The sequence below is a fragment of the Limnohabitans sp. 2KL-51 genome, assembly GCF_003063645.1.
In the GTDB taxonomy this organism is placed as follows: domain Bacteria; phylum Pseudomonadota; class Gammaproteobacteria; order Burkholderiales; family Burkholderiaceae_C; genus Limnohabitans_A.
In genome coordinates this window covers 57672-114774 of the sequence record NZ_NESJ01000012.1, presented here as the reverse complement: position 1 = coordinate 114774, position 57103 = coordinate 57672, and the positions used below count along the sequence as shown (strand labels likewise).

Below are 57103 nucleotides of genomic sequence, written 5' to 3'. Positions count from 1 at the left end.
CCGATGGTGTCCAGGCGCATGTCCTGACCCGCCAACGCGGGTGTGTCGGCCAATTCGGCGGGCAGCACTTGCACCATGGCCTGGACCACATCGCGGTGCGGTGCCACCGCAGTGGCCACGCCGCGTGTTTGCGGCTGGATGGGGCAGCGGATTTCAACAAAGCGCGGCTTCACAGGACCAGAGCAGCCGTCGTGGTGGTAGTACTCGCCTTGGCTGAGGCGCCCCTTGCTGGAGCGCCCGCGCACTTCGCGGTAGGTCGGGTGTTCGGTGTGCACATTCAGGCAGACCACCAAGCCCGTTGTGTCGACCAGTTGGTAAAAGGCTTCACGCCATTCGGGCAAGAGCAGCTGCTCGTGCAGGTAGTCTTTGGGTTCGGTGCCTTCGTGTCCGACTTCACCCTCAATGACCAACACGAACGGCCTTGGCCTGCGCACGCGCCATTGGCGCTGGGCAAAGTTCAGCACATCGGGGGTGGGGGCCTGTTGGGCGCTGCGCGCCGTGGATGCTGACATGGGAGGAAATTCGGTTGAGGTCAGACCCGAACAAGGAGTTGGGGACAAGTGTTTATTTTAGGGGGGGTGCCTTGCTGGATTTCAGGCACCCACTGGGCTGCTGGGCAATACAGGTGACTGCCCCTGCGTGGCAGACGCTGTAAATTGCACCAAGTTCCGAGCTCATACCTGAAAGGTGGCGCGGTTTTGTCATACTTTGACAGCCTTACATTCGATTGCGCCCATGAATCCCTCATCTGCTGCTCCCGTGCGGGCCGACCACCCGCTGAAAGGCATTGCCTGGATGGTGGCGGGGGTGTTCTTGTTGTCGGTGATGGATGCCTTGTCCAAGCATGCGGTGTCGCAATTGTCGATTCCGGTATTGATTGCGGCGCGTTCGGCGATGGTGCTGGTTTTACTGGCGCCGTGGGTGCTGAGCAACGGGGGCTGGTCGGCCTTGCGCACGCGCCGTCCGTGGGCTCATGGGGTGCGCGGATTGTTCGCCGTGTGTTCAATGTTGTCGTTTTTTGAGAGCCTGCGCTTGTTGCCGCTGGCCACGGTGATCGCCATCAGTTTTGCCGCGCCGCTGTTCATGACGCTGCTGTCAGTGCCCTTGCTCAAAGAGCGTGTAGGGGTACACCGTTGGGGCGCGTTGTTGGCAGGTTTTGTGGGTGTGAGCCTGATCGTTGGTCCGCAGGCGATTGACGGCGAGCTGGGTCTGGGGGCTGGACTGGCTTTGATGGCGGCATTTTTTTATGCCGCTTCGATGACCTGTGTGCGCTGGCTTTCACCCACCGAGAGCGACCTGTCGATGTTGGTCTGGCAGAACCTGACCATGGGCCTGGCCGGTGCGGTGGGCTTGTTCTTTGTGCCTTTGGAGGTGGCCCCGGGCATGTGGCCGATCATCTCTTTGATGGCTGTCTTGGCGTTGCTGGGTCAGCGTTGCACCTTTCGGGCCTTGCGTCTGGCGCCAGTGGGCGTGGTGGCGCCTTTTCATTACGGCGAGCTGCTGTTTGCGGCCTTGTTTGGCTGGGTGTTTTGGCGCGAGTGGCCAGGGGCGCATGTTTGGTGGGGCGCGTTGTTTGTGGTCGGCGCGGGTTTGTACACCTTGTGGCGTGAGCGCGCCCGCACACTGGTGAGCGGTTGATGGGCCCGCTTGGGCGTTCCAAGCCGCCTACAGATTCAATCGGCATAGCCCGGATTCACCCGGTCAATCACCCGCATCATGGCTTCAAAAAACAGACGCTCACGTTCGCTGCGGGGGTGACGGTCTTGGGTGCTGGGGGTTTTGATGCGCCGGATCACGGATTCGGTGAGCACGTTCAGGGGCTGGCCGGTGCCCATGGCCAGCACTTGGGTGCGGCAGGCTTTTTCGAGCTTGTACAAGCGCCGGTAGGCTTGCGCCACGGTGTCGCCAATGGTCATCACACCATGGTTTTTCATGAAGAGCACGGTTTTGCCACCGCTCATGAGCTGCGATAAGCGCTCCCCTTCAGACAGGTCTGCCGCCAGCCCGGTGTAATGGTCGTCGTAGGCGATGGTGCCGTCAAAGAAGGCAGCGGTTTGGGTGGCGGGCAGCAAGCGGTTGGCTTTGAGCATGTTCAAAGCCAACGCCCAGGGCTGGTGGGTGTGCAGCACCACTTTGGCCCCCGTGAGGCGGTGCACCGGGGCGTGGATCGATTGCGCCGACAGCTCCACCAGGCCTGTGCCCTCCAGGGTTTCGCCCGCTTCGTTGAAGACCATCATGGTGCTGGCACGGGCCTCAGACCAGTGCACACCAAAGGGCGAGATCAGGTATTGGTCTTCACGGCCCGGTACGACCACAGTGAAGTGGTTGTCGATGCCTTCGTCAAAGTCGTGCAGCACGGCCAAACGCAAGGCGGCGGCCAGGTGCACCTTGGCTTGCCACACCGGGTCGTCTTGGGCAGGCGTTGAGGCTGTTGCTTTTGCGGTAGCGGTGGCGGCTGACATGGGCGGTCTTTCGAAGGTTGAACTGTTCTGCACTCTAGGCACCTGCCGCCTGTGGGCCTGTCACTTGGGCGGCTCACTTCGTACCCCCTCGCTACAATCGACGACTTCACCGGGGGTGCCTGGCCGCATGAGCAGCCTGGGCTGAGACATACCCCTCTCACCTGATCTGGGTTGTGCCAGCGTAGGGAGCGTGATGCCAATGCCACCCCAGCGACCTTGTGCGTTGACCGGCTTTGCTGTCATGCCCCTCGCGGCTTTTTGAGCGAAAGGCGGTTGGCGATGCAAAGGCGGTTGTTGGTGACCGGTACCGGGCTGGCATGGGTGCTGAGCAGCGCCATGGGCTGGGCTGCGGCAGGGCAGGCGCTGGCACAAAACCCACCCCCAAACCAGTCTCCAAGCCCAACGCCAACCTTGTTGCGTGTCATGACGCACAGCTCGTTTGACCTGCCCAAACCCTTGCTGGCGCAGTTTGAAAAAGATGCGGGCGTGAAGTTGCAGCTCATCAAAGGGGGCGATGCGGGCGAGATGCTCAACAAGTTGATCTTGAGCCGCGCCGCGCCCGTGGCCGATGTGGTGTTTGGCATCGACAACACCTTGCTGCCCCGCGCTCTGGCCAGTGGCATCCTCGACACCTACCCCGGCGTGGCCGCGCAAAGCAAAGCTCTGGCGGGCATGGCCGAGGGACCTGCCCCTCAAAAAGACCTGCCAGCGCCCACCGCCGACAGCGGCGTGGTGGGTGGCGTGGTGCCGGTGACCCAAGGCTTTGTGAGCTTGAACATCGACAAAGCCTGGTTCCAGAAAAAAGGTCTGGCCCTGCCCCAAAACCTGCAGGCGCTGGCCCTGCCGGCTTACCGCGATTTGTTGGTGGTGCCCAACCCGGCGACCTCTAGCCCCGGCCAGGCGTTTTTGCTGGCCACGGTGGCAGGCTTGGGCGAAGCAGCGGCTTGGGACTGGTGGGCCCAGATGCGCGCCAACGGCGTCAAGGTGGTCAAGGGCTGGAGCGAGGCGTATTACACCGAGTTCAGCCACAACGGCGGCAGCCGGCCCATGGTGGTCAGTTATGCCACCAGCCCTGCCGCCGAGGTGTTCTATGGCAAGGACAAACTGGGCGCATCGCCCACGGCCAATTTGTTTTTGCCGGGCGGTGTGTTCCGTCAGGTAGAAGGGGCGGCCTTGCTCAAGGGCGCTGCGCCAGCCGCACGCACGGCAGGCGTGAAGTTCATCGAGTTTTTGCGTTCTGTGCCGGTGCAGCAGGCGCTGCCAACCAGCATGTGGATGTACCCGGTGCAGCCCGGTGTGCCGCTTGACGCGGTGATGCAACACGCCCAGGCGCCCACCCAATTTGAGCGATTGCCGCTGCAAACCCTGAGCACACAGGCCGCCCGCTGGCAGCAGCGCTGGACGCAGGTGGTGCTCAAGTGACGGGGCCAAGTTCATGGTGCTGAATCCTCCAAAGCGCCAAGCTCTGCGTCCAAGGTACAAAGCCCTGTGGCTGGCGGCTCTGCCGATGCTGTTTGCCTTGGTGTTCTTGGCGATGCCGGTCGCGCGCTTGCTCTTGGAAGGCTTCTGGGGTGAACCGGTGCCAGGCTTGGCGCTGGCCGACACCGGCCCCTGGTGGCGCGATGCGCACCTGCAGTGGCGCGTGGGCTGGACGCTGGTGCAGGCTTTGGCCACCTGCGTGGCTTGTTTGCTGTTGGGTTTGCCCATGGCCTGGGTGCTGGCGCGCCTGGATTTTGTCGGACGGCTGTGGTGGCAGCGCGCTTTGCTGCTGCCTTTTGTGGTGCCCACCTTGGTCGCGGCGCTGGGCGTGTTGTCGCTTTGGGGGCCTCGCGGTTGGCTGGGTGAGCCTTTGGCGCGAGTGGGGGTGTCTTTGCAAGACGGCCCCTGGTTGCTGCTGCTGGGCAATTTGTTTTTTAACCTGGGTCTGGTGGTGCGCGCAGGCAGCGACGGCTTGGCGCAGGTCAGCGCACAGCAGGTGGCGCTGGCACGCACTTTGGGGGCCACGCCATGGCGGGCGTTTTGGCGGGTTGAATGGCCGGTGGTGGCCCCTTGGTTGGCCTCGGCGGTGTGCCTGGTGTTCTTGTATTGCTTCACCGGCTTTGGCCTGGCTCTGGTGTTGGGCGGGCAGCACTTCGCCACGGTGGAGGTGGAGATTTACACCCTGATCGCGCACGAGTTGGCGCTGGGGCCAGCGGCGGCCTTGGCCGTGGCCATGCTGGCGCTGACTGGGGGCGTGGCCTGGGCTTACGCCTGGGTGGAGCGCCGCTTGGCCCATCCGGCGCGCATCACCCCGGTGGCGCGCCGTCCTTTGCGGGGGGCGGACAAGTGGATTTGGACGCTTTGGGGGCTGGCATTGGGTACTTGGGTCCTGCTGTGCGGCGCGCCCTTGTTGGCGCTGTTGGGGCAGGGCTTGCACGCGGCGGTGTGGGGGCAGGGTGCGGCGGTGTGGGCCGACCCTGAGACTGGGCTGGCTTTGCGCAACACGCTGCAGTTCACCGGCATGGCGCTGGTGCTGGCCACGGCTTTGGGTTTGCTGCATGCACTGGCAGGGCATGCCTTGAGGCCTTGGCCGCGCTGGGGCCTGGCCTGGCGGGCCAGTGCATATGCGCCCTTGGTGGTTTCGCCCGTGGCGCTGGCCTTTGGTTTGTTGCTGATGTACCCGCAATGGTTGGCCAGTTTGCCGCTTTTGGTGGCGGCCTATGCTTTGCTGGCTTATCCGTTTGTGGCCAAAGCGCTGACGGCGGCCCTTGATGCCATGCCCGAGCACTATGCCCAAGCCGCTGCCACTTTGGGGGCAAGGCCGCTGCGGGTGTTTTGGCGCGTCACGTTGCCCATGGTGGCTTTGGCCTTGCGCCGGGGCATGGCCTTTGCCGCGGCCACCATGCTGGGGGAGTTTGCGGTCTCGTTGCTGTTGTCGCGTCCCGAGTGGCTGACCTTGAGCACCTTGATCTACCAGCGCCTGGGTCGCCCCGGCGCGGGCAATCTCGATGCGGCGCTGGTGCTGTCCGCCAGCTTGATGGTTTTGGCGCTGCTGGTTTTTGTGTTGATCGAAGGCCGAGCCGCTGCGTCCTCTTCTCCCACCCCTGCGGCCTGAAGGCCTGCACACCTGATTTGAACCATGCTTGAACTGCGACACATCCACCACGATTGGACCGGCCTGAACGGTCAGCCCCAGCCTTTGCTGCAGGATGTGAACCTGCAAGTGGCACGCGGACAAACCGTGGCTTTGTTGGGGCCTTCTGGCAGCGGCAAAAGCACGCTGCTCAAAATCATCGCGGGTCTGGTGATACCGGAGTCGGGCAGCGTCTGGCTAGATGGCCAAGACATCAGCGAATGGCCACCTGAAAAACGCCGCCTGGCCCTGATGTTTCAGGATTTTGCGCTGTTCCCGCACCTTAACCTGCAGGACAACGTGGCCTTTGGCCTGGTGGAGCAAGGCATGGGCCGCGCCGCTGCGCGAGAGAAGGCTCAGGCGCTGCTGCAGCGCTTTGGGCTGGGAGGGCGGGGGGCCGAACGGGTGGACACGCTGTCGGGCGGCGAGCAGCAGCGCGTGGCCCTGGGCCGGGCGCTGATCACACAGCCTCGGGCTCTGCTGCTGGACGAGCCCTTTTCTGCGCTGGACGCCGAGCTGCGCGTGAGTCTGCGCGAAGAATTTGCCCGCCACATTGCCGAGCACGGCATGCGCGCCTTGCTGGTCACCCACGACGAAGCCGAAGCCCGCGCCATGGCCAGCGCTGCCTGGCGTTTGCAAGGCGGCGGTTTGGTCAGTTTGTGGTGATGGCCAATTGATACCTGTTGATTCGCGAGAAGATGGTTGTCGGTCTTTGTAGGTCGGCACCTTCAGGTCCGACATGGCGGTGAAGCACCGCTGCCGATGGCACATGTCGCTTCGCTAAAAGAATGCATGTCGGACCCTAAAGGCCCGACCTACGGAGAATGCGGGTTTTCTTCTGGTTCGGCATCCCCGTCAGGGGATCTATAGCTTGCGCCTCAAAGCTCCAGCGCTTGCCAGACCCGGATGGCGGCGTAGGCATCGTTGGCCGCGTACAACAGTTGCGCTTCACTGAGATGGGGGTTGGCCCAATTGCTGGTGGCGGCTTTCTTGGACTTGATGAAGCGCTGGTTGAACAGCACCGCCACCGCGCCCTTGACGCCCATGTCCTTGCGGTAACCGCGTTCTCGAAAGATGCTGTTGAGCTCCAGGATGCCTTGGGGCTCGATGCCCAATTTGTGCACGATGCGCTTGCGGTCATCGCCCAGACCAAAACCGGCTTTGACAATGCCGCTGCAGGCCAACAGTTGCGCCGCAACCGTGCTGCATTCCGGGTCATGCAACTGAAACACCCAAGCCCGCTCGGAGGTGGACAACTGCAGGATGTGCGGCCCGTTTGACTGCTCGCCCACCTTGAAAGTGGGTTTGGACTCGGTGTCAAACCCCCAGGCAGACGATTGCATGAGGGCATCCCATGCACTTCTCGCCTGCTGGCCGGTGGTGACGAGTGTGATGCGGTCAAGACCCAGTCGCTCAAAAGGCGGGAGCAGGGCAATGGCGTCTTTGTCTGGGGTGGGGTGCTGGGTGGACATGGTGCTTTTGAGGGGAAGCCCATCATAGTGGTTGTGCTGTGTTGGTCATGGCAAAACCAAGGTGACACGCGCTGGATGGGCCTTGTCAAATAATTCACGTGGGTGCAAATGCTGAAATTTTTTAGGATTTGTTTTTATAAGGACACAAGCCATGTTGATGAATTTTTTCAAAAGACTTTCTGTGTTGTTGGCCCTCGGGTGGTCAGCGGCAACTTGGGCGCAGGGGACTTATCCCCAAAAGCCGGTCACTTTGATCGTGCCATTCCCGGCAGGCGGCATCGCTGATTTGTCGGCCCGTGCGCTCAAGCCTTCGCTGGACAAAGCTTTGGGCCAGCCGGTGACGATCGTGAACCGTCCAGGGGCTTCGGGCGCCATTGGTGCGGCTGCGGTCGCCAATGCCACTGCAGACGGTTACACCCTGATGTACACCTTGTCGAGTGTGGCCAGCGTTCCAGAGCAAGCGGTGCTCAATGGCCAAAAGGCACCCTTCACGCTGGACCAATTCGTGCCCGTGGCCCGGGTCACTGTGGATGTGGTCAGCTTGGTGGTGCGTGCGGACAGCCCTTACAAAACCTACCAAGACTTTGCGGCGGCCTTAAAAGCCAATCCCAAAGGCATGACGTATTCGTCCAGCGGCAACTACGGCATCAGCCATTTCCCCGCCGAGATGCTGCTGGCGGCCACGCAAACCGAGGCGCGTCACATTCCTTACGCGGGCGGGGCACCCATGTTGACGGCTTTGATGGGGGGGCAGGTCGATTTCAACATCCCCGTTCGCACGCTTGCCTTGCCGCACGTTCAAAGCGGTCGACTGCGTTATTTGGCCATGTACGGCGCCAAGCGCTGGGCGCAAGCACCGGATGTGCCGACCCTTTCGGAATTGGGCGTGCCGATTGATTTTGTCCCATGGACAGGTCTGTTTGCGCCCGTGGGCACACCCGCCGATGTTCTGGCCACTTTGCGCCGGGCCTTGCGTGCGGCATCTCAGGACAACCAATTCGTGGAGACGGTCGGTAAAAGCTCCGCCGGGGAAATTGCCTACCTGGACGGCAGCGAGCTGGAGACTTTCTGGAAGGCCGATCTGGCCCGCACATCCGTCACCATTCAGCGCATCGGACGCATTCAATGACGGCAGCAGCGCCGCGAGGGTTTACGTTCGACCGCAATGACGGTCGAGCGGTCTTGCCCGGCAATTTGCACACCAACCGCCAATTGGCGCAATGGCTGGATTTCTCTCAGCCCGGTCGGGTGCGTGTGTTCACGGGCAAGGTGGAGTTGGGGCAGGGCATTTTGACGGCCTTGTCCATCATTGCGGCCGATGAACTGGATGTGGATTTGGACCAAGTGCACATCGTCAGTGCCAGCACCCTGGAAGGGCCTGACGAGGGCATGACCAGCAGCAGCATTTCAGTTCAGGACTCCGGATCGGCCATTCGCCACGCTTGTGCCGAAGTGCGTTTTCTGGCCCTTCAGCAAGCGGCCCGTCACCATGGGTTGCCCGCCGATGCCTTGCGCGTCGAGCAAGGGCGCTTCACCGACTCCCAAGGGCGCGAGCTGGGCGATTATTGGGATTGGCTCAAGGACATCAATCTGCATCGGGAATACGAGGGTTTGGCCCAGCCCAAGCCTGTGGATGCGCTCAAGCTGCACGGCCACGGCAAAGTCCGTCGCATTGACCTGTCCGAAAAGATCATGGGGCAGCCCCGGTTCATCCACGATGTGCGCATGCCAGGCATGCGCCATGGGCGGGTCCTGCGCGCGCCATCGCTGACGGCCCAATTGGCTGATCCCGATCAACCCGTGCCGGCCGATGTGCTGGATGCCATGTCCCTGTCTGCCATTGACTTGGTGGTGGATGGGCGCTTTATTGGCATCGTGGCCGCCTCTGAGCGCGAGGCGGACGCCGCACTGGCTCAGCTGCAAGCGCAAGTGGCTTGGCGCGAGTCGGCCAATTTGCCCGACATGCATGCCTTGGCCGACTTTTTGCGCAATGCCCCGCATGAAACCACTTACCCCCTTCAAAAAGGGGAAGTCCTTGACGCTGACGAAGACGGGGTGAGCTTGTCGCGCGAATACCTCAAGCCTTTTATTGCCCACGCCTCCATTGGTCTTTGCTGCGCACTGGCCCAATGGGACGGCCAGACCTTGCAGGTCTGGACCCACAGCCAAGGCATCCAGAATCTGCGCGATGACCTGACCAAGGCCTTGGGGCTGGACAAACAGGCGATCGTGATGCGGCATGTGGAGGGTGCCGGTTGCTATGGCCACAACGGTGCCGACGATGTGGCATTTGATGCGGCCCTGTTGGCCATGGCCCAGCCCGGTGATCCTGTTCGAGTCGTGTGGTCTCGTGCTGACGAACTGTCGCAAGCGCCACTGGGCAGCGCCCACCTGGTCTCGCTCAGGGCCCGTCTGAACGCGCAGGGGCGCATCAGCCACTGGCACCACGAACTGTGGGCCAATGGCTACAGCTCCCGGCCCGGTCGCGCGTTGATCCCCACCTTGCTGGGGGCTTCGCAGCGCGCACAGGGGCAGCCCGCGCCTATTGCCATCAATCCGCCGCTGGCCGCAGGGGGAGGTTCGGACCGCAATGCGATTCCAGGTTATTCGTTTGACAACACCCATGTGGTGAACCACCGGCTGACGGTCATGCCGATTCGAACCTCGGCCATGCGGGCCCTGGGGGCATTTGCCAATGTGTTTGCCATCGAGTCTTTCATGGACGAGCTGGCCCATGCCAGCGGACAAGACCCTTTGCAGTTTCGCAAACTGCACATGGAGGACCCCAGAAGTCTGGCCGTTTTGAATGCCGTGGTCGATCGCAGCACTTGGTGGCGTCAGCCCAAAGCCGAGGGTGAGGGCCATGGCGTGGCCTGGGCCCGCTACAAAAACACCTCGGCTTGGTGCGCGGTTTTGGCACGCGTGCAGGCCGGCGAAACGCTGCGTGTGTTGCAGCTCGATGTGGCCGTCGATGTGGGCCGTGTGGTGGACCTGGACGGTGTGATCAACCAAACCGAAGGCGGTGCCTTGCAAGGCATGAGCTGGGCCCTGAAAGAGGCGGTTCAGTTTGACCGCACGCGCATCACGACCCAAAGCTGGGCCGATTACCCGATCTTGCGTTTCAGTGAGGTGCCCGAATTGACCATCCATGTGCTGGACCAGCCGGAGCAACCGTCGCTGGGGGCGGGCGAGTCGGTGCAAGCCCCCGTGGCGGCCGCCCTCGGCAATGCCTTGTTCGATGCCCTGGGTGTGCGTGTTCGGCACTTGCCCTTGTCGCAAGACCACATCCTTCAGGCGCTGAACGCGCCCCATTGACATGACCGCACTGACCTCGACCCTGGTGGACATTTGCAGTGCTGGCGCTGGACGCGTCTGGCTGGAGCAATGCCTGGCCATGCCGCAGTGGGCGCAAATGGCGCAGTACCGCACACGCTATGCGGCTTTGCAAAGCACGCTGGACGAGGTGAACCGCCGACTGGAGGAGGGGCAAGACTCCCACCTGTGCGTGCTCACCCCCGATGCCATTCGCACGTTGCAAACCCGCTGGCTCGATCGTATCGACGCGTTGGGGTCTTTGGGCCAAGCCGAGACCGGCTGGGTGAGCTTGGCAGGCGATGGCCAGTTCTACGATGTTGCCTCCGTCCAAGCCTTGCGCCAGACCCTGATGTCTCTGGACGTGTTGCTGGTGCCGGATCTGCAGCAGTCCTCGGGTGGGCGGCATTTGCAGCGTGTGCTCGACCAACTGGCTATTCCTGCATCGGACATGCCCGCCGTGCAGTCCTATGCTGGCGGCGCGCAAGCAGTGGCGGCCTTGTCTGCCCATGCCAGTCAGCGTGTGATGGCCTGCGCCCAGTCCACCGAGGTTCAAGCGGCGTCTCACGCCCACTATCTGGGGCCTTTTCCGGCCCCGCATGGTTTGTTCACCGAATACGCCGTGGCTGCTGTGCGACCCCATTCAGACAACCATGACCCTGAGGCCCAAACGGCCTGGACGGTGGCCTGCGATCTGGCACGTTACCTCTGCTCACCCAGTCAGCAAGCCCGGCGCCAAGCGCTGGGTTTTGCTGAAGTGCCTTGATAAAACCCGAGACAGACCATGATCACCATCAACGCCAAGAGCATCGCCCTGACAGCGCCCGACAAAACCCCTTTGCTCAGCTTCTTGCGCAACGAGTTGGGCTTGTCGGGCCCCAAATTGGGTTGCGGTGAAGGCGAGTGCGGCGCTTGCATGGTGCTGGTGGACGGACGGCCCCAAACGTCCTGCAATTTGCCACTGTGGGCGGTGAAAGGCCATGCCGTGACCACGCTCGAGGGCTTGGGCACGGCACAACCCCATGCTTTGCAACAAGCCTTCATAGAAGAAAACGCGGGCCAGTGCGGCTATTGCCTGAGCGGCATTTTGGTCAGTGCCAGCGCCTTGTTGCAGCAGACCCCCGAGCCGACCCGGGCGCAGATTTGTCAGGCTTTGGACAAAAACCTGTGCCGCTGCGGGGCGCACGAACGCATCATCCGCGCTGTCCAACGTGCAGCACAAATGAGCAAGATGGCCGCGGCCTGAGCGTCTGGTCAGAGGTTTAAAAAAACGTCTCGCCAGACTCATCGGCGTTTTGGGTCTTTGGGGGGCCGTGCAGGTTTTTTGCGCTGCGCCCGCTCGGCATCGGCCTTTTTGCCTTCGGCCAGCCAGATGGCAAATTCTTCCGGCGTTTCCAGTGTCAGGCGGCCCAAAGCCGCTGACCGAAAATCATGGATCACGATTTCGGCGGCCTTGGTGGTGTTGACGCGACCGCCACTCTGGATCGCGCCGCGCTGGCGTGCGATCGCTTCGAGCAAGGTTTCGTCGGTGTGGCTGGCCACGTCTTGCACCTTGTAGCGCTCGGTGATGGCCTGCGGGTAGCGCGGGATCAAATAATGGAGCAACTCCAGCGCCACCACCTCTTCGTCAAACGCATTCACGCCAATCGCGCCGCTGGCCGCCAGGTTGTAGCCGCTTTGCTCGACGATGATGCGTGGCCACAGCACGCCGGGCGTGTCATACAGATAAAAGTCGTCGGCCAGGGTGATGCGCTGCTCCAGTTTGGTCACGCCCGCTTCGTCGCCGGTTTTGGCGGCGCGCTTGCCTTTGAGGGTGTTGATCAGCGTCGATTTGCCCACGTTGGGAATGCCGCAAATCAGCACCCGCATGGGTTTGACCATGCCGCCCCGGTTGGGGGCCAACTGGCGGCTGGCATCGATCAAGGCCTTGGCGGGGGACACCACGCTGGTGTCCATGCCCAAAGCGCTCACGCCGGGCAGGGCGTTGTAGTGCGCCAGCCATGCAGCGGTTTGTACCGGGTCGGCCAGGTCTTGCTTGCTCAAGATTTTGAGTGCGGGTTTGCCTTCGATAAGATCGGCCAGCATCGGGTTGGCACTCGACCCCGGCAGGCGGGCGTCCAGCATCTCAATGACGACGTCAATGTCTTTGATGCGCTCCCCAATCGCCTTGCGCGTGAGGTGCATGTGTCCGGGAAACCATTGAATCGCCATAAAAGAAGCCGCTGCTGACTGAAAGTTCCAAAAGGGTGATTGTCGGGCAGTTGTTAGGCCACGTTGGATGGGACGGCTTCGAATTGCAATGCCTGCCCCACCTCGCCAGCCAAAAAGTCATACACCGCCCGGATTCGGGCGCTGGTGCGCAGTTCGCGGTGCACCGTGAGCCAAACTGGCAGCACTGGCAAGGCAATCATGGGCAACACAGCGGCGATGGTGGGGTCACTTTCTAACGGGTATTCGCCCGTGAAGCAGATGCCCAGTCCGGCCCGCACGGCGGCCCATTGCACGTTCATGTCGTCTGTGCGCAGCCCGAAGCGCAGTGCGTTGGCCGGGTAGCCCATGGCTTCAAAGCCTTGCTGGATTTCGGTGTTGGTATCGCCTGCGATCAGGTCGTGCTGTACCAAATCTTCGGGCAATTCCGGTGTGCCCCGGCGTTGCAAGTAGTCCCTGCTGGCGAAGGCACGTACCCTCACTTGGCCAATTTGCTGGGCCACCAGACTGCTTTGCTCGGGCCGCACCATGCGCAGGGCGATGTCGGCCTCGCGCAGCAGCAAGTTGCTGACCGAGTTGCTCACCACCAATTCGACCGACACCTGCGGCAGCGCCTGGCGCATGCGCGCTAGGATAGGCGGCAGCAGATGAAAAGCCATAGTCTGGCTGGCCGACAAGCGCACACTGCCTTGCACCGATTGCCCGGCTCCCAAGGCCAGCCTGGAAAAATCGGCAGCGCCCGCGTACATGGCCCGCGCTGATTCGGCCAGCGCCACCGCATGGCTTGTGGCTTGCAGGCCGCGCCCGGTGCGCTCAAACAGCAGCAGATTCAGCTGACTTTCCAGTTCTGCAATATGACGCCCCAGCGTGGGTTGGCTAACGCCTGTGGCTCGGGCTGCGCCCATCAGGCTGCCGTGTTCCATGGCCGCCAAAAAGGACTGGATCAAGGCCCAGTTGAAGTTTGACTTATTCATAAGTGAATGGCTGGTGATCGAATTTATGCAATTGTGCAATAGCAACTGTCTCCAGACAATCGTCTTCACCTCATTCATCCCTAAGGAGAATCACCATGAACAGAAGACAAATCTTGCGCATTGCTGGCGGCGGATTTATTGCCGCCGCCACCGCATCCACCTTGACTGGCTGCGACAGCAGCATGCCGCCCGAAGCGATTGCGGCGTGGAACCCTCCAGCCGACAGCCTGGACATCCGCCGTTGGGTTTTGTCGCACGCTTTGCTGGCACCCCATGCCCACAACCTTCAGTCGTGGTTGGTGGACTTGGACACGCCCGACACCATTGTTTTGCGCATGGACATGACGCGTTTGCTGCCCGAGACCGATCCGCTCTCGCGTCAGTTGGTGATCAGTCAAGGCACTTTCATCGAGGTGCTGGACCTAGCCGCTCGCCAGCGGGGCTACCGCACCGAGGTCACGCCATTCCCCGAAGGCGAGTTCAGAGCCACCGCCCCAGACACACGGCCCACCGCCCGCATTCGCCTGGTGCGCGATGCGCAGGTGCAGCCCGACCCGCTTTTTGCGCAGGTGTTCAAGCGCCACACCCACAAGGGCGTTTACGAGACCCGCACGCCCGATGCCGCTGCCTTGCAGGCGATACGCGAGAGTGTCAAAGGTTTGCCGGTGACTTTGGGCTTGGTCACCCGGGGCGAGGAGTCGGCCATGGCCCGCCACGCGCAAATCGCCATGGACGCCTGGCGCACCGAGTTGGTCACATCGCGCACGCTGCTGGAGTCCTACCATGTGCTGCGCATTGGCCCGAAAGAAATTGCACAGCACCGCGACGGCATTTCGCTCAACTCACCCATGGTGCGTGCCCTGAACGCTCTGGGTTTGTTTGACCGCACCAAGGCTTCAGCACCCGACAGCTCAGAGATCAAAGGCCAGCTGGAGCGCTTCAATGCCGCCATTGCCAGCACACCGGCGTATTTTTGGTTGAGCACCGAGCACAACGACCGCACCACCCAGCTGCAAACCGGACGTGCCTATGTGCGGGCCCAACTGGCCGCCACGGCGCAGGGCTTGTCCATGCACCCCTTGTCGCAGGCCCTGCAGGAATACCCCGAACAAGCTCCGCATTACAAGGCCGTGCACGATTTGCTGGGCGCAGCGGACCGTAGGCACACGGTGCAGATGTGGACGCGTCTGGGCTATGGGCCTTCGATTGGCCCGGCACCGCGTCGGGGACTGGAAGCACATTTGTCTGTGTAGGTCGGACCGTCCGGTTCAACATTTGGGTGTCACACCGGTCAAGACTTCTGGGCAGCTGGACTGCCGTTCATTTGCGCTATCGACTTGGCAAGACATTACCTTCAAGCGGTTTGTCTGGATGGTTTGGGCTTGAGCTGAAGGTTGAAAGGTCCGGAAAGGTTCGGAAAGGTTCACAAAAAAGATAAAGTCCAACTCATTGTTTGCGCACTGCGGTGCGGGCAACCGGAGGTCTTCACTTTGAATATACGGCGCTTGTGCTTGATGGCTATTTTTTGCATCTTGCAAGGACAAGCTATGGCCGACTTGATCGTGGAGCGGGCTTTTTACGAAGACCGGACGGCTTCCTTGAATTTTGAGCAGGTTCGGGAGCAAGATTTTGTGCCCCTGCACAATTTATTGAATCAGGGGTACTCAGACTCCGCATTCTGGGTTCGCATCAAGGTGGACGACACCTTCCAAGGCGGCAAGATAGCCATCAAGATCATTCCGACTTACCTGGATGAAATTGGCCTGTATTCCGAGGGCCGTCCAGAGCCCTGGCGCCTTGTGGGAGACAGGTATCCGTTGGCCAACAACGGCATCAAGGCGCTGGGTCACAACTTCATCGTGGACCACCGCATCGAAAGTCCCTATTACTGGTTGCGACTGAAAACAGTCAGTACCAACCTCATGGACATCGAGGCGATCCCCCATGAGCTGTTGTACGAATCGAGCGTGGTGGAATACATCTTCAGTGCCATGCTGTTGGGTGTTTTGGGTATTTTTTTACTGATGAGTCTTGGGTATTTCGTGGCCAGCCGGGAAGTCATCAATGGGGTGTTCTTTTTGAAGCAGTTGCTGGCCCTGCTGCATGCGTCGTTGTTTCTAGGTTATGTCCGCTTGCTGACACCCGGGATGTTGTCACCCGAGGTCGTTGACGCCCTGTTCAGCTACTGCGTTTTTGCCACCACATTTTCGGTGGGATTGTTTTATGCGCTCTTTTTTAAGGAGTACAAAATCCGTGCTTGGGCGAACCTGCTGCTGTGGCTTTGCCTGCTGTTCATTGTGCTGGCTGGTTTAATGTTTGCGGTGGGGCACAGAGCGCTTGCGCTGAATATCAACATGATGGCCATTGCCGTGTTGTCACCACTGCTGGTCTTGATCGCGATTTGGGGCATCCCTTGGCGTGCGATTGACAAGCCGGTCATCAGCCGCCGTGCTCTGATCGGTATTCAGTCGGCCAATTTTGTCACGGGTTTTTTGCATTCAATGCCTTCCTTGGGTGCGGTAACCGGAACCAAATTCAGCATCTACGTGGTCATGCTCCACGCCATCATTTCGAGCATCTTCATGCTGATGATTGTGAGGTTTCGGGCTAGAAACCAGGAGCAACAACGATTGGCCGAGCTGGCCATGCACGCTGGGCGTGCCGAGCAGGAAAAGCAGCAACGTGAAAAACAAGCGCAGTTCATGGCCATGCTCACCCACGAACTGAAAACGTCTCTGGCGCTCATCCGGTTTGCGGCGCGCAATGCGCTGGGCAGGAGCCAACCAGCGGTGCGCATAGAGCAGGCGGTGGACGACATGAACTCGGTCATCGAGCGATGTCAGCAAGCCGACAAGCTGGAGCGTGGGTGGTCATTCGAGAAAAAAAAGCACAGCTTGGTTGCCTTGGTCCAGGAGTGCGTGGATCGTCTGGACAACAAAGAGCGTGTGCAGGTATCGGGCATACCGGACATGACGATTTTCACCGACGGTGCCTTGTTCAGAATTATTCTCAATAACCTGCTTGAAAATGCGCTCAAATATTCACCACCCGGTGACCCGGTGGTTTTACAGGTCATGGCACCTGCTTCTTCGCCGCAGATGTTGCTGAAGCTGATGAACAGGGTTGGCCATGCAGGCGCACCTGACAAAGCAAGGGTTTTCGAAAAGTACTACAGAAGCGATTTGGCCCAGACCACTACGGGCTCTGGCCTGGGTTTGTACATCGTGCGGGCGCTGACGCAGTTGTTGGGAGGGCAAGTGGACTTTGCCCATGAAGACGAAACGGTGATCTTCAGCATCACCTTGCCGCTATGAAAATCCTCATTGTTGAAGATCACCAGGCGCTGCGCGAAGTCATGGTGGAGCATTTGGAAAGCCAAGGCTATCGTGTTGCGGGGGCAGCCCACGCTGATGAAATGGACACATTGCTGCTGCAGGATAAATTTGACCTGCTGGTCCTGGACCTGCAACTGCCGGGCGAAAACGGCATCAGCATTGCTCAGCGCCTCAAGCGCTCACAACCTGGTCTTTACATCATCATGATGACCGCCAGGACGAGCGAGGCAGATCAGGTCAAGGGCTACATGTCCGGGGCGGATGTGTACTTGTCCAAACCGACCACGCCCGAGCTTCTGGCGGCTGCCATTCAAAGTTTCTCGCGGCGTTGGATGCAGCCGTCTGCTGGATCCATTCATTTTGACCCTGTGCGCTTGGTGTTGTTGCGAGGCGATGTGCAGGTCGAACTCACCAAGCAAGAAGCGCTGATCCTCAAGGCCCTGCTGGAGGCCCCAGGCCAGATGCTGGCGCACACCCGGCTGCTGGACGTGGTCAACAAGAATTTTTCGGCCCAGGGCAAATCCAATCTCGAAGTGCATATGACAAGACTTCGCAAAAAGTTGTCTGAAGCAGGGGTGGCTGCTCCGGCCATCAAGGTCGTACGCAACAAGGGGTATCAGCTGGTGTGTGAGGCCATCGTCATGGCCTGAGACCTGCGAAAGATTCAGAAAGGTTCGGGGCTTGAACCTGATGGAATGAATCGACAAATCTGACAACTCAATTTTGCAGGTCGATCATGAACTTCAAGAAAATTTTCGCAATATTGGCATTGATGCTGGCATCACTGGCTTTGCCCAAAATGGCCCAGGCGGCCTTTGTGATGTATGTGTACCAGAGCGGTTCCGATGTGGTCGCCAGCGGCAGCGGGTCGTTCAATCTTGCTGGGGCAGCGCCTACTAATGCACTCTTTTTAATGACTAGTGAAGTTACAGGGAACAGGGCTTTGCTATCTACCGGTACGGCGAGTAGCGGTTTCATTCAACAGTTTCAGGTTAGCGCGACTGCGCTTTCTTTTGGAGCCGGGGCCAGTACTGTTGTATCCACCTCTTCGGGCTCTGCAGTTGGTGTCATAGGCACCAACTTAAATAGCTGGAGCAGGCCAACCGTGCTTTTACCTAGTGATTATGTATCGAACGCCCCGATTTCCTCTGGTGCAACCTGGACAGGACGGACGCTGTCAGGCTTGGGCCTCACCAACGGAACCTACACCTGGACCTGGGGAACCGGTGCGACTGCAGACTCCTACACGCTGATCATTGGCACAGCACCGACCACGGCCCCGGGTGCACCGACGATTGGCAGCGCCACATCGGGCAACGGGCAAGCCACGGTGAGCTTCACGGCGCCAACATCCAATGGCGGCGCAGCGATCACGGGCTACACGGTTACCTCCAACCCCGGCGGGTTAACCGGCACGGGCACATCCAGCCCCATCACGGTGACAGGATTGACCAACGGCACGGCGTATACCTTCACGGTTACTGCCACAAACAGCGCAGGTACCGGTGCGGCATCAGCAGCGTCGAACTCGGTGACGCCGGCATCTGCTCCGGGTGCACCGACGATTGGCAGCGCCACATCGGGCAATGGGCAGGCCACTGTGAGCTTCACGGCGCCAACCTCCAACGGCGGCGCAGCGATCACGGGTTACACCGTCACCTGCTCGCCCGGCGGCGTTACTGCAACGGGCACTTCGAGCCCGATCACGGTGACCGGGCTGACCAACGGCACCGCTTACAGTTGTTCGGTGACAGCGACCAACAGTGCAGGCACCAGCTCGGCATCCGCAGCTTCCAACACCATCACCCCGGCATCTGCTCCGGCTGCGCCGACGATTGGCAGCGCCATAGCAGGCAATGGGCAGGCCACTGTGAGCTTCACGGCGCCAACCTCCAACGGCGGCGCAGCGATCACGGGTTACACCGTCACCTGCTCGCCCGGCGGGTTAACCGGCACGGGCACATCCAGCCCCATCACGGTGACAGGATTGACCAACGGCACGGCGTATACCTTCACGGTTACTGCCACAAACAGCGCAGGTACCGGTGCGGCATCAGCAGCGTCGAACTCGGTGACGCCGGCATCTGCTCCGGGTGCACCGACGATTGGCAGCGCCACAGCGGGCAATGGGCAGGCCACGGTGAGCTTCACAGCGCCAACCTCCACCGGCGGCTCAGCGATCACGGGTTACACCGCCACCTGTACTTCCAGCGATGGGGGTGCAACAAGTACCGCCACGGGCGCGTCGTCTCCGCTCACAGTTTCAGGTTTGACCAACGCCAAGAGCTACACCTGCGCTGTGGTCGCGACGAACAGTGCCGGAAACAGCGCTCTGTCATCAGCTTCCGGTACCGTCATCCCGCAGGCTGCTGCAGAAGCCATCCCCACCCTCAGCGAATGGGCGATGATCTACATGGCGTCGCTTATGGCCCTGTTTGGCTTCTCCCGACTGCGCAGTCGACGCCCTTGATTCTCACGTGCTGAACTCTACAAAGCCCGCTCCGAATAAAAGAAGCGGGCTTTTTTTCAACTGTGATTTCTGTGAAAGGTTCAGAAAGGTACAGGGCTTGAACTTGAAATAATGAATTGACAAATTTGACAACTCCCCTAAAGGTCGATCATGAACTTGAAGAAAATTTTCGCAGCGTTGGTATTGACAGCGGCATCGCATGGCATTGCGCTGGCACAGAGCACCACCTACTTGGTAAACTCCTCTGGAAGCTACAGCAGTTTCCTCAACTTCAGCAGCTGTCCGGCAGGCCAACCCTGTGCTAACTTCACGACATCTATGACCCAGGGAGGATCATTTACCGTATCTTCTCCTCTTGGTACCAGCCTCAACAACGCCATCATTACGCCAACCGCCTATTCCTTTTCGGATGGCATCAACACTTACAGCAATACCGACGCCGGCAGTCGAATACATCACTTCAAAGTCACCACCAATGGCCTTGGAAACATCACATCCACAGACATTTTTCTTTCTAGATGGCTTTCTGGTGCTAATGGCACGATCAATGACCGGGTTTCATTTTTTGTCTCTTCCGATGGTTCGTCATACAACAACGACAAATGCCTTATCGTTTCAACTTCTGGTGGGTTAAACACGTGCACCGGTTCTGTGGGAAACAACACCCAGACTGGCTTCTCGCGGGCGAGTGGTGCAACAGTCACTTGGAGTCCTCCTTCTTACACCGTGGGTGGCGCTGTCTCTGGATTGGGTACTGGCCAGAGTGTCGTGCTGAAGAACAATGCGGGTGACGACCTCACCGTCAACGCCAACGGCGCCTTCACCTTCTCCACCGCCATCATTTCCGCTAGCGCTTACACGGTGACGGTTGGAACGCAGCCTACGAATCAGACCTGCACAGTGACCAACGGTGCGGGTACCGCTTCTGGGAATGTGACAAACGTGATGGTCGCTTGTGTCTCAGCTCCCGCTGCAGAAGCCATCCCTACCCTCAGCGAATGGGCGATGATCTTCATGGCGTCGCTTATGGCCATGTTTGGCTTCTCCCGACTGCGCAGTCGACGCCCTTGATCCTTAAGCGCTGAAAGCCACAAAGCCCGCTCCGAATAAAAGAAGCGGGCTTTTTTTCACCTGTAATTTCTGCGAAAGGTTCAGAAAGGTTCGGGGCTTGAACCTGATGGAATGACTTGAAACATCTGTCAGGTCATTCACTTCTTGCATGCCGATCATGAACTTCAAAAATCAGAGGGTGGTGGGTTTTTTTCATGGCAAAAGGCCATGAAAAAGCTATTGTTTCTGGGTGACTGGCCGAAGGCCTGTCGCAGGATGTTCATGGTCCTGCTGACCATGGTTGTGTGTACGACGGCTGCTCACGCGCTCACTTGGACCCCACGCACCTCTGCAGCAGACAACACATGGAAAAGCGTGACTTACGGAAACGGCCTGTTTGTCGCTGTTTCAAATTCAGGAACCGGCAACCGCGTGATGACCAGCCCGGACGGCATCACTTGGACCCCTCGCACCTCTGCAGCAGACAACACTTGGAGTAGTGTGACCTACGGCAACGGCCTGTTTGTCGCTGTTGCAGAGACAGGATCGGGCAACTTCGTGATGACCAGCCCTGACGGCATCACCTGGACCGGTAGAGCCGCGGCATCCAACATTAATTGGGGGGGCGTTACTTACGGTAATGGTTTGTTTGTCGCGGTTGCTTACAGCGGAGCGGGCCGCCGTGTGATGACCAGCCCGGACGGGGTCAACTGGACTCTTCAAGCCCCGACGCAGGCTTTTGGTGGCGTCATCTACGGCAACGGCCTTTTTGTTGCGGTTATTTTTGTCGGGTCCATTGGCCAGCGCGTGATGACCAGCCCTGATGGGATTACCTGGACTCCTCGCACCTCTGCAGCTGACAATCTATGGCGAAGCGTGACTTACGGCAACGGCCTATTTGTAGCAGTTTCTGATTCAGGAGCAGGCAACCGCGTGATGACCAGCCCTGATGGGATCACTTGGATCCCTCGTTCCTCAGCAGCCGACAACAGTTGGAAAAGCGTGATTTACGGCAACGGCTTGTTTGTCGCTGTTTCAAATTCAGGAACAGGCATGACCAGTCCGGACGGGATTACCTGGACTATTGACACCACTCCTACCAATGCTTGGCGTAGCGTGACCTATGGCAACGGCCTGTTTGTCGCTGTCGCGGACACTGGAACAGGCAACCGCGTGATGACGGGTGTCAACACGCAATCGCAGACCATCACGTTCTCAAACCCTGGTGCACAAAACTTTGGCACTACGCCCACCTTGAGCGCGACTTCCACCTCGTCCTTGGCTGTGACGTTCACATCTTCAACGATGGGTGTTTGTACGATCACCAGCGCTGGTGCGCTCACATTGATAAGTGCAGGCACTTGCACCATCAATGCCAATCAGGCTGGAGACCTGTCTTACCAGGCCGCGCCTACCGTGACCCAGACGTTCACAGTCAACGCCATTCTTCCAGGGACGCCCACCGTCACGACCACCACGGCCGGCAATGGGCAGGTGACCGTCAGTTTCTTACCTCCAACCTCCAACGGGGGTTCTCCAATTACTAGCTATACAGTGACATCCAGCCCGGGGGGCGTCACCGCGACTGGCACCTCCAGCCCGATCATTGTGACGGGGCTGACCAACGGGACGGCTTACACCTTCACGGTCACGGCCAGCAACAGTGCAGGCGCAAGCTCGGCATCCGGAGCGACAAACTCGGTAGCGCCCAAGCCGTCGCAAACCATTACGTTTGCAAATCCTGGCGCACAAAACTTTGGGACCACACCCACTTTGACCGCGACTTCCACCTCGTCCTTGGCGGTGTCGTTCACATCTTCAACGACCGGCGTGTGTACGATTACCAGCGGTGGATCGCTCACATTTGTGACCACAGGCACCTGCACCATCAACGTCGATCAGGCTGGTGATGCGAGTTATTTGGTGGCTTCGACCGTTACCCGTTCCTTCAGCGTCAATACGGTGGTACCCGGTACGCCGACCATCGGTGCAGCAACCGCAGGCAATGCTCAGGCTTCGGTTGCTTTCTCGGCGCCGGCTTTCAACGGAGGTGCAGTCATAACAGGCTATACGGTCACATCGAGCCCCGGGGGGCTGACCGGTACCGGAACCGCCAGCCCGATCACTGTGACGGGCCTGACCAATGGCACGGCTTACACCTTCACGGTGACTGCGACCAACAGCGCAGGCACCAGCGCGGGATCGACAGCGTCAAACACAGTGACGCCTAAGGCATCGCAAACAATGACCTTTGCAAATCCCGGCGCACAAAACTTTGGCACCACACCTACCTTGACCGCGACTTCCACCTCGTCGTTGGCGGTGTCGTTCACATCTTCAACGACCGGCGTTTGTACGATCACCAGCGGTGGTGCGCTCACATTGATAAGTGCAGGCACTTGCACCATCAATGCCAATCAGGCTGGAGACCTGTCTTACCAGGCCGCGCCTACCGTGACCCAGACGTTCACAGTCAACGCCATTCTTCCAGGGACGCCCACCGTCACGACCACCACGGCCGGCAATGGGCAGGTGACCGTCAGTTTCTTACCTCCAACCTCCAACGGGGGCTCTCCAATTACCAGCTATACAGTGACATCCAGCCCGGGGGGCGTCACCGCGACTGGCACCTCCAGCCCGATCATTGTGACGGGGCTGACCAACGGGACGGCTTACACCTTCACGGTCACGGCCAGCAACAGTGCAGGCGCAAGCTCGGCATCCGGAGCGACAAACTCGGTAGCGCCCGTTTTGCCGTCGGCCGCGGGCACATGCGGCAGCGCCAGTGGACAAATTTTTGCGTTCGTACCTTCTGCAAACCTGTGTACCGCAGGTACGGCCTCGGTTGTTGCCTCGGCCAACGGCCAGTACACTTGGAGTTGCAACGGCTCGGGTGGTAGTTCGAATGCTTCTTGCGCAGCCAACTGGACGTCGACAGGTGGCAACAACACGGGCATGGTGTCTGTGCCCTCCAACAGCAATAACAACTGGGCTCTGAACACGAGCAGTGTCAACTTTACGCCTGCGCGAGGTGCCAACAACTCGCCCGCAACGCCGCCGCCTGCCAATTACACGTTCCCCCAAGGCTTGGCATCTTTTACCCTGACCTCTGGCGCTTTAGGCAGCGATGCCACTGTGACCATCCATTACACGGAGGCGATCCCTGCAGGGGCGGTGTACATGAAGTACGGCCGCACTCAGAGCAGCCCCACCACCGATGGGTGGTACCCGCTGGCAGCCAACAGGGTCAGCTTCTCCAACGACCGCAAGAGTGTGACGCTGACGCTGACCGATGGCGGGGAGGGCGACCACGACCGGACGGCCAACAGCACGATTGTTGATCCGGGTGGGCCGGCAGTGGTGGCAAGTACCGCTGAGGCCATCCCAACTCTATCTGAGTGGGCGATGATCTTATTGGCCGCAGTGATGGCGATATTGGGTGTTTTAAGAAGGCATCGCCATCTCGGTATTTCTTTGACCCAGATCATCCGCTGAGCAGAGAAAGCGGTCGCATTACACAGCTGTAAACCGGACGTGCCTATGTGCGGGCCCAACTGGCCGCCACGGCGCAGGGCTTGTCCATGCACCCCTTGTCGCAGGCCCTGCAGGAATACCCCGAACAAGCTCCGCATTACAAGGCCGTGCACGATTTGCTGGGCGCAACGGACCGTAGGCACACGGTGCAGATGTGGACGCGTCTGGGCTATGGGCCTTCGATTGGCCCGGCACCGCGTCGGGGACTGGATGCACATCTGCGCAAGGCGTGATGGGGTAGCCGCAACCGGGGTTTTGGCCCCAAAATAGCCCTCCAATACAAACGCCGCTAAAGGCGTCAGGGGAGCTTTCAAATGACCACCACCGACAGGGTTCAGAGCGAATTTGCAGAACGTCACATGCACACCATCCTGGCCCGCTTGGCCGGGCCGAGCGCTGTGCCCCGTGTCGACCAGGTGGACGCGGTGCATGCCGTGCTGCAACCGGCCTCGCGCGTGTTGGTGGTGCAGGCCACGGGATGGGGCAAGTCGGCGGTGTACTGGGCGGCCACCCACGCCATCCGCAGCACGGGTGCTGGCCCGACGCTGGTGGTCTCGCCCTTACTGGCGCTGATGCGCGACCAGGTGAGCGCGGCTGAGCGTGCAGGCCTCAAAGCAGCCACGGTCAACTCCACCAACATCGATGACTGGGACGAGGTGTTCCAGCAGCTGGACGCGGACGCCATCGACGTGCTGCTGGTCTCGCCCGAACGCTTGGGCAACCCGCGCTTTGCGGCGCGGCTGGGCGCTTTGCTGGCCCGGGTCGGCCTGATCGTGATCGACGAGGCGCATTGCATCAGCGATTGGGGTTTTGATTTCAGGCCTGATTACCAGCGGCTGGCGCGTGCGCTGCTGTCCACGCCCACCGCCAGCGTGCTGGCCACCACGGCCACGGCCAACGAGCGAGTGACGCTCGACATTGGCAAACAGTTGGGTGCGAACACGGTGACTTTTCGCGGCACGCTGGCCCGCACCTCGCTCACGCTGTCGGTGGTGCCCGGTTTGTCGCCCTTGCAGCGCTACGCCTGGATTGCCGATGCGCTGGAGCAATTGCCCGGCTCGGGCATTGTTTATGTGCTGACGGTGTCCGAAGCCGAGCGGCTGACTGCTTTTTTGCGCAGCTGCGGCCATGGGGTCGATGCTTATTCGGGCCAGACCGACGCCGACATGCGCCTGAAAGTGGAAGACCGTTTACGCCACAACCAGGTCAAGGCGGTGGTGGCTACCTCGGCGCTGGGTATGGGGTACGACAAGCCGGACCTGGGGTTTTGTGTTCATGTGGGCTCACCGTCCACCCCGGTGGCCTATTACCAGCAAGTGGGGCGGGCGGGCCGTGCGGTGGCGCATGCCGAAGGGGTGTTGCTGCCGTCGGACGCCGATGAGCGCATTTGGGAATACTTCGCCACCGCGTCGATTCCTGACCCGCAAACAGCGGCCAAGGTGTTGCAAAGTCTGGGGGGTGACGAGCGTAGCCTGATCGAGATCGAAGCCGACACGGGCGTGCGCCGGGGGCGTTTGGAGGCGTTGCTCAAAATTTTGGCGGTGGAGGGCGTGGTGGACAAGGATGGCTCGGCCTGGCGCGCCACGGGCGTGCCCTATGAGCACGACACCGCCAAGTGGACCGCGCTGGCCCAGGTGCGCCAGCAAGAGGCGGGCATCATGCGCCAGTACGCGCAGGGTGCGGGCTGCCTGATGGCCTATTTGCAGACTGCGCTGGACGACCCGTCGCCTGCGCCATGCGGGCGTTGCTCGGTGTGCACGGGGCATTTGCCTTTTCCGGGCCTCGCGCCTTCACAAGAGAAGCTGATCGCGGCCCGCAACTTCTTGCGCGGCATGGACGTGGACATCGAGCCGCGCAAGCGCTGGCCAAGTGGGGTGGGGCGTAAGGGGGCGATTCGCGGTTTTGATTTGGGCCGCGCTGTGGCCTTTGCCGACGATCCGGGCTGGGTGGCCGAGCTTCAGGCTTTGCGCTTGGCCCCCGGTGATATGCCGCCCGATTTACTGGCCGGGGCCTTGGCCACGCTGGGACGCTGGGCCAAGACCTGGCCTGCGCGCCCGGTGTGCGTGGTGCCGCTGCCCGCGCCCGACATGACGGCCAACCGCGTGCTGGCCGAGCACATTGCGCGCAAGGGGCGCTTGCCGCTGCACGATGTGTTCAGCTGGCGCGGCGAGTCTGCGCCTGACAACACCGCCTCAACCCCTGTTGTGTCGCATCTGGAGTCGGCCATTTCTTTGGCTTCTGGTGCAGATTTGCCCGCAGGGCCTGTGCTGCTGGTCGCCAGCACAGTGCGCACCCGCTGGGCCGCCACCGTGGCAGCGGCACTGTTGCGCGAGCAAGGCGCAAGCCAGGTGCTGGTCTTGGCTTTGCATTTGCAGCCTTGAATTTTCCTTGTTGGAGTCCACCCCGTGGGCGATGGTTTTCAGGGCGTGTGCCACGCCCATCGCCCACGGGGTGGGCTCCTACAAAAATTCATCCCATGCCGGATGAGCATGACTTCATGAGGCATGATCGCCTTCCCCCATTTCGCCAACAAACCATGACCGACGACACACCCGACACGCCGCTGCTGCAAGAACCCCGTCTTTGGCAAGACGAGCAATGGACCGCCCAAGTCATCAAAAATGAAGACGACGACGGCTGGGCCGTGGCGATGTTCAAAGCCGGTGCGTCCGAGCCGGCGCTGGTCGGCCCCTGGACCATGGGCCGAGACAAAAAGAACCCCAAGCCTCTGGATGGCAACGCCTTCATCACCTTGGTCAAAACCGCCAGCGAGTTTGTACGCCGCAGCGAGCAGCAGTTGCATGCGCAACTGAATCAGAGCGTGACCGTCAATGGTCAGGACAGCCGCGTCACGGTGCTGCTGCGCATCGTGCCCGACGAGGACAACCCCTATGCCTTACTGAGCGCGCAGGACGAAGGCGGCGATGAATTGGCTGAAATCAAAGTCGATGCCGGGTTCAAGCTCAACCGCCAAACGGCCCAGGCCTGGGTCTATGCCGACTTTGCCAAACCGGGCAGCGGCAGGCGCTGAAATCACAACCGGCTGTCACCTGGGGGCCAGGCCAGCACCTGGGTGCTTGACTTGCAGGCGCTGTGCTGGCACCTTGGTGGTTTGACTTCACCTGCCACGACTTTTCGTGGCTTTGGAAAGACCCCATGAGCCGACAAGCCGCCATTGACCGAGCCCAGCGCCATTTTGACGAGGGCCATTTCCAGCAAACCCTGGCGCGGCGCGTGGCCGCCCCCACTGAAAGCCAGAACCCCGAACGGGCCGAGCAGCTAAAGGCTTATCTGACGCAAGAGATGCAACCGGCCTTTGAAGCCATGGGCTTTGCCTGCCGTTTGTTGCATCACCCCAAGGCCAAAGCGCCGTTTTTGTGGGCCGAACGCATCGAAGACCCCGCTTTGCCCACCGCACTGGGTTACGGCCACGGCGATGTGATTCGGGGCTTGGACAAAGAATGGAAAAGTGGCTTATCGCCCTGGACACTGACCGAGCAGGCCGGGCGCTGGTATGGGCGGGGCATTGCCGACAATAAAGGCCAGCACAGTGTGAACCTGCAGGCCATGGCCTGCGTCCTGGCCGAGCGGGGGCGCTTGGGCTTCAACGCCAAATACCTGATCGAGATGGGTGAGGAAACCGGCTCGCCGGGCTTGCGCGATGTGTGTGCCGAGAACCGCAACTTGATGCAAGCCGATCTGCTGATCGCGTCTGACGGACCGCGGCTGCGTGCAGAGCGGCCCACGATTTTCTTGGGCTCACGCGGCTGCATCAATTTTGAGTTGACGATCGAAGCGCGCGCGGGCGCTCACCATTCGGGCAACTGGGGCGGCCTGATCTCCAACCCCGGCATTCAGATGGCGCATGCGCTGGCCAGCCTGGTGTCGGCCACAGGTGAAATTTTGGTGCCCGAGTGGAAACCGGCTTCTTTGCCCGAATCGGTGCGCCGCGTGCTGGCCGATTGCGAAGTGAATGGCGGTGCCGATGGACCTGAGATCGAGCCGGGCTGGGGTCAGCCGGGCTTGAGCCCCGCTGAGCGTGTGTTTGGCTGGTCTTCGTTTGAGGTGCTGGCCTTCAAAACCGGTAACCCCGACACGCCGGTCAATGCCATTCCGGCTCGGGCCTGGGCCTGCGGGCAGTTGCGCTTTGTGGTGGGCATTGACCCGAACGACATCTTGTCCGCTTTGCGCAGGCACTTGGACCGGCACGGTTTTGGGTTTGTGCAGATCAAGCCGGCACGCGACGAGTTGTTCAAGGCCACGCGCATCGACCCGGACGACGATTGGGTGCGCTGGGCGGTGGATTCGCTGGCCCGCAGCACGGGCAAAAAACCGGCGGTGCTGCCCAACCTGGGCGGCTCTTTGCCCAATGACATCTTCACCGACGTGCTGGGCCTGAAAACCATTTGGGTGCCACACTCTTACCCCGGCTGTTCGCAGCATGCGCCCAATGAGCATTTGCCTGCCGAGTTGCTGCGCGAGGCCTTGACGGTCATGACCGGTTTGTATTGGGATCTGGGCTCGGGCACTGTGCCTGCGCTGTCACGTTGAAAGTCTGCAATGAACGCTCGTTACACCTGTTTTTGCCAAATCTCGGACCTGCTCGATGCCGAGCCCTCGCTGCGCGAAGCGCGCCAGCACCTGCACAAGTTTCCTGAGCTGTCGTTTCAGGAAAAATCCACCGCGCAATGGGTGGGGGACCGCCTGGAGGGCTGGGGCTACCTCGTCACGCGCCATGTGGGCGGGCACGGTTTGGTGGCCTCGCTGAGCAACGGCGAAGGCCGCGGCATTGCCTTGCGCGCCGACATGGACGCTTTGCCTATTCATGAAGAAACCGGCAGGCCCTATGCCAGTACCCATGCAGGCACCATGCACGCCTGCGGTCACGATGGCCACACGGCCATGCTGATGGGGGCCGCGCAGCAACTGGCCAAAACGCGGCAGTTTCAGGGCACGGTGCACCTGGTGTTTCAACCGGCCGAAGAGGCCGGCAAGAACAGCGGCGCACAGCAAATGATTGCCGATGGTTTGTTCGAGCGCTTTCCCTGTGACGCAATTTTTGGCATGCACAACCATCCCGGTGCAGCGCAGGGCACTTTCATGTTTGGCAAGGGCGCTTTCATGTCGGCCTCGGACAACTGCCGCATCAAGGTCATTGGACGTGGCGGCCATGCGGCCAGGCCCCACCAGGCAGTGGACCCGGTGATGATCGCGGGCAGTTTGATCATGGCTTTGCAAACCGTGGTCTCGCGCAACATCGACCCCACACAGACGGCGGTGGTGACCATTGGTTCGGTGCACGCGGGCCAAGCGTCCAACGTGATCCCCGAGTTCGCCACCATGGGTTTGAGCATCCGCTCGTTCAGCCCCGAGGTGCGCAACCGCTTGCAAGAGCGCATCACGCATTTAGTGCGCGACCAGGTCAGCTCGTATGGCGGCGAGGTCGAGATCGAGTACGAGCGCGGTTACCCGGTGGTCATCAACAGCGAGGCCGAAACCGATTTCGCACGCCAAGTGGCCGAAGAATTGGTCGGCCCTGAGCAGGTGGTGTTTCCCTTCGGGCCAGTCACGGGCAGTGAAGATTTTGCTTATTACCTGCAGCACAAGCCTGGCAGTTTTCTACGTTTGGGCAACGGCCTGGACAGCGTCATGCTGCACAACGCCAAATACGATTTCAACGACGCCAACTTGTCGGTGGGCGCGGCGTATTGGACGCGCTTGGTGGAGCGTTTTTTGAACGAACCCGCTGATGTTTTGTAGGAGCCCACCCTGTGGGCGATTGAACGCACACCGCCAAGGCAAGCCATCGCCCACGGGGTGGGCTCCTACAAAGGCAGTTGGGTGATTAGTCGTCCAAGCCCGTGGCACCGATGCGGTGGGGCAGGGGCTTGGGGCCGCAAATGCGGTACATCACCTGGCCAGGCCAGGACAGATAACCGTCCAGACGCCTGGAAAAAATCACCCCATCGGTCTGGCTCTTGAAGGTGGTTCGGCCTTTGGCGCCGTGGGGGTTGGCTGGATCGATCACATCGCAAATGGCTTGGCCTTTTTTGACCTTGGCACCGGGCTTGACGTGGAACACCAAAAAGCCGGTGCAGGTGCTGTAGCCCACGTCCATGCCGCTCATGGGTGCGGGCGTGGCTTTCAATTTTTTCAGCGGTGCCGCCTTGCCGCCCACCACACCCTGGCGCACCAGCCAGCGGTACAGGTTCTGCGCATCGGACTGGCCCAATGCGTCGCTCACATCATGCTGGCTGCGCATCTCCACCGTCACTGACATGCAAGCTTGTGGGATGTTGGCCTGAGGGAACTGCTCGGCCAGTCGCGCCCACAACACGCTGTTCACGCCTGAAAACGTCAGGGCCTTGGGATAGGGGTCGTTGTACATCGTGGCTTCAACGCCCAGGTCGGCCGCAAGCGTCGACAGGGTGCCTGTGGCTACATCGTTTTTAGCGCCAAACAGGTGCAAGGCGGCGTAAATATCGCAATGCAGGTCCAGCACAAAGTCGGCATCGCAGCTGAGTTTTTGCACCTCAACGCGCAAGGTTCCCAGTTCGTTCAGGGGCTTCAAAGCTTTCAGGCTGTCTTGCGCTGCTTTGCGGATAGAGCGCACGTTGGCCTCAGCATCCGCCCCCAGCTTCTTGCCCACACGTTCTGCCACGGCATCGCTCAGGTCGATCCAGTTGCGGTTAAAGTTTTCGTAGCTCAGCAAGTTGTAGCGACCCGCGTGCGAGTTGCCCACCAACTGGGCCTGACCGATCGGGTTGACCGTGGGAACCAAAATAATTTCGCCCTGAATCAAACCTTTCTTGTCGGCCTCGGTCAGCAGCGGCATGAGGTGGTGCATGGCCATGGTGCCGGGCATTTCGTTGGCATGGATGGCCGCTTGCATGTAGACCTTGGGCCGTGCACCGGCTTTGCCAAAGCGCAAAACTGAAATACTGCGCTGGCTGCCGGGCGTCATGCTGGGCAAGGCGATGGAACTTTTCTTAAGGGCCATGGTGTCTCCTGATGGATAGTTTTGTATGAATCTAAAGCATAACCCTAATGCTGTTCAAGATATTTAGGGGTAACGTGTAGAGCAAGCCTTGAGGCTTTATTCAATTTTTAAATCAGGAGACGAACATGGATGAAAAAGCAGTGCGCGGATTGATTGAACAGGTCCGGGAAAACGCCATCAGTCGAAAGGACTTCATTCGCAACATGATCGGCTATGGCTTGACCGTGCCCATGGCTGCTCAAATGCTGTTGACCTCTGGTCTGGCGCAGGCCCAAACGGCCTCTGCCTACAAGCCCACCAAACGCGGCGGTGGCGGCCCCTTGAAGTTGCTCTGGTGGCAAGGCCCCACATTGCTGCAACCCCACTTTGCCAGCGGCACCAAGGACCAAGAAGGCTCGCGCATCTTTTATGAGCCCTTGGGCGCTTGGGACAGCGATGGCAACATGATTCCCATTTTGGCGGCTGAAGTGCCGTCGTCTGCCAACGGTGGGGTCTCCAAGGACGGTAAAACCATCACCTGGAAGTTGAAGAAAAATGTGCAGTGGCACGATGGCAAGCCCTTCACAGCCGACGATGTGGTGTTCACCTACGAGTACGCTTTGGATCCGGCCACAGCCGCTTACACCGCTGGCACCTACAAAGACATCAAAGTGACCAAGGTCGACAGCCACACGGTCAAGGTGGAGTACCAGAGGGCTTCGCCATTTTGGGCGGACCCGTTTTGCAGTGCCGCAGGCATGATCATTCCCAAGCATGTGTTTGGCGCATTCAAAGGTGCCACCTCGCGCGACGCACCCGCCAACCTCAAGCCCGTGGGCACAGGCCCCTACAAATTTCTGGATTTCAAGCCGGGCGACATGCTGCGCGGTGTGATCAACACGAGCTACCATGAAGCCAACCGCCCCTACTTTGACAGCATCGAGATGAAGGGCGGCGGGGATGCCGTGTCGGCGGCGCGTGCTGTTTTGCAAACAGGTGAGTACGACTACGCCTGGAACTTGCAAGTCGAAGACGAGTTGCTGCTTCGCCTGGAGCAAGGGGGCAAGGGCAAAACATCCATCACCCCAGGCGGCAACATCGAGTTCATTCAATTGAACATGGCCGATCCCTGGACTGAAATCGACGGTGAGCGTGCCCACCCAAAATCCAAACACCCCATTCTTTCAGAATTGGCTGTGCGCCAGGCCCTGAACTTGCTGGTTGACCGTGCGGGTATTCAAAAATTCATTTATGGACGCACGGGCATTGCCACGGCCAACTTTCTGAATAACCCCCAGCGTTTCGCTTCCAAAAACACCAAATTCGAGTTCAACATCGACAAAGCCATTCAGGTGCTGGAGACAGCAGGATGGAAAAAAGGTGCGGATGGCATTCGCGAAAAAGGCGGCAAAAAACTCAAGTTCGTGTTTCAAACGTCCATCAATGGCCCACGCCAAAAAACCCAGCAAATCATCAAGCAAGCAGCGCAACGGGCAGGCATTGATTTGGAATTGAAATCGGTGCCGGCCTCGGTGTACTTTTCGTCCGACCCGGCCAACCCAGACACGTACACCAAGTTCTTTTGCGACATTCAGATGTTCACCACCACCATGCCTCAGCCCGACCCTGAGGTGTTCATGAACCAGTACCTGACCGATCAGTTTGCCACCAAGGCCAACAAGTGGCTGGGTCGCAATTCCACGCGTTACAGCAATCCGGAATACGACAAAGCCTACTTGGAATCGCAGTCGGAAATGGATCCGGTCAAGCGTGCCGCCTTGTTCATCAAAATGAACGACATGCCGGTCAATGATGTGGCCATCATTCCCGTTGTGTATCGCCCACGCACTGCTGGCGCCGTGAACAACCTGGTCGCGCCTTTGAGCGGCTGGGACAACGACCTGTGGATGCTCAAAGACTGGTTCCGAAACGTCTGATTCATGTTTCACTATGTCTTGCGGCGACTCATGATCGCCGTGCCCAGTTTGTTGGGCATCAGCTTGTTGCTGTTCACAGTGCTGGCCATGGCTCCGGGTGATCCATTTTCGGAACTGGTCTCCAATCCGAATATCCCACCTGAGGTGGCCTTGTCCTTGCGTGAGAAATTCGGCTTGGACGACCCCCTGATGGTCCGTTACTGGAACTGGCTTGTGGCCATGGTTCAAGGGGATTGGGGTTACTCCTTCATCAGCCGCATCAATGTTGATACGCTGATCATGGACCGCATCCCGGTCACCTTGCTGGTGATTGGCTCGTCGCAATTGTTGGCCTTGTGCATTGCCATTCCGGTGGGTGTTTATGCCGCGACTCGGCCTTACTCCTTGTTTGACCAGATCGCCAGCACCTTGGCCTTCATCGGGTTTTCACTGCCCACATTCTTCACGGGCATTTTGCTGATTTTGTTTTTCAGCATCCATTTGGACTGGTTGCCATTTGTCTACCGGGCCGATATTCCTGAAACAGGCTGGCGGTTTCTCTGGGAGCATTTCAAGCAAATGATCATGCCGGTTGCCGTGTTGGGCTTGTTTCAGGCGGGTGCCTGGACGCGTTATGTGCGATCGGCTGTGCTCGATGTGATTCGGCTGGACTATGTGACCACGGCGCGCTCCAAAGGCTTGTCCGAAAAAGTGGTCATCACCAAGCATGTGCTGCGCAACGCGATGATCCCGGTGGTCACTTTGGTGGCCCTGCAGATGCCCGCCATTTTTGGTGGGGCCATCGTGACTGAGCAGATTTTTCGGGTGCCCGGTATTGGCTCCTTGATCATCAGTTCCATGTTGGCCAATGACACGCCTGTGGTGATGGCGGTGACCTTTGTTTTCTCCGCGCTGGTGATTGCGTGCAACCTCATTGCAGATATTTTGTATGGCTGGCTTGACCCCCGTATCTCCTTTGCCTGAGAAGGCCCCAACCCCCCGAGCGCCGGTGTCGCCAGGCCGCGAGGCCTGGCGACGTTTCAAACGTCACCGGCTGGCTGTGGTGTGCGCTTTCATTTTGGGCTTCATTATTTTGGCCGTACTGCTCGGGCCCTGGATTTGGCGTGTGCCCATCAATGAGATTGATTTCACCGCCCGCATGCAAGGGCCCTCTTGGGCGCACCCCTTGGGCACCGACGATTTGGGGCAAGACCTGCTGGCCCGCATGCTGTACGGCGGACGCATTTCGCTGGCAGTAGGCCTGGCGGCTATGGTCATTGCAATCACCGTGGGGGTGGTGGTGGGCGCGGTGGCGGGCATGTCCAAGGGGCCTGTTGATGTGTTTTTGATGTGGCTGACCGACTTGTTCTTGTCTTTGCCCCAGTTACCCTTGTTGCTGCTGATTTTTTACCTGTTCAATGACACCCTCAAAAAATGGGTGGGTGCCGAGATGGGGGTATTCATCTTGGTGGTGGCGGTGATTGGCGGCTTGCGCTGGATGCCGGTGGCCCGCCTGGTGCGTGCCCAATTTTTGTCGCTGCGCGAAAAGGAATTCGTGGAAGCGGCACGGGCCTTGGGGGCCAGCCCCTGGCGGCAAGTCACGGTGCACATCTTGCCCAACGCCATGGGGCCGGTGATCGTGGCGGCCACCATCGACGTAGCGGCGGCCATCATTGCCGAGTCGACCTTGTCCTTTTTGGGCCTGGGGTTTCCGCCCGACATACCCACCTGGGGCCGCATTTTGTTTGACGCCAAGGACCACATGGACATTGCGCCGCACTGGGCCTTGTTTCCTGGCTTGTTGATTTTCATCACGGTGTTGACCATCAACTACATCGGTGACGGTCTGCGCGATGCCTACGACCCGCGCCGTGTGCTTTAAAGAGGTTGACGGATGAGCCAAGCGTTGTTGAAAGTCCAGGATCTGCAGGTGCACTTTGACACCGACGACGGTATCTTGCATGCGGTCGATGGGGTGAGTTTCCACATTGACCGCAGCGAGACGCTGGGCGTGGTGGGTGAGTCCGGTTGTGGCAAAAGCGTCACGGCCATGACCATCATGAAGCTGCTGGCCATGCCGCCGGGCCGCATTGCCCACGGCCAGATCTGGTTCGAAGGGCAGGATCTGGTGCAGGCCGACTCGGCGGCGATGCAAAAGATCCGCGCCCGTGAGATCGCCATGGTGTTCCAGGAGCCCATGACCTCGCTCAACCCTGTCTTGACGGTGGGTGAGCAAATTGCTGAATCCTTGCGATTGCACGAAGGCCTCAGTGCCAAGCAGGCCAAAAACCGTGCCATCGAGATGCTGGGTTTGGTGAACATTCCTAAACCCGAGCAGCGGGTGGACGATTACCCGCACCAGTTTTCAGGGGGCATGCGCCAGCGCGTGATGATCGCTATGGCCCTGTCTTGCAAGCCCAAGCTGCTGATTGCCGATGAGCCCACCACCGCTCTGGACGTGACCATTCAGGCGCAAATTCTGGACCTGATGGACCGGCTCAAGTCGCAGATGGGCATGTCCATTTTGTTGATCACGCACGCCATGGGTGTGGTGGCCGAAACCTGTCAGCGGGTGGTGGTCATGTACGCAGGCCGGGTGGTTGAAGAGGCCTCGGTGGAGGACTTGTTTGCCTCGCCTGCGCACCCCTATACCCAAGGTCTGATCCGCTCCATCCCGCGCCTGGATCTAGACAGTGCCCATAAGCAGCGCTTGCACGCTATTCCCGGTTCTGTGCCCAAGTTGATCCTTCCTCCCCCCGGTTGCCGCTTTGCGCCCCGGTGTCCGCACGCCAACGCCCGTTGCGCATCCGAGATGCCCGAGCTGCGTGAACTGGCATCGGGTCACCGGGTGGCTTGCCACTTCGCGATATGACATCAGACACCGCTTCTTTGCCCCACGCTGCGCACGCATCCGATGCGATCAGCCAAGCGCCCGACCAAGCGCCCGAACTTTTGCAGGTCAAGGGCTTGACCAAATACTTCCCGATCAAGGGGGGGCTGCTCAGCCGTGAAGTTGACCGAGTGCATGCCGTGGACGGCGTCAGCTTCAGCATTGCTGCCGGGGAAACCCTGGGCATGGTGGGCGAGTCCGGTTGCGGCAAGTCCACCACGGGCCGTTGCATCTTGCGCCTGATCGAGCCCAGCAATGGCGAGGTGCGATTCGATGGCCAGGACGTCACCGCCATGAACCCTCAAGCGCTGCGCGAAGTGCGGCGTGACATGCAGATCATTTTTCAGGACCCGTTCGCCTCGCTCAACCCGCGCATGACGGTCGAAGCCATCATTGGTGAAGCGCTGACCATCCACAAGCTCACCAAGTCGCCCACTGAATACCAGGCCCGCGTGGTCGATTTGCTGGAAACCGTGGGCTTGAACGCCGACCACATGCGGCGCTTTCCGCACGAGTTTTCGGGCGGCCAGCGCCAGCGCATCGGCATTGCCCGTGCTTTGGCCGTGTCGCCCAAATTGATCGTGTGTGACGAACCGGTGTCGGCCCTTGATGTGTCGATTCAGGCGCAGGTCATCAACCTGCTCGAAGACCTGCAGGCCAAAATGGGCCTGACCTATTTGTTCATCGCGCACGATTTGTCGGTGGTCGAGCACATCAGCAACCGGGTGGCCGTGATGTACCTGGGCCGCGTGGTCGAGATCGCGCCCTCGCGCGATTTGTACACCCGCCCCAAGCACCCCTACACCGAGGCCCTGCTGTCGGCCGTGCCCATTCCGGACCCCAAAGCCAAAAAGCAGCGCATCGTGCTCACCGGCGATGTGCCTAACCCGGTGAACCGCCCCAGCGGCTGTCACTTTCACCCCCGTTGCCCCAAGGCCACTGAGCGCTGCAAGGTGGAAGAGCCCGAGCTCAAAGCCGTGGGCACGCAGCACCAGGCCGCTTGCCACCTGAACGATTGAGGTGACGCAAATGCAGGTGATTGCGCAGGCCCCAGTGACCTTGTTGGTACATGGCGGTGCAGGCACCTTGAGGCGTGCTGACCTCAGCCCCACGCAAGAGTGCGAATACCGTGAAATCTTGGACCAGGCTTTGCGGGCCGGGCAGACCTTGCTGCTGCAAGGCGGTACCGCCCTCGATGCGGTGGTGGCAGCGGTTTGCGTGCTGGAAGACTGCCCCTTGTTCAATGCAGGCAAAGGCTCGGTTTTTACCCACGAGGGCCGCAACGAAATGGACGCCGCCGTCATGGACGGCGCCACGGGCCAGGCCGGTGCCGTAGCCGGCGTGGTGTCGGTGCGCAATCCTGTGTTGGCGGCGCAGGCTGTCATGCAGCGCAGCGGGCATGTGTTCCTGATGGGTCAAGGGGCGGAAGCCTTTGCCCGCGCGCAGGGCTTGGCCCTCGAGGGGCCCGAGTACTTTCACACCGCGCACCGCTGGCAACAGTTGCAAACCGCTTTGGCCCAAAACCAGGTGATGCTGGACCACGATGGGCATCGTTCACAGGGTCAGCCTGCGCCCGAGCCCATTGACCGCAAGTTCGGCACTGTGGGGGCTGTGGCGCTGGATGCGCAAGGCCATCTGGCCGCAGCCACCTCCACCGGTGGCATGACCAACAAAATGTTTGGCCGCGTAGGCGATTCGCCCCTGATTGGCGCAGGCACCTATGCTTGCGATGCCACGGCGGCAGTCTCGGCCACTGGAGCGGGCGAGTTTTTCATGCGCGGGGTGGTGGCACACGACATTGCGGCCCGCATGGCCTATGGCGGCTTGAGCTTGGCTGAAGCCACTCAAGCCACCTTGCACGAAAAACTCGATGCCACAGGCGGGCGCGGCGGGGTGATTGCGCTGGACCGGCATGGCCACTACCAGTTGGCCTTCAACACCGAAGGCATGTACCGGGGCGTGGTGCAAGGTGAGGGGCCGCCGCAGATCGCGATTTACCGGGATTGATCCCGTGTGATGACACCCACGGTGTGGGGTGTCCGATTGCCTACACTTGAGGCCATGAATCAATCCAAAGCTTTTTTACCCAGCACCGGCCCCCTGGCCGGGCTCAAGGTCCTGGAATTGGGCCAGCTGATCGCCGGCCCTTTTGCCGCCAAAACTCTGGCCGATTTCGGGGCCGATGTCGTCAAGATCGAGCCGCCCGGCGCGGGCGACCCCCTGCGGCAATGGCGCTTGATGAAAGACGGCACCTCGGTCTGGTGGCAGGTGCAGTCGCGCAACAAACAGTCTCTGGCGCTGGACCTCAAGCAGGCTGCTGCGCAGGACATCGTGCGCCAGCTGGCGGCTGAAAGCGATGTGGTGATTGAAAATTTCCGGCCTGGCGCCATGGAAAAATGGGGTTTAGGTCCAGATGATTTGCTGGCGCTCAATCCCCGCCTGATCATGCTGCGCGTGAGCGGCTACGGCCAGACTGGCCCTTACCGCGACCGCCCCGGCTTTGGCGTGGTGGGCGAGGCCATGGGCGGCATCCGCCACCTGACGGCCGAGCCGGGCAGGGTGCCGGTGCGAGTGGGCATCAGCCTGGGCGACACGCTGGCAGCTTTGCACGGCGTGATTGGCATTTTGCTGGCTTTGCACGAGCGGCAGGCTTCGGGTCGGGGGCAGGTGATCGACGTGGCTTTGTACGAGGCCATGTTCAACTGTATGGAAAGCCTGCTGCCCGAATACAGTGCTTTTGGCGCCGTGAGGGGGCCTGCGGGCAGTGCATTGCCGGGCATTGCCCCAAGCAACGCCTACTTGTGCAAGGACGGCGGCTACGCCCTGATTGCGGGCAATGGCGACAGCATTTTCAAGAGGTTGATGGCCGAAATTGGCCGGGACGACCTGGCGCATGACCCGGCCTTGAAGGACAACACTGGCCGCGTGGCCCGAGTGGCCGAAATCGATGGGGTGATTGGCCACTGGGCCGCGCAACACACGGTGGACGAGGTGCTGGCCGCGCTGGACCGCGCCAGCGTGCCGGCTGGGCGTATATATACCGTGGCCGACATCGCCCAAGACCCGCACTACAAGGCCCGCGGCATGCTGCAAACGGTTCACTTGGACGACGGCAGCGATTTGATGGTGCCCGGCATCGTGCCCAAGCTCTCGCGCACGCCGGGCGGTCACCGGCGCAACGCGCCCGGCATCGGTCAGGACAGCGACGCGGTGCTCTCGGGCATGGGGCTCACCGCCACGCAAATCCAGGCGTTGCGCGAGCAGGGCATCGTGGCCTGAGCGCACTCCCCCTCGGTTGCAGCATCACTGCGCCTTAGCGCCCGAGTCCTTCACCACCTTGGCCCATTTGGTGATCTCGGTGGCCTGGTAGCGCGCCAGCTCGGCTGGGCTGGACAGCACCGGGTCGAGGCCCAGGGTCTTCAGGCGCTCTTGCACGTCGGGCAGTTTGAACACGCGAAGCACTTCGGCGTTGAGCTTGTCGATCACGGGGCGAGGCACGTTGGCCGGGGCAAACATGGCAAACCAGGTTGTGGCCTCAAAGCCGGGCACCGATTCGGCCACGGTGGGCACATCTGGCGCAGCTGGTGAACGGGTGGCGGTGGTTTGTGCCAAAGCCCGGATCTTGCCCTCCTTGGCCATGGGCAGGGCCGAGGGCATGTTGTCGAACATGACCTGGATGCTGCCGCCGATCAGGTCGGGGATGGCGAATTGACGCCCTTTGTAGGGCACATGCTCCATGGTGGTGCCGGTAAGCGACTTGAAGAGTTCGCCCGAGACATGCACCGAGGTGCCGATGCCGGGCGAGCCAAACGAGAGCTTGTTGGGGTTGGCCTTCATGTAGGCGATCAGCTCGGGCACGTTTTTGACGGGCAGGGCGTTGTTGACCACAAGCAAGTTGGGGGCCGAGGCGATCAGCGAGATGGGGCTGAAATCCTTGACCATGTCGTAGGGCATTTTTTCGTAGAGCGCGCCGTTGATGGAGTGCGTGCCCACCGTGCCCATGACGATGGTGTGGCCGTCGCCCGGAGACTTGGCCACATTGTCAGCGCCAATGTTGCCACCCGCGCCGGGCTTGTTGTCCACCACCACCGGAAAGCCGAGTTGCGCTTTTTCGCTGAAAAGGCGGGCCAGGATGTCGGGCGCACCGCCCGAGGGAAAGGTCACCACCAGGCGCAAAGGCTTGGTGGGAAAAGCTTGCGCCGAAGCCCCGACTGCACTCAAAGCCCCCAGCCCCAGTAACAGACCGCTTAGGCTGCGGCGAAGGGGGTTGGCGATGCGTCGGGCAGACCCGGACGCGAACAGGGCAGAGGCAGTGGGGGCGGCAGAACGTGTAGGCATGAACAACTCCTTTTGAGCATTTCACTTTAGGGGTCTGCAGGGCGGGCCAGGGATGGTGAAAACCCTTTGTCACAGGGGGCTGGCTGTCATGTTCGGGACGCGGTGATCTGTTACCCAAGCGTCAGCGCTTGCGCGTCTTGCGCCCAAGGCCGGCACAAATGCATGGATACTTGGCGCTGCTATGCAAGACACTCCTACTTCCCGTTCGCTTCAACCTTGGCAAGTCATGGTCGGGGGCATTTGTGGCCTGGTGCTGACCATCGGCCTGGCCCGCTTTGCTTACACGCCCTTGCTGCCCACCTTGCAAGCGCAAACCGGTTTGAACGATGCGGCCGCTGGGGGCTTGGCCGCAGTCAATTACGCGGGTTACATCGTCGGCGCCTTGGTCACGGCCTGGATGGACGATGTGCGTTGGCGTCACCGTTTTTACAGTGCAGGCCTGTGGATGGCCCTGCTCACCACGGGGGCGATGGCGCTGTCGAGTTGGTTGCCGGCCTGGGGGCTGTGGCGCTTTTTAGGCGGTTTGTGCGGGGCCACCGGCATGTTGCTCGGATCGGGCCTTGTGCTGGGTTGGCTGATGCGCCAGGGCCGCAGGCCAGAGTTGGGGGTGTTGTTCATCGGCCTGGGGCTGGGCATTGTGGTGTCGGCTTTGGGCGCATGGGTTTTGTCGGGCATCTGGACGCTCTGGTCGGACCAGTGGTTGGCTTTTGCTGCGTTGGGGTTGGTGTTTTTTGTACCGGCCTGGTTGTGGCGCCCGCCGGTGCCGCCCGTGCCCACCTCAGCAGCGGTCGCCCAAGCGCAGCCGCAGGTCTCGCGTCGCTGGATGGCGACCATGGCGCTGAGCTATTTTGCGGCGGGCTGGGGCTTTGTCATCAGCGCCACCTTCACCGTGGCCATTGTCGAGCGTGAACCGGCTTTGGCTGGGCAGGGCGCTTTGGCCTGGGCCCTGGTAGGCCTAGCGGCCATGCCGGCCGTGTTTTTGTGGGACCGTGTGGCCCGAAGGGTGGGCGACATCCCGGCCTTGCTGTTGGCGTTTGGTTTGCAGACGGTGTCCATCGTGTTGCCGGCTTTGTCGGGTTCACTGGCGGCAGCGCTCATCGGTGCTGTGGGTTATGGGGCGACTTTCATTGGCATTGTGAGCTTGACTTTGGCTTCGGTGGGTCGGCGTGCGCCCCAAAACCCGGGCAAGGCCATGGCCCGTTTGACGCTCAGCTACGGCGCAGCGCAAATGATCGCGCCCGTCGTGGCCGGGGCCATGGCGCAGGCCACAGGCAGTTTCAAAGGCGCTTTGTGGCTGACGGCCGCCGTGATGCTGGTGGGCATGGCGCTGCTGTTGGCTTTGCCCAAAGAGACCTAAATCCCCAAGCTTTGCAGCTGCACCAGGCCTTTGGGGGTTTGCAAGTTGGCCACCAGGTTGGCTGGCCCGGTTTCGATGGCGATGTCTGTCAGGCCTATGGCATCGAAAGCTGCTTGGAGTTTGGCGCCACTGGGGTGGCTCACCGTCAGGCTTTGCAACGTCACCCCCGAGCGCGGCAAGCTGTTGCGCGGGTGCAGGCGCAGCGGATCGGTGGCCTCGGGCTTGCCCCACTGAATGAGGGTGGGCAAGCATCCGTTGAACAGTCGCTCGCCGTCCTCGCGCACGGTGATTTGCCAGTTGAGCGTGCCTTTGCGCGATTTGCGGCTGGCGTGCACCACCTGACCGCGCTCGACGCCCTGGGTGCGCAGCACATGGCGGGCGGCCTTGACGTCTTCGGTGCTGCTGACAAAGTGGATGAGCCGGGGCCCTTGCGCGACTGCTTTTTGCAAAGCGGCGTCGTCCATGTCGAACCAGCGGGGCACTTGGGCGCGCTTGGGGATCACGGCCGCCGGATTGATGGCGATGATTTCGAAGTAGGCCAAGGGAAATTGAGGGGAGGCGATTTTGAAAAGGCAGTTGTGGGTGCCGTATTTTTCATGCTCGCCGCCTGGGACTGGGACGATGCCCAAGGTCTCTTCGCACCATTGCACACCTTGGTCCAGGGAAGACGCCATCACCACGAGGTGATCAATTTGAGTTTTCATTTTTTGGATTGTCGCTGTTCACGGGCACGCGACGTGCACCGTTGAACCGTTTTTGCCAATAAGCGTTGCGCATGTCATCGACGTTGACCGCTTTGCCCGCACGCGGTGCATGGATGAATTTGCCATCGCCCACATAAACGCCCACGTGGCTGAAAGCCCGTCTCATCGTGTTGAAAAATACCAGATCGCCTGGCTTGAGCTCTTCACGGTCAATGACCTCGGTGGCCCGGGCTTGGTCCACGGCGCGGCGCGGCAGAATTTGGCCGACCGATTGTTCGTAAAGGTGGCGCACAAAGCCACTGCAATCAAACCCGGTGCTTTCGCTGTTGCCACCACGCCGATAGGGCACGCCCAGCAAACCCATGGCTTGTTCCACCATGCCTGCCGCTTGGTCGCTGGCCTTGCCCTTGACCGCGCTCAGCTGGGTGCTGATCTGCGAGACCAAGCCGCGCTCAGGCATGCCCGCAGCGGTCGTCTCCTCCGTTGGGGAAGACCAAACAGGCAGGTTCAGTGCTGTTGTCAAAGATAAAAAAATGAGCCATCGCATAATCTTGCAGCATAACGGATATTTTTGGCTTAATGAATGTGGGTGTCTGGCGTCAGACTGCATGTTTCAGTCTGGACCCCCACTGAAGGTTTGCTGGTGCCGGGCTGGTGCCACAATGCTGACCCAGACACTCCAAGGACTGAACATGTTGATCGATGCAGATGAAAGCCAATTGGTGCTGGTGGATTTCCAGGCCCGCTTGAAACCCGCCATGTTGGACGCCGATGCCGTCTGGGCCAACGCCACACGCCTGTCCTCTTTGGCCCAAGCGCTGGATATCCCAACCTGGGGCACTGAACAAAACCCGTCTCGTTTGGGCGAGATGCCTCCCGAATTGCGCAGCCGCTGCCGCCAGGTGCTGGCCAAGATGCAGTTCAGCGCTGTTGAAGAGGGTTTGGGCGAATGGCTGCAGCCCGAGGCGCCTCAAGCCCCCAAGGGCAATGCCCGCAGCTTGCCCCGCCACCTGCAAAAACCCCAGCCCGGCGCAGAGCCGCGCAAGACCATCGTGTTGGCTGGCTGCGAGGCGCACATTTGCTTGATGCAAACTGCGTTGGATTTGTTGGAAGACGAGTTTGATGTGTGGGTGGTGACCGATGCTTGTAGCTCGCGCACAGAGCGCAACCGCGATGCGGCCTACGACCGCCTCGCCGGTGCAGGGGCTGAGTTGGTGACCGCTGAAATGGTGGCGTTTGAGTGGCTTCGCACGGCCGAGCACCCCGATTTCAAGCTGCTGCAAAGTTTGTTCAAGTGACCGGTTCGAACTGGAGGAGCGCTGGTCAAACATCGTCGATGATGATTTTGTTCATGGGCTGAGTCAGCTTATTGCAAGTCCCTTGGCCATAATTATGAATTCAGAAGCGCTGGGTGGTGCAAGGACATCTCCCCCTTCCTCGATTTCAACTTGGTGGATTTTCAGGAGATATTTATGGGCAATTTTGCAGAATTTCACCAGCGCTCGATCAACGACCGCGACGCTTTCTGGGCCGAGCAGGCCCAACTGGTGGACTGGAAAGTCCCGCCCCAGCAAATTTGCGATTACAGCAATCCGCCGTTTGCCAAATGGTTCGTTGGCGGCCAAACCAACCTGTGCCACAACGCGGTGGACCGCCACTTGGCCGAGCGCGCCGACCAGCCTGCGCTGATCTTTGTGTCGACCGAAACCGACACCGAAAAAACCTACACCTACCGTGACCTGCACGCCGAAGTGCAGCGCATGTCTGCCATCCTTCAAAATTTGGGTGTGGTCAAGGGCGACCGCGTGTTGATCTACATGCCCATGATCGCCGAAGCGGCGTTCGCCATGCTCGCTTGCGTGCGTCTGGGGGCCATCCATTCGGTGGTGTTTGGCGGTTTCGCGTCGCACTCACTGGCCACCCGCATCGAAGACGCGTCGCCCAAAGTCATCATCAGCGCCGATGCTGGCTCGCGCAGTGGCAAGGTCGTGGCCTACAAGCCCCTGCTCGACGAAGCGATTGCGCTGTCGGCCCACAAACCCGCCAAGGTGGTCATGGTGGACCGCCATCTGGCCGCTTTCACCCCCGTGGCCGGCCGCGATGTGGACTACGCCACCGAACGCGCCAAGCACATGAATGCGGTGGTGCCTTGCGAGTGGGTCGAATCCACCCACCCCAGCTACACGCTCTACACCTCGGGCACAACCGGCAAACCCAAAGGCGTGCAGCGCGACACCGGGGGCTACACCGTGGCCTTGGCGGCGAGCATGCCCAATGTCTTTGAAGGCAAGCCGGGCGGCACATTCTTTTGCACCAGCGACATCGGCTGGGTGGTGGGCCACAGTTACATCATTTACGGTCCGCTGATCGGCGGCATGGCCACCATCCTTTATGAAGGCCTGCCCATCCGCCCCGACGGCGGCATCTGGTGGAGCCTGGTCGAGAAGTACAAGGTCAACGTCATGTTCAGCGCCCCCACGGCGATCCGCGTGCTGAAAAAGCAAGACCCTGCGCTGCTCACGAAATACGATTTGTCCAGCCTGCAAGCGCTGTTCCTGGCTGGTGAGCCGCTGGACGAACCCACGGCCAAGTGGATTTCTGAAGGTCTGAACGGCAAGGCCATCATCGACAACTACTGGCAGACCGAGACCGGTTGGCCCATCTTGAGCATTTGCAATGGCGTGGAAAAAGCACCCAGCAAATTCGGATCTCCCGGCAAAGCCATTTATGGCTACAACGTCAAGTTGGTGGACGACCAGACGGGTGAAGATCTGACCGGTGCCAACCAAAAGGGCGTTTTGACCATCGAAGGCCCGCTGCCGCCGGGCAACCTGCAAACCATCTGGGGTGACGACGAGCGCTTCGTCAAGACCTACTGGAAGACGGTGCCGGGAAAGCTGCTCTACAACACCTTCGACTGGGCTGTGCGCGACGATGACGGTTACTTCTTTATCCTGGGCCGTACCGACGACGTGATCAACGTGGCCGGTCACCGCCTGGGCACCCGCGAAATCGAAGAAAGCATTTCCAGCCACCCCAACATCGCCGAAGTGGCGGTGGTGGGGGTGGCCGATCAACTCAAAGGTCAGGTGGCCATGGCGTTTGCCATCGTCAAAGACACTTCGGGTCTGGGAGATGCTGGGGCGCGACTGAAGCTCGAAGGCGAAGTCATGAAGGTGGTGGACTCGCAACTGGGCGCGGTGGCGCGCCCCTCGCGCGTGTTTTTTGTCACGGCCTTGCCCAAAACGCGCAGCGGCAAATTGTTGCGCCGCGCCATTCAGGCCGTGGCTGAAGGCCGTGACCCCGGCGACCTGACCACCATGGACGATCCCGCCGCTTTGCAGCAGATCGTCGATCAAATCAAAGGCTGATGTTCTTGATCCAGCCCGGTGAAGTTTAAATTGCCCATGTTTTTGTAAGCCATCCGGGGGGTTTTTGTCTTTGTGAGAGCCCACCCCTGTGCGCGATGGATTTCAACAGCAATTAAATGTCTTCCAACAGCGCATAAGGCAGCGACAGCAACTCCAGCGGTTGGCCTTGGGCGCTGTCTGCGCGCCAACCAGCCTGCATGCTTTCCAGTGTGCCGCTGACCAGCGCATCAAAGCCCTGGGCATCGGGGCGCGCCGCGCTCAGCACCACAGTGGCGCAGGGCTGTTCGGGGTCGGCAGGCGTAAAGATGTCTTGCCCGGCTTGCAAAGCAACGGGGCTGTGCACGCGAGCCGTGCGGCGCTTCAAGGTGCCGCGAAACTGGCTGCGGGCCACGACTTCCTGGCCGGGGTAGCAGCCTTTTTTGAAGTTCACGCCGTCCACGGATTCGTAATTGAGCATTTGCGGCACGAAGGCCTCGAACACGGGCTGAGTGACCAGGGTCACGCCGCTCATGACTTCGGCCCACTGCCAGACTTCGCTTGGCACTTCGGCGCCTGCAGGCAGCGCAAGGCCAGAAGGGGCGAGCCACAAAGCGCGGGGGATTTTGGACTCGCCCAGGACGGCGGGGTAAAGCGCCACCGTATGCAGAGCATCTTGAGCAATTGTCTGCCAAGGCGCCGCTGAGCCCATCACAGCCGGAGTGCTGTCGCCAAGCAGTCCGCGCAGCTGCCACTGGCTGCTGGCGTCGGTCATTTTGACTTTGGCCCGCAGCACAAACATGGACAGGCGCTTCAGCGTTTGGGCCAACAAATCGAGGCTCGTGACCAGCAACACGGTGTCGGGCGCGGTTTTGATGACGACAAAGCTGGCCTGCATCCTGCCCTTGGCCGAACAAAAAGCCGCCAAGCGCGATTGGCCCACGCGCAAGAGCAGCACGTCGTTGCTCAGTTGGTTGTGCAAAAAGTTAGCCGCGTCTTCGCCTTGGGCCTGAATCACGCCCAAGTGGGGGAGGGCGGCAACGCCTTGCAACTTGGCTGCGAAGTGGTCGATAGGGGCGGTGCTTGAGGTGGTCATGGCGATAAGTGTGAGGTGAACCCAGCTGGCAAGGCCAACAAAATTCAATGGGGGCCGAATGGGGCCACCGAGCAAAGGCTGGAAGGCCTCAATTATGATCAGCCGCCAGAGTCAATCGACTCTGTGCGGACATTTTTCTAGGGTTGCGGGTGATCAAAGGGTTGTTCAAGGGCTTGGTGGGTTTGGTGGTGCTGGCCTTGACGCTGGCGGCTGCCGCCTATTTTTGGGTGAAACGCCCCATGCCATTGCGTGCGCCGGCGGCAAACCCAGTCGATTTGTCGATCGAGTCGGGCACATCGGCCAAAGCCATTTCGCAGGCCGTGGTTGATGCCGGTGTGGAGGCTTCGCCCACATTGCTCTATGCGTGGTTTCGGCTGTCCGGCCAATCGCGCCAAATGCGGGCCGGCAATTATGAAATTGCCCCCGGCACATCGCCCGAGCGTTTGCTGCGCATGTTGGTGCGGGGCGAAGAAAGCCTGCGCACGGTGACGATTGTGGAAGGCTGGAACTGGCGGCAAGTGCGCCAGGCCTTGGCCAAAGCCGAAAACCTCAAGCCCGACAGCCGGGCATTGGACGACGCGGCCTTAATGGCGCAGTTTGGCCGCCCAGGCGTGGCCCCGGAAGGGCGCTTTTATCCGGACACCTATTCGTATGCCAAGGGCTCCAGTGACTTGGCCGTTCTGCAACGCGCGCTCAATTCCATGGACAAGCACCTGCAAGTCGCCTGGCAAGCCCGCTTGCCCGGTGTGTCGCTCAAGTCGCCCGAAGATGCCTTGATATTGGCGAGCATTGTGGAAAAGGAAACTGGCCAAGGGTCGGACCGCCCGCTGATCTCTGGCGTTTTCAACAATCGCATGCGCATTGGCATGCGTTTGCAGACCGACCCGACGGTGATTTATGGCTTGGGCGAGGCCTTTGACGGCAACTTGCGCCGCATTCATTTGCAGACCGACAACCCCTGGAATACCTACACCCGTGGCGGCTTGCCACCCACACCCATTGCCATGCCGGGCAAGGCGGCTTTGTTGGCGGCGGTGCAACCTGCTAAGACGCAGGCACTGTACTTTGTGGCCAAAGGCGACGGCAGTAGCCACTTCAGCGCCACGCTGGACGAGCACAACCGGGCGGTCAACCGTTACCAGCGCGGCCTCAAATAGGGCAAAGATTGATGCCATACGTGAGCCTGCGACAATCGGGTTTTTCCCAATTTCACACACCATGACACGCGGTTTGTTCATCAGTTTTGAAGGCATCGACGGTGCGGGCAAGTCCACGCACATTGATCGCGTGGCCCAGTTGTTCCGCGAAGCGGGCAGGGCGGTCGTGCTTTCACGCGAGCCGGGCGGCACACCCCTGTCAGAAAAGCTGCGCGAACTGGTGCTGCACGAGCCCATGGACGCACTGACCGAAGCGCTGTTGATGTTCGCGGCCCGCCGCGAACATTTGGGACAAGTCATTGAGCCTGCCCTCGCCCGAGGCGATGTGGTGTTGTGCGACCGCTTCACCGACGCCACTTTTGCCTATCAGGGCGGTGGGCGTGGTTTTGACTGGCAGGTGCTGGTCCAACTGGAACGCATGGTGCAGGTCTTGCCTGATGGCGCTTTGCGTCAACCCGAGCTGACCATTTGGTTTGATCTGGACCCTCATATTGCTGCACAGCGCCTGGCCTCGGCCCGCGTGCCGGACAAATTCGAGTCTCAGCCCGCCGACTTTTTTGCCGCCGTGCGAGCTGGCTATGCCAAGCGCCAGTCCGAAATGCCTGGCCGTTTTGCGCGCATTGATGCCGCCCAAAGCTTGGACGCTGTGGGTGCTGATGTGGGCCGCGTGTTGAGCGACTGGATGAAGCGGACTACCGCATGAACACCGTTTTGAACGCCCCGTGGATTGCAAGGCAGGCCAACGATTTGCTGGCCCAGCGGGGTCACGCTTGGTTGCTGCAAGGCCCTTCTGGTTTGGGCCAATACGAATTGGCGCTGGCCCTGGTGTCGGCCTGGCTTTGCGAAAAACCGACTGTGCAGGGCGCTTGTGGCAACTGTCCGAGCTGCCATGCCGTGGCCGTGCGCACCCACGCCGACTTGGCCGTGCTTATGCCCGAGACGGTGATGATCGAGCTGGGTTGGCCTTTGTCTGAAAAAGCCCAAGACGAGATTGATAAGAAAACCCGCAAGCCCAGCAAAGAAATCAGGGTAGATGCGATGAGGGACGCGGTGGAGTTTTCACAGCGTACCGATGCACGGGGACGCGGCAAAGCGGTGTTGGTGTTTCCGGCCGAACGCATGAATACCATCACGGCCAACACCTTGCTCAAAACCCTTGAAGAACCGCCTGGTGATGTTCGCTTTGTGCTGGCCGCCGAGGCGGCGCACATGCTGCTGCCCACCATCCGCAGCCGATGTCTGGCCCACACCATGAAGTGGCCAGAGGCCGATGAAGCTTTGACTTGGTTAAGCGGGCAAGGCGTGACCGCCCCTGTGGCGCAGTCTTTGCTGCGCAGCGCAGGTGGTCGTCCCACCGATGTGCTGCGCCAAGCCGAAAGCGGTTTGTCGCCCGACTGGTGGGCCGCTTTGCCCAAGGCCATGCGTGGGGGTGATGCCCGTCATTTGGCTAATATGAGTCCCGCGCAAGCCATCGACGCTTTGCAAAAACTTTGCCACGACCTGGTGCTGCGCCATTCAGGCGCTGCGCCGCGTTTTTTCGATGCCTCTCAACTGCCTCCAAGCCACGCCTCAGTAGCTGTGCTGACCGATTGGTTCAAACGCCTGATGCAGTCGTCGCGCACGGCCGAGCACCCTTTCAATGCCGGTCTAATGCTCGAAGCTCTGACCGCTGATGCCCAACAAACCCTGCTCTCCAAGGGCTGAGCCATGTACACCGATTCCCATTGCCATTTGAATTTTCCTGAGCTGATGAGCCAGTTGGACAGCATCCAGCAGGCCATGGTGGCCGCCCAAGTGACCCGCGCCATGGTCATTTGCACCACGATGGAAAAGTTCGACGAGGTTCACAACCTGGCCATGGCCAATGACAACATGTGGGCCACGGTGGGGGTGCACCCCGACAATGAAGGCGTGCGCGAGCCTAATTTGCAGGATTTGCTGGACGGCGCAGCGCGCCCCAAAGTGGTGGCCATTGGCGAGACGGGCCTGGACTATTACCAAATGGACGAGCGCAAAGGCGGGCGTACCGTTGCAGACATGGAATGGCAGCGCGAGCGTTTTCGCACCCACATCCGCGCAGCACGGCAGACGGGTTTGCCGCTGGTGATCCACACCCGTCAGGCATCAGACGACACCATCGCCATCTTGAAAGAAGAGGGTGAAACAGGCGGAGCAGGGTGCGCGGGCGGGGTTTTTCATTGCTTCACCGAAAGCCAAGAGGTCGCCCGAGCGGCCTTGGATTTGGGTTTTTACATCTCCTTGTCGGGCATCCTGACTTTCAAGACGGCGGCCGAATTGCGCGAAGTGGCTAAATTTGTACCCGATGACCGCTTGTTGATTGAGACCGATAGCCCTTATTTAGCGCCTGTGCCTTACCGCGGCAAGCTCAATAACCCCTCTTATGTTCCCTTTGTGGCCAAACTGTTGGGTGAATTGCGTGGGTGCAGTTCCGAGGCGATTGGTGAGTTGACGACCCTAAATTTCCTGAAATTGTTTGCTAAAACGACCAATTAATATTCATGTGTTACATTAAAATTTTTAAAAAAGTCTATGTGATTATTGGACTTTTCTGTTTTTCATCTCTTGCACAAGCCGGAGCTTACGAGGACTTTTTTAAAGCGGTCCAGTTTGATAATGTTCGTACCGTGCAAGCCTTGCTTCAACGTGGCTTTGATCCCAACACGGTCAACCCAGAGGGCGTTCCAGCCCTGATGCTGGCGGTGCGAGAACCAACCTTGAAGGTGGCCGAGTTACTGGCAAGTTGGCCAAAAATCAAAACCGAACTGCGCAACGAGAAAGACGAAAGTGTGTTGATGTTGGCTGCCCTAAAAGGCCATTTCAGCTTGGTACAAAAACTGGTTGAACATGATGCCGATGTGAATAAACCTGGCTGGACACCTTTGCATTACGCAGCGTCTGCTGGCCACGTGAAAATCGTCGAGTACCTGCTGGAGCAAAGCGCCTACATTGACGCTGAGTCACCCAACGGCACCACGCCACTGATGATGGCCGCAATGTACGGCAGCCCCGAAGCCGTCAAGGTGCTGATTCAGGCAGGTGCTGATTTGGACCATAAAAACCAACTGGGTCTGAGTGCTTTGGATTTTGCTGTACGCGGCCAACGACAAAATTCCAAAGAACTCATTGAAACCGGATTGGCACGTCTGGCGGCTCGTCGAAACCAGGCAACACCCAACTCGGATCAGCAAAAACCCGCCGGGGCCAACCCATCCATACCCAAGTAATTCCAAGTGATCCCCGTTCACACAAGTAAATTTGATGCTACTAACAGCTGGATCTTCCCTCTGGAGGGTGTCTCTTTCCAAGTAAAGTTGATGCTACGAATTCCAAGTAAAGTTGACGTTAAGTGATTCTTCCTTTTTAATGAGTCTTGAATAGACCTTTAACTAGGAGGTTCTATGGCTTTATCGGGACGAATTGGATATCGCTCAACGCCGAATTCTGAGCTATCGAGCCAGAGCATTGACCTTAGCAGCTGGCCTATGGTGGATGAGAACAGCTTGTCAGCTGCTCGCAAAACTAAATTTTTAGCCCGAAAAAAAGCCATTGAGCTGTATCTCAAGGGCGCTACCGATGCAGTTTTGCAGAAGAAAACGGGTGAAAAACGATCCAATATCTACCGAATCATCACAAACCGATGCCTTCAAAGGCACTCAGATGGGGATATTTTTGGTTGGCGAGGAGCACTTCCACATTTCCGTGTGACCGCTTACGAGCGTCAAACTGCACCTGTTGTTCACGAAAATGGGGCTGGAGCAACCGGCGCGTTGAAGTGGCTACTTGAACGTCCACAGTTCAAAGATTTGAAAGATCGTTTTCACAAACGAATCCTCAATAACGCCGATTCTCTTGCACACCCTAAGATCAATGTTCAAACGATCTTTCGATGGTTCATTGACGAGCTAAGAAAAGCTGGCTTGGAAGATCAGAAAGCCTGGCCATTCAATTCAGAGTCGCTCGGCTATGAGTCAGTTCGTCTGTACATCAAGAAGGTTTTGGCAGAGCATCCTTTTTTAGCCATGTCAAAAATGGGGGGGCCTGACGCAATTGCAAAAGCCAAAGCCTCCGATGGAACCCGACGACCTGATTTCAAGCTGTTTGATCGGGTCGAGTGTGATGCCCACAAATTGGACTGCCGAATGGTGGTCATGGTGCCGTCTCCTCACGGCGGTTATGAACCCAGAAAAATCCGCCGCATCTGGATCATCGTGATCATTGACGTCAGATCCCGTGCAGTTCTGGGGTATCACATCAGCTTGCGACGCGAATGCAGTGCGCTCGACGTTCTGATCACCATCAAAAATGCTTTATCCAAGTGGGCCCCAAGAACCTTGACGTTTTGTGAGGATGGGTACGCAGAAGGCGCGGCCTTGCCATCCGCACACTCTGAAGTCTATTTGTCAGCTTGCTGGAATGAGTTCAGCGTTGATGGCGCATTGGCCAACGTTTGCCCCAGAGTCGAGGAGCCATTGCTGCATATTGTTGGCGCCAAGGTCATCAAACCCCAAGACCCTACGTCTTACAGTTCAAGGCGCAGCAAAGATGATCGGCCATTCATTGAGTCGTTTTTCAGGGTTTTGGCCTCTGGCACCATGCACCGACTCTCTCCGAGCACAGGCAGCAGTCACGAAGATAAGAAAGGACGAGATCCAGAAAAAATTGCTGCGGAGGTCCAGTTCCAACTTGACTATGCTGAGGAGTTGCTGGATGTCACCATCGCGAACTACAACGCCACGCCACATACAGGTCTGGGCTATCGCAGTCCTCTAGCTCAAATGGACTTCTTGTCTTCCAAAACAAAAAATCGCATTCGTCACGCTGACCCAGAGCTCGTTAAAAGAATGGCGGGAAGCAGAAAGGTCTGCACATTGCTTGGCGGTGAATACACGGGCAAAAGACCGTATTTCAACTTTGAGAACGCCAAATACACCTCCGAGTGGCTGGTTCAACGTCCGGATCTTCTCGGTAAAAAACTATGGCTTCAACTGGATGACGAAACAGACGCACGCTGGGCCACAGTCTCCGATTCAAATGGTCTGATCTACGGAACCGTCCATGTTCAACCGCCGTGGCACCGATCACCCCACACCCTTTACATGCGGCAAGCCATTCGGGCACTTGCGACAAAGCGATTGTTATTTCTGACCGGCAATAGGGATCCCGTCCAGGCGTTAATTGAATACGCTGAGATACATGCCAATAAAAAGCTACCTGTTCATCCGGCCTATCTGCAGGCGCGACGAATCATGATGACAAGCACTCAAGCGCTGGATGAAATGAAAGAGCCGAACTTTTCGGTGCCAGACGTCATGGGTGAAATCAACCGTCAGGCCATGCCCGAAGAGCTGACCAAGGTCTCCGGAGTATCCAAGAAAACGAAGGGCACCTCACCGCCACCTGAGCCGAAACCCAAATCTGCAAGCCAGAGCGCTCCACTTCCCAAGATGCGCATGGCAAAGACCTGGTGATGGAAAACTCAGACTTTCAGCTCGTTCCAGAGCACATCCCCAAAGACCATCCCCTGGTCACGAGAGATTACTCGTTGTTCACCCCCGCCATTGAAAAAATGGTGAGCACCATCGGACGGTGGCTAGACGATCAATTTGATGGTGCCACCATTTATGGGGCCTCTCGACTGGGTAAATCCAGCGCTGTTGATAACTGGCTAGAAGGCTTGCTCGCTGCCAGGTATGGAGGATTCATACCGATGGTGATCTGGAGTCATACCGAATCGGGCGGTGCCAGCGCATCCGGGCGGTTCTATGCAAATTTGCTGGAAGCAGCCAAGCATCGGTTGGCCAGATCAACACGTAGCCCAACGGAACGCTTGGGAATGCTCGTGGACCGTTTTGAACAATTGTCAGCACAGGCGGGCGGACGTTTTGTTGTACTTGTGATTGACGAAGCACAAGGCATGACGATGCGCGAGTGGTTGTGGCTTGTCGAGCTGCACAGCATGCTGGAGAAAAAGAGGATTCGGTTGTGTGTGATTTCCATCGCTTCTGTTCAATTTCGGGATGACCCGATCAATCTCGCCATGGCTGGCGGTGCACATGTCGCTGCGAGGTTCTTGCTTACCGCTGCCAGGTTTCATGGCATTTGCGATGAGGCGCAATTGGGGTACGTGATGTCCGGGTATGACGAAGGCTCTGAATGGCCTGTTGGATCGGGCATTTCTTTTACTGCCAGCATCGTCCCTGAGCTTTGGAGCAATGGATTTCGCATTGCCAGTTATGCGGCACCACTTTGGGAAGAGTTCATTAACCAATTGCCGCATCGCTATGACGGGCCGCATGAAATTCCAATGAAAACCATCTCTGTGGTGTGCAGACGGATTCTCCTTTTGCTGGCGTCTGGACGAGCGGTGTCTGATGTGTTGTCAAAAAAATCCATCAGTGAAATCGTCGAGCATTCTGGCCATGGTGCCCTGATGGCGATTATTTCAGCGGGGGCACCAAGGGGACGAACACCAAAGGGGTAAGCGCATGACAACTCTGACATGGAAGCCAGGCACGCTGTTGCCTTACACGTCACTTTGGCTGACCTTAAGAAAACTGGCCCACTTGAACAAACTCAGAATTTCTGACTTTCCACTGAGTGAAGATTTTTCACCCAGGGCGAAACGTGCGCAGAGTCAAAGCCGTTCGGTTCAAAATGTTGATCTTCGGGTTTTGGCTCGACTGATGGGTGAGCCAGTTCAATTGTTTTCATTTTGTGATCATCGATTCATTCCATACTGCTGGCAATTCTTGTTCACACCCCAAAACGGCTACTGCCCAAAGTGCTTGGAGTTGGGATATCACACCAGGCTCTTTTCACTGAAATTGCTTACTCAGTGCCCGATCCACGAGGAGCCTCTGCACGTCGAATGTTCGTGCATGAAGAACGATGGAGAGCGTGTTGATGCCATGTCTCTTGCTTATCCAAATACTTGCCAATGTTCAAGCCTGAAGTATTTCGATCCAGCGCGCTTGAACGGAAACGATCATCGTTTGATCAACACCGAAAAACTCAAGCCTCTTGCCGATTGGTTGACGTCGTTGAGCGCCATTTATGTGGCCTCGTACATGAACAGAAAATTTGATGCTTTGCACGAGGAAGAATGGCTCATTCGACTCAAAGAATTGTGTGAAATCCAAGCTATCGCATATCCGAATGCATTGATCAAATATGAAACACCTAATTACCGTTACGCCTACAGAACTAAGAGTATTGAATTTCGAGAGCTACCAAATAAACCTCGGCTGGGATTCGAGCAGGGTGGTCACACTGATTTTTGGAGAATGAGTTTTGTACCAACAGATGTCTACAAATCTGTAGCGCGGTATTTGCGTCGGCACGTGGTTCCGCGATCTGATTATTGGGTGTGGCAATTCAGAAAGTGCATAACGCCAGAGGCGATTGCGGCACTGCTGCGATCCAACCGGCAAGCCCGTCTGGCATTCATAGAGCTGATTTGGGCCAGAACCGTTGAGCCGACGGTGGACATAAGGCGCTGGGATGAACGTAAGAAATTCCCCCCAGAAGTAGGGTGGTACAGATGCAAATTTTCAGAGTTCTTGGGCGAGGCGTCCGTTGGATTTGAGCAGTACCTTCAGAGAGCATCAAAAACCGAATATTCATCATGGGTCCAAAGTCACGTCTTTGGCCTTTACTGCCTGGCAGTTTGGAAAGAAGCAGAGCTATTTGTTGAATACAAGATCGGACAGGGACGATGCACTTGGTCAACCGATGACATTCGTCAATTGAACCTTTTCCAGATCACAGTGACCCGGCCTACTGCACGAAGTCTGGAGTTCACAAGCTATGTGGATGAGCCATTGGCATTGACACGAAAAATCGGACGAAGCAAATCACAAAGAGTTTTGGATCATGACAACCTTGCCCAAGCGATGAAAGAAAAGTGTGGGTCAGGTCTTTGTTTGACTTGGTCCGAGCGTGATGGTTGGCACACAGCGCCAAGTGTTGAACTCTGTGATGGTTGGAAAATCCACCATGTGTCCATCGCTCCCAGACGACGAATTAAATCAATCCTGGTCTACTCAGGAGGGTACTTTTACCTACGGTTGGTTGACTACAAAATTCAAGTCTTTTCAGTCCGAACATCCGACCTGTTCGGTTTTATGCGCCTGCAATTTGCTCAATTTTGCAAGATGAACAACCTCTCGCTCTCCAACGATGAGCATAATTTTGCTCACCCTTTGAAGGCTATTTCGAGTCCGGTATGTAGGAGTTTTGATCAATATAAATATTTATGTGAACGTGAAATTGATCGGCATGGATTTTGCGCATCAGATCGTCGTATCGAAGCCTTTCGGTTGAACGGGTTGGTCTCATAGCGAAATGATTTCGTTGAAATATGGCCAATTCAGACCCGGTCATCTATCATTGCCTTGAGGGTGAGGTAGAGGCCATAAGCGGACGATAAGGATATTGCATCAACCTGAGCTTCAGGCTGATTGCAGGCGTTTGTGAAACCAAGCGTGTTGAGTGTTTGCGCCATGAACGTCACTGCCACTCCCACCGCCAATGACAAACAGTCATGGCGGGGGCCCCAGAACATCAAAGGAAAGTGATGTCTTTGATCAAACGGGAACGCAGTGCGCGCCGTTTAAGTTGATCAACTGAGTCATCTGTCCACCAATGTGAAGAGTTGCCCCAGATCCAATCGGTACCCGTAATCCCTAGTAACCGAACTTCTCCCTTCGTACCTGAAATTGTTCGATCAAAGGTCTTGCCTCCAACATTGAAGGTGATTTGATGAGTCCCCTCTTTTAATCGCAGGCGAATCATGGAGTTTGGAACAGTCTCCATCGCTGCGCCACCATCCACAGAAATGTCCAACGGATGATGTCCGTCGCCCCAATAACGCACGACGTAAACCGTCAGAGCTTCAGGCACTGAGGCAAACGACTTTGCTTCATCATCCTTGGCAATGCTGGGTGCAGGATCTTTGGTGCAGTAACCATTTCTTCCTCGATCCGTATGGCAATACGGCTTCTCAGCGATTCGATCAACCGGTGAAGCGCAGCCTGCGATGCCAAGTACGCAAGCTGAGACGACGATTGTTTTGGTAATCCAAGTTTTCATAATAATTTCCCAAAATTGATCCACAATTTGTGGCAAAAACAAGTAAGTTGTAAACGCCTCATTTCAGAACAAAACGTGCAGAAGTGGTTTTCCCAGCTGAACTGAATTGAGCAACAACCTTTGTCCCAGGAGCTACCTTGAAGCTACCTTTGGCTTCAAGCTTGTCGCCTGTTGGTTTCAACTCAACTTCTTGCTTGTCAGCGCCAGAAAGCAGTGTGACTTTTGCCGTCGTTTTACTCACGTCAACGGGTTTGCCATGGTCACGCACGAACAACTGCA

The 57103-nt window shown here is 59.0% G+C and carries 50 protein-coding genes and 1 riboswitch (2 of these 51 only partly in view); of the genes, 37 read left to right on the top strand and 13 right to left on the bottom strand.

Annotated elements, in window-relative coordinates:
* Positions 1–512, bottom strand: partial view of a hypothetical protein gene (locus tag B9Z49_RS13875; RefSeq protein WP_233254628.1) — the 5' portion only. Its footprint begins 382 nt before the window's first position; the window shows 512 of its 894 coding nt (coding positions 1–512); the start codon lies at positions 510–512; the stop codon falls past the left edge of the window.
* A gap of 223 nt (positions 513–735) precedes the next feature.
* Between B9Z49_RS13875 and B9Z49_RS13870 the strand changes: the two genes are divergently transcribed.
* Positions 736–1638: a DMT family transporter gene (locus B9Z49_RS13870; RefSeq protein WP_108354026.1), complete on the top strand. Its 903-nt coding sequence runs from the start codon at positions 736–738 to the stop codon at positions 1636–1638.
* 35 nt (positions 1639–1673) lie between these two features.
* Here B9Z49_RS13870 and B9Z49_RS13865 read toward each other — a convergent pair whose 3' ends face one another.
* A complete protein-coding gene (locus tag B9Z49_RS13865) occupies positions 1674–2462 on the bottom strand; it encodes a class II aldolase/adducin family protein (RefSeq protein WP_108354025.1) in 789 nt (262 codons plus the stop codon).
* 101 nt (positions 2463–2563) lie between these two features.
* Positions 2564–2668: riboswitch (TPP riboswitch) on the top strand.
* Between the two features lie 73 nt (positions 2669–2741).
* On the opposite strand from B9Z49_RS13865, the gene B9Z49_RS13860 reads away from it, so the two are divergent.
* Genes B9Z49_RS13860 through B9Z49_RS13850 form a run of 3 tightly spaced genes read left to right on the top strand, consistent with a single transcriptional unit; the run spans position 2742 to position 6240 of the window.
* The gene (locus tag B9Z49_RS13860; RefSeq protein WP_233254627.1) at positions 2742–3884 is read left to right on the top strand and encodes a thiamine ABC transporter substrate binding subunit; all 1143 of its coding nucleotides are present in this window, start codon (positions 2742–2744) and stop codon (positions 3882–3884) included.
* 13 nt (positions 3885–3897) lie between these two features.
* Entirely contained in the window at positions 3898–5556 is a 1659-nt protein-coding gene (locus tag B9Z49_RS13855) for an iron ABC transporter permease (protein ID WP_199225059.1), read from the top strand.
* A gap of 24 nt (positions 5557–5580) precedes the next feature.
* The gene (locus tag B9Z49_RS13850) at positions 5581–6240 is read left to right on the top strand and encodes an ABC transporter ATP-binding protein (RefSeq protein ID WP_108354023.1); all 660 of its coding nucleotides are present in this window, start codon (positions 5581–5583) and stop codon (positions 6238–6240) included.
* A 212-nt stretch (positions 6241–6452) separates the two neighbouring features.
* Here the strand turns inward: B9Z49_RS13850 and B9Z49_RS13845 are convergent, their stop codons facing one another.
* Entirely contained in the window at positions 6453–7046 is a 594-nt protein-coding gene (locus B9Z49_RS13845) for a 3'-5' exonuclease (protein WP_108354022.1), read from the bottom strand.
* 151 nt (positions 7047–7197) lie between these two features.
* Between B9Z49_RS13845 and B9Z49_RS13840 the strand changes: the two genes are divergently transcribed.
* From B9Z49_RS13840 to B9Z49_RS13825, 4 genes are read left to right on the top strand one after another with little or no spacing between them, the layout of a single operon-like run.
* A complete protein-coding gene (locus B9Z49_RS13840; protein ID WP_108354021.1) occupies positions 7198–8175 on the top strand; it encodes a tripartite tricarboxylate transporter substrate binding protein in 978 nt (325 codons plus the stop codon).
* Complete coding sequence (locus B9Z49_RS13835; protein WP_108354020.1) at positions 8172–10361, top strand: molybdopterin cofactor-binding domain-containing protein; 2190 nt, start codon at positions 8172–8174, stop codon at positions 10359–10361. Before B9Z49_RS13840 ends, B9Z49_RS13835 begins: the two co-directional genes overlap by 4 nt.
* Position 10362: 1 nt before the next feature.
* On the top strand, positions 10363–11124 hold the full coding sequence (locus B9Z49_RS13830) for a hypothetical protein (protein ID WP_108354019.1): 762 nt from the start codon (positions 10363–10365) through the stop codon (positions 11122–11124).
* 18 nt (positions 11125–11142) lie between these two features.
* Positions 11143–11604 (top strand): (2Fe-2S)-binding protein, encoded by a 462-nt coding sequence (locus tag B9Z49_RS13825; RefSeq protein WP_108354018.1) that lies wholly within the window; start codon positions 11143–11145, stop codon positions 11602–11604.
* Between the two features lie 38 nt (positions 11605–11642).
* Here B9Z49_RS13825 and ylqF read toward each other — a convergent pair whose 3' ends face one another.
* Both ylqF and B9Z49_RS13815 read right to left on the bottom strand, forming a co-directional pair.
* Entirely contained in the window at positions 11643–12569 is a 927-nt protein-coding gene (gene ylqF / locus B9Z49_RS13820) for a ribosome biogenesis GTPase YlqF (protein ID WP_108354017.1), read from the bottom strand.
* A gap of 53 nt (positions 12570–12622) precedes the next feature.
* On the bottom strand, positions 12623–13540 hold the full coding sequence (locus tag B9Z49_RS13815; protein WP_108354016.1) for a LysR family transcriptional regulator: 918 nt from the start codon (positions 13538–13540) through the stop codon (positions 12623–12625).
* Between the two features lie 95 nt (positions 13541–13635).
* Between B9Z49_RS13815 and B9Z49_RS13810 the strand changes: the two genes are divergently transcribed.
* The 3 genes from B9Z49_RS13810 (at position 13636) to B9Z49_RS13800 (ending at position 17525) form a co-directional block, all read left to right on the top strand.
* On the top strand, positions 13636–14793 hold the full coding sequence (locus B9Z49_RS13810) for a nitroreductase family protein (protein WP_108354015.1): 1158 nt from the start codon (positions 13636–13638) through the stop codon (positions 14791–14793).
* Positions 14794–15087: 294 nt separating this feature from the next.
* A complete protein-coding gene (locus B9Z49_RS13805; protein WP_158273502.1) occupies positions 15088–16854 on the top strand; it encodes an ATP-binding protein in 1767 nt (588 codons plus the stop codon).
* A complete protein-coding gene (locus tag B9Z49_RS13800; RefSeq protein WP_108354013.1) occupies positions 16851–17525 on the top strand; it encodes a response regulator transcription factor in 675 nt (224 codons plus the stop codon). The genes B9Z49_RS13805 and B9Z49_RS13800 overlap by 4 nt, the downstream gene beginning before the upstream one ends.
* Positions 17526–17592: 67 nt before the next feature.
* Here the strand turns inward: B9Z49_RS13800 and B9Z49_RS22045 are convergent, their stop codons facing one another.
* The gene (locus B9Z49_RS22045) at positions 17593–17853 is read right to left on the bottom strand and encodes a hypothetical protein (RefSeq protein ID WP_199225058.1); all 261 of its coding nucleotides are present in this window, start codon (positions 17851–17853) and stop codon (positions 17593–17595) included.
* Between the two features lie 127 nt (positions 17854–17980).
* Here B9Z49_RS22045 and B9Z49_RS13795 point away from each other — a divergent pair, with 127 nt between their 5' ends.
* From B9Z49_RS13795 to B9Z49_RS13760, 8 genes are all read left to right on the top strand, one after another.
* Positions 17981–19345, top strand: a complete 1365-nt coding sequence (locus tag B9Z49_RS13795; protein WP_199225057.1) for an IPTL-CTERM sorting domain-containing protein — start codon at positions 17981–17983, stop codon at positions 19343–19345.
* Between the two features lie 150 nt (positions 19346–19495).
* Positions 19496–20416, top strand: coding sequence for an IPTL-CTERM sorting domain-containing protein (locus B9Z49_RS21625; protein ID WP_146188533.1), 921 nt, complete (start codon positions 19496–19498; stop codon positions 20414–20416).
* Positions 20417–20623: 207 nt separating this feature from the next.
* Entirely contained in the window at positions 20624–23890 is a 3267-nt protein-coding gene (locus tag B9Z49_RS13785) for an IPTL-CTERM sorting domain-containing protein (RefSeq protein ID WP_146188532.1), read from the top strand.
* A gap of 47 nt (positions 23891–23937) precedes the next feature.
* Complete coding sequence (locus B9Z49_RS13780; protein WP_108354010.1) at positions 23938–24162, top strand: hypothetical protein; 225 nt, start codon at positions 23938–23940, stop codon at positions 24160–24162.
* A gap of 81 nt (positions 24163–24243) precedes the next feature.
* Positions 24244–26310, top strand: coding sequence for an ATP-dependent DNA helicase RecQ (locus B9Z49_RS13775; protein ID WP_233254626.1), 2067 nt, complete (start codon positions 24244–24246; stop codon positions 26308–26310).
* Positions 26311–26465: 155 nt separating this feature from the next.
* Positions 26466–26960 (top strand): hypothetical protein, encoded by a 495-nt coding sequence (locus B9Z49_RS13770; protein WP_108354080.1) that lies wholly within the window; start codon positions 26466–26468, stop codon positions 26958–26960.
* A gap of 125 nt (positions 26961–27085) precedes the next feature.
* The gene (locus tag B9Z49_RS13765; protein WP_108354079.1) at positions 27086–28480 is read left to right on the top strand and encodes a M20 family metallopeptidase; all 1395 of its coding nucleotides are present in this window, start codon (positions 27086–27088) and stop codon (positions 28478–28480) included.
* Positions 28481–28489: 9 nt separating this feature from the next.
* Positions 28490–29689 (top strand): M20 aminoacylase family protein, encoded by a 1200-nt coding sequence (locus B9Z49_RS13760; protein ID WP_108354009.1) that lies wholly within the window; start codon positions 28490–28492, stop codon positions 29687–29689.
* A gap of 85 nt (positions 29690–29774) precedes the next feature.
* Here the strand turns inward: B9Z49_RS13760 and B9Z49_RS13755 are convergent, their stop codons facing one another.
* Entirely contained in the window at positions 29775–30929 is a 1155-nt protein-coding gene (locus tag B9Z49_RS13755) for a succinylglutamate desuccinylase/aspartoacylase family protein (RefSeq protein ID WP_108354008.1), read from the bottom strand.
* 125 nt (positions 30930–31054) lie between these two features.
* Here B9Z49_RS13755 and B9Z49_RS13750 point away from each other — a divergent pair, with 125 nt between their 5' ends.
* From B9Z49_RS13750 to B9Z49_RS13720, 7 genes are read left to right on the top strand one after another with little or no spacing between them, the layout of a single operon-like run.
* Positions 31055–32845, top strand: coding sequence for a peptide ABC transporter substrate-binding protein (locus tag B9Z49_RS13750; RefSeq protein WP_108354007.1), 1791 nt, complete (start codon positions 31055–31057; stop codon positions 32843–32845).
* 3 nt (positions 32846–32848) lie between these two features.
* Entirely contained in the window at positions 32849–33808 is a 960-nt protein-coding gene (locus B9Z49_RS13745; protein WP_108354006.1) for an ABC transporter permease, read from the top strand.
* Complete coding sequence (locus tag B9Z49_RS13740; RefSeq protein ID WP_108354005.1) at positions 33774–34706, top strand: ABC transporter permease; 933 nt, start codon at positions 33774–33776, stop codon at positions 34704–34706. The genes B9Z49_RS13745 and B9Z49_RS13740 overlap by 35 nt, the downstream gene beginning before the upstream one ends.
* A 12-nt stretch (positions 34707–34718) precedes the next feature.
* Positions 34719–35696, top strand: coding sequence for an ABC transporter ATP-binding protein (locus tag B9Z49_RS13735; RefSeq protein WP_108354004.1), 978 nt, complete (start codon positions 34719–34721; stop codon positions 35694–35696).
* Positions 35693–36733, top strand: coding sequence for an ABC transporter ATP-binding protein (locus tag B9Z49_RS13730; RefSeq protein WP_108354003.1), 1041 nt, complete (start codon positions 35693–35695; stop codon positions 36731–36733). The genes B9Z49_RS13735 and B9Z49_RS13730 overlap by 4 nt, the downstream gene beginning before the upstream one ends.
* 10 nt (positions 36734–36743) lie before the next feature.
* The gene (locus B9Z49_RS13725; RefSeq protein ID WP_108354078.1) at positions 36744–37721 is read left to right on the top strand and encodes an isoaspartyl peptidase/L-asparaginase family protein; all 978 of its coding nucleotides are present in this window, start codon (positions 36744–36746) and stop codon (positions 37719–37721) included.
* Between the two features lie 54 nt (positions 37722–37775).
* Positions 37776–38993, top strand: a complete 1218-nt coding sequence (locus B9Z49_RS13720; protein ID WP_108354077.1) for a CaiB/BaiF CoA-transferase family protein — start codon at positions 37776–37778, stop codon at positions 38991–38993.
* A gap of 24 nt (positions 38994–39017) precedes the next feature.
* Here B9Z49_RS13720 and B9Z49_RS13715 read toward each other — a convergent pair whose 3' ends face one another.
* Positions 39018–40052, bottom strand: coding sequence for a tripartite tricarboxylate transporter substrate binding protein (locus B9Z49_RS13715; RefSeq protein ID WP_108354002.1), 1035 nt, complete (start codon positions 40050–40052; stop codon positions 39018–39020).
* A 181-nt stretch (positions 40053–40233) separates the two neighbouring features.
* Between B9Z49_RS13715 and B9Z49_RS13710 the strand changes: the two genes are divergently transcribed.
* Positions 40234–41409, top strand: a complete 1176-nt coding sequence (locus B9Z49_RS13710; protein ID WP_108354001.1) for a YbfB/YjiJ family MFS transporter — start codon at positions 40234–40236, stop codon at positions 41407–41409.
* Here B9Z49_RS13710 and B9Z49_RS13705 read toward each other — a convergent pair.
* Entirely contained in the window at positions 41406–42113 is a 708-nt protein-coding gene (locus B9Z49_RS13705; RefSeq protein WP_108354000.1) for a VOC family protein, read from the bottom strand. The genes B9Z49_RS13710 and B9Z49_RS13705 overlap by 4 nt on opposite strands.
* The gene (locus B9Z49_RS13700; RefSeq protein ID WP_233254625.1) at positions 42097–42573 is read right to left on the bottom strand and encodes a C40 family peptidase; all 477 of its coding nucleotides are present in this window, start codon (positions 42571–42573) and stop codon (positions 42097–42099) included. Before B9Z49_RS13700 ends, B9Z49_RS13705 begins: the two co-directional genes overlap by 17 nt.
* Before the next feature lie 232 nt (positions 42574–42805).
* Here B9Z49_RS13700 and B9Z49_RS13695 point away from each other — a divergent pair, with 232 nt between their 5' ends.
* A complete protein-coding gene (locus B9Z49_RS13695) occupies positions 42806–43411 on the top strand; it encodes an isochorismatase family protein (protein WP_108354076.1) in 606 nt (201 codons plus the stop codon).
* A gap of 174 nt (positions 43412–43585) precedes the next feature.
* The gene (locus tag B9Z49_RS13690; protein ID WP_108353998.1) at positions 43586–45484 is read left to right on the top strand and encodes a propionate--CoA ligase; all 1899 of its coding nucleotides are present in this window, start codon (positions 43586–43588) and stop codon (positions 45482–45484) included.
* Positions 45485–45596: 112 nt separating this feature from the next.
* On the opposite strand, the gene B9Z49_RS13685 is transcribed toward B9Z49_RS13690, so the two are convergent.
* Entirely contained in the window at positions 45597–46556 is a 960-nt protein-coding gene (locus B9Z49_RS13685; RefSeq protein WP_108354075.1) for a folate-binding protein YgfZ, read from the bottom strand.
* A 152-nt stretch (positions 46557–46708) separates the two neighbouring features.
* Between B9Z49_RS13685 and mltG the strand changes: the two genes are divergently transcribed.
* The 8 genes from mltG (at position 46709) to B9Z49_RS21620 (ending at position 56073) form a co-directional block, all read left to right on the top strand.
* Positions 46709–47713 (top strand): endolytic transglycosylase MltG, encoded by a 1005-nt coding sequence (gene mltG, locus B9Z49_RS13680; RefSeq protein WP_199225063.1) that lies wholly within the window; start codon positions 46709–46711, stop codon positions 47711–47713.
* A 61-nt stretch (positions 47714–47774) separates the two neighbouring features.
* On the top strand, positions 47775–48416 hold the full coding sequence (tmk, locus tag B9Z49_RS13675; protein ID WP_108353997.1) for a dTMP kinase: 642 nt from the start codon (positions 47775–47777) through the stop codon (positions 48414–48416).
* On the top strand, positions 48413–49417 hold the full coding sequence (locus B9Z49_RS13670; RefSeq protein WP_108353996.1) for a DNA polymerase III subunit delta': 1005 nt from the start codon (positions 48413–48415) through the stop codon (positions 49415–49417). The genes tmk and B9Z49_RS13670 overlap by 4 nt, the downstream gene beginning before the upstream one ends.
* A 3-nt stretch (positions 49418–49420) precedes the next feature.
* Positions 49421–50227, top strand: coding sequence for a TatD family hydrolase (locus B9Z49_RS13665; RefSeq protein WP_108353995.1), 807 nt, complete (start codon positions 49421–49423; stop codon positions 50225–50227).
* Between the two features lie 5 nt (positions 50228–50232).
* Positions 50233–50958, top strand: a complete 726-nt coding sequence (locus tag B9Z49_RS13660) for an ankyrin repeat domain-containing protein (protein WP_108353994.1) — start codon at positions 50233–50235, stop codon at positions 50956–50958.
* A gap of 174 nt (positions 50959–51132) precedes the next feature.
* Entirely contained in the window at positions 51133–53202 is a 2070-nt protein-coding gene (locus B9Z49_RS13655; RefSeq protein WP_146188531.1) for a hypothetical protein, read from the top strand.
* Entirely contained in the window at positions 53202–54215 is a 1014-nt protein-coding gene (locus B9Z49_RS13650; protein WP_108353992.1) for an ATP-binding protein, read from the top strand. The genes B9Z49_RS13655 and B9Z49_RS13650 overlap by 1 nt, the downstream gene beginning before the upstream one ends.
* A gap of 4 nt (positions 54216–54219) precedes the next feature.
* Positions 54220–56073, top strand: coding sequence for a hypothetical protein (locus tag B9Z49_RS21620; RefSeq protein WP_146188530.1), 1854 nt, complete (start codon positions 54220–54222; stop codon positions 56071–56073).
* Between the two features lie 223 nt (positions 56074–56296).
* Here B9Z49_RS21620 and B9Z49_RS21615 read toward each other — a convergent pair whose 3' ends face one another.
* The gene (locus B9Z49_RS21615; protein WP_146188529.1) at positions 56297–56824 is read right to left on the bottom strand and encodes a hypothetical protein; all 528 of its coding nucleotides are present in this window, start codon (positions 56822–56824) and stop codon (positions 56297–56299) included.
* Positions 56825–56882: 58 nt separating this feature from the next.
* Positions 56883–57103, bottom strand: partial view of a hypothetical protein gene (locus tag B9Z49_RS13635; RefSeq protein ID WP_053176209.1) — the 3' portion only. 154 nt of this gene lie beyond the right edge of the window; the window shows 221 of its 375 coding nt (coding positions 155–375); its start codon lies off the right edge, out of view; its stop codon occupies positions 56883–56885.

Bases quoted from the DNA above. Each gene is read 5' to 3' on its own strand.
- B9Z49_RS22045 (WP_199225058.1), bottom strand. From the start codon at position 17,853: ATGAAACCGCTACTCGCCGTACCGGTAGATAGCAAAGCCCTGTTCCCT.
- B9Z49_RS13665 (WP_108353995.1), top strand. From the start codon at position 49,421: ATGTACACCGATTCCCATTGCCATTTGAATTTTCCTGAGCTGATGAGC.
- B9Z49_RS13850 (WP_108354023.1), top strand. From the start codon at position 5,581: ATGCTTGAACTGCGACACATCCACCACGATTGGACCGGCCTGAACGGT.
- B9Z49_RS13870 (WP_108354026.1), top strand. From the start codon at position 736: ATGAATCCCTCATCTGCTGCTCCCGTGCGGGCCGACCACCCGCTGAAA.
- B9Z49_RS13860 (WP_233254627.1), top strand. From the start codon at position 2,742: ATGCAAAGGCGGTTGTTGGTGACCGGTACCGGGCTGGCATGGGTGCTG.
- B9Z49_RS13660 (WP_108353994.1), top strand. From the start codon at position 50,233: ATGTGTTACATTAAAATTTTTAAAAAAGTCTATGTGATTATTGGACTT.
- B9Z49_RS13855 (WP_199225059.1), top strand. From the start codon at position 3,898: ATGGTGCTGAATCCTCCAAAGCGCCAAGCTCTGCGTCCAAGGTACAAA.
- B9Z49_RS13695 (WP_108354076.1), top strand. From the start codon at position 42,806: ATGTTGATCGATGCAGATGAAAGCCAATTGGTGCTGGTGGATTTCCAG.
- B9Z49_RS13705 (WP_108354000.1), bottom strand. From the start codon at position 42,113: ATGAAAACTCAAATTGATCACCTCGTGGTGATGGCGTCTTCCCTGGAC.
- B9Z49_RS13755 (WP_108354008.1), bottom strand. From the start codon at position 30,929: ATGGCCCTTAAGAAAAGTTCCATCGCCTTGCCCAGCATGACGCCCGGC.
- B9Z49_RS13650 (WP_108353992.1), top strand. From the start codon at position 53,202: ATGGAAAACTCAGACTTTCAGCTCGTTCCAGAGCACATCCCCAAAGAC.
- B9Z49_RS13655 (WP_146188531.1), top strand. From the start codon at position 51,133: ATGGCTTTATCGGGACGAATTGGATATCGCTCAACGCCGAATTCTGAG.
- B9Z49_RS13760 (WP_108354009.1), top strand. From the start codon at position 28,490: ATGAACGCTCGTTACACCTGTTTTTGCCAAATCTCGGACCTGCTCGAT.
- B9Z49_RS13835 (WP_108354020.1), top strand. From the start codon at position 8,172: ATGACGGCAGCAGCGCCGCGAGGGTTTACGTTCGACCGCAATGACGGT.
- B9Z49_RS13710 (WP_108354001.1), top strand. From the start codon at position 40,234: ATGCAAGACACTCCTACTTCCCGTTCGCTTCAACCTTGGCAAGTCATG.
- ylqF (WP_108354017.1), bottom strand. From the start codon at position 12,569: ATGGCGATTCAATGGTTTCCCGGACACATGCACCTCACGCGCAAGGCG.
- B9Z49_RS13745 (WP_108354006.1), top strand. From the start codon at position 32,849: ATGTTTCACTATGTCTTGCGGCGACTCATGATCGCCGTGCCCAGTTTG.
- B9Z49_RS13735 (WP_108354004.1), top strand. From the start codon at position 34,719: ATGAGCCAAGCGTTGTTGAAAGTCCAGGATCTGCAGGTGCACTTTGAC.
- B9Z49_RS13775 (WP_233254626.1), top strand. From the start codon at position 24,244: ATGACCACCACCGACAGGGTTCAGAGCGAATTTGCAGAACGTCACATG.
- B9Z49_RS13740 (WP_108354005.1), top strand. From the start codon at position 33,774: ATGGCTGGCTTGACCCCCGTATCTCCTTTGCCTGAGAAGGCCCCAACC.
- B9Z49_RS21615 (WP_146188529.1), bottom strand. From the start codon at position 56,824: ATGAAAACTTGGATTACCAAAACAATCGTCGTCTCAGCTTGCGTACTT.
- B9Z49_RS13845 (WP_108354022.1), bottom strand. From the start codon at position 7,046: ATGTCCACCCAGCACCCCACCCCAGACAAAGACGCCATTGCCCTGCTC.
- B9Z49_RS13785 (WP_146188532.1), top strand. From the start codon at position 20,624: ATGAAAAAGCTATTGTTTCTGGGTGACTGGCCGAAGGCCTGTCGCAGG.
- B9Z49_RS13825 (WP_108354018.1), top strand. From the start codon at position 11,143: ATGATCACCATCAACGCCAAGAGCATCGCCCTGACAGCGCCCGACAAA.
- B9Z49_RS13805 (WP_158273502.1), top strand. From the start codon at position 15,088: ATGGCCGACTTGATCGTGGAGCGGGCTTTTTACGAAGACCGGACGGCT.
- B9Z49_RS13865 (WP_108354025.1), bottom strand. From the start codon at position 2,462: ATGTCAGCCGCCACCGCTACCGCAAAAGCAACAGCCTCAACGCCTGCC.
- B9Z49_RS21620 (WP_146188530.1), top strand. From the start codon at position 54,220: ATGACAACTCTGACATGGAAGCCAGGCACGCTGTTGCCTTACACGTCA.
- B9Z49_RS13840 (WP_108354021.1), top strand. From the start codon at position 7,198: ATGTTGATGAATTTTTTCAAAAGACTTTCTGTGTTGTTGGCCCTCGGG.
- B9Z49_RS13815 (WP_108354016.1), bottom strand. From the start codon at position 13,540: ATGAATAAGTCAAACTTCAACTGGGCCTTGATCCAGTCCTTTTTGGCG.
- B9Z49_RS13730 (WP_108354003.1), top strand. From the start codon at position 35,693: ATGACATCAGACACCGCTTCTTTGCCCCACGCTGCGCACGCATCCGAT.
- B9Z49_RS13715 (WP_108354002.1), bottom strand. From the start codon at position 40,052: ATGCCTACACGTTCTGCCGCCCCCACTGCCTCTGCCCTGTTCGCGTCC.
- B9Z49_RS13750 (WP_108354007.1), top strand. From the start codon at position 31,055: ATGGATGAAAAAGCAGTGCGCGGATTGATTGAACAGGTCCGGGAAAAC.
- B9Z49_RS13800 (WP_108354013.1), top strand. From the start codon at position 16,851: ATGAAAATCCTCATTGTTGAAGATCACCAGGCGCTGCGCGAAGTCATG.
- B9Z49_RS13810 (WP_108354015.1), top strand. From the start codon at position 13,636: ATGAACAGAAGACAAATCTTGCGCATTGCTGGCGGCGGATTTATTGCC.
- B9Z49_RS13685 (WP_108354075.1), bottom strand. From the start codon at position 46,556: ATGACCACCTCAAGCACCGCCCCTATCGACCACTTCGCAGCCAAGTTG.
- B9Z49_RS13700 (WP_233254625.1), bottom strand. From the start codon at position 42,573: ATGCCTGAGCGCGGCTTGGTCTCGCAGATCAGCACCCAGCTGAGCGCG.
- B9Z49_RS13725 (WP_108354078.1), top strand. From the start codon at position 36,744: ATGCAGGTGATTGCGCAGGCCCCAGTGACCTTGTTGGTACATGGCGGT.
- tmk (WP_108353997.1), top strand. From the start codon at position 47,775: ATGACACGCGGTTTGTTCATCAGTTTTGAAGGCATCGACGGTGCGGGC.
- B9Z49_RS13690 (WP_108353998.1), top strand. From the start codon at position 43,586: ATGGGCAATTTTGCAGAATTTCACCAGCGCTCGATCAACGACCGCGAC.
- B9Z49_RS13830 (WP_108354019.1), top strand. From the start codon at position 10,363: ATGACCGCACTGACCTCGACCCTGGTGGACATTTGCAGTGCTGGCGCT.
- B9Z49_RS13670 (WP_108353996.1), top strand. From the start codon at position 48,413: ATGAACACCGTTTTGAACGCCCCGTGGATTGCAAGGCAGGCCAACGAT.
- B9Z49_RS13720 (WP_108354077.1), top strand. From the start codon at position 37,776: ATGAATCAATCCAAAGCTTTTTTACCCAGCACCGGCCCCCTGGCCGGG.
- B9Z49_RS13765 (WP_108354079.1), top strand. From the start codon at position 27,086: ATGAGCCGACAAGCCGCCATTGACCGAGCCCAGCGCCATTTTGACGAG.
- B9Z49_RS21625 (WP_146188533.1), top strand. From the start codon at position 19,496: ATGAACTTGAAGAAAATTTTCGCAGCGTTGGTATTGACAGCGGCATCG.
- B9Z49_RS13770 (WP_108354080.1), top strand. From the start codon at position 26,466: ATGACCGACGACACACCCGACACGCCGCTGCTGCAAGAACCCCGTCTT.